The 57,671-nt window shown below is 63.2% G+C and carries 51 protein-coding genes (1 of these 51 only partly in view); 12 read left to right on the top strand and 39 right to left on the bottom strand.

The window, feature by feature from the left end; genetic code table 11:
* Positions 1-337: 337 nt before the first annotated feature.
* The 4 genes from thrC to AN401_RS05955 form a co-directional block, all read right to left on the bottom strand.
* Positions 338-1,612, bottom strand: coding sequence for a threonine synthase (gene thrC, locus AN401_RS05970; protein WP_096778796.1), 1,275 nt, complete (start codon positions 1,610-1,612; stop codon positions 338-340).
* Complete coding sequence (thrB, locus tag AN401_RS05965) at positions 1,609-2,565, bottom strand: homoserine kinase (protein ID WP_094039014.1); 957 nt, start codon at positions 2,563-2,565, stop codon at positions 1,609-1,611. The genes thrC and thrB overlap by 4 nt, the downstream gene beginning before the upstream one ends.
* Complete coding sequence (gene thrA / locus AN401_RS05960; protein WP_096778795.1) at positions 2,566-5,025, bottom strand: bifunctional aspartate kinase/homoserine dehydrogenase I; 2,460 nt, start codon at positions 5,023-5,025, stop codon at positions 2,566-2,568.
* A gap of 218 nt (positions 5,026-5,243) precedes the next feature.
* Entirely contained in the window at positions 5,244-5,942 is a 699-nt protein-coding gene (locus tag AN401_RS05955; RefSeq protein WP_096778794.1) for a tRNA/rRNA methyltransferase, read from the bottom strand.
* A 1,343-nt stretch (positions 5,943-7,285) separates the two neighbouring features.
* On the opposite strand from AN401_RS05955, the gene mntA reads away from it, so the two are divergent.
* The 3 genes from mntA to aceK all read left to right on the top strand — a co-directional run bounded on the left by mntA (position 7,286) and on the right by aceK (position 9,926).
* Positions 7,286-7,681, top strand: coding sequence for a type VII toxin-antitoxin system MntA family adenylyltransferase antitoxin (gene mntA, locus AN401_RS05950; protein ID WP_096778793.1), 396 nt, complete (start codon positions 7,286-7,288; stop codon positions 7,679-7,681).
* Positions 7,678-8,115 (top strand): type VII toxin-antitoxin system HepT family RNase toxin, encoded by a 438-nt coding sequence (gene hepT, locus AN401_RS05945; RefSeq protein WP_094039963.1) that lies wholly within the window; start codon positions 7,678-7,680, stop codon positions 8,113-8,115. The genes mntA and hepT overlap by 4 nt, the downstream gene beginning before the upstream one ends.
* 80 nt (positions 8,116-8,195) lie before the next feature.
* Positions 8,196-9,926, top strand: a complete 1,731-nt coding sequence (gene aceK / locus AN401_RS05940; RefSeq protein WP_096778792.1) for a bifunctional isocitrate dehydrogenase kinase/phosphatase — start codon at positions 8,196-8,198, stop codon at positions 9,924-9,926.
* Between the two features lie 130 nt (positions 9,927-10,056).
* Here the strand turns inward: aceK and AN401_RS05935 are convergent, their stop codons facing one another.
* The 14 genes from AN401_RS05935 to AN401_RS05870 all read right to left on the bottom strand — a co-directional run bounded on the left by AN401_RS05935 (position 10,057) and on the right by AN401_RS05870 (position 22,677).
* Positions 10,057-11,007, bottom strand: a complete 951-nt coding sequence (locus tag AN401_RS05935; RefSeq protein ID WP_096778791.1) for a tetratricopeptide repeat protein — start codon at positions 11,005-11,007, stop codon at positions 10,057-10,059.
* Positions 11,008-11,123: 116 nt separating this feature from the next.
* Positions 11,124-12,065, bottom strand: coding sequence for a type II secretion system F family protein (locus AN401_RS05930; protein WP_096778790.1), 942 nt, complete (start codon positions 12,063-12,065; stop codon positions 11,124-11,126).
* Between the two features lies 1 nt (position 12,066).
* Positions 12,067-13,035, bottom strand: coding sequence for a type II secretion system F family protein (locus tag AN401_RS05925; RefSeq protein ID WP_096778789.1), 969 nt, complete (start codon positions 13,033-13,035; stop codon positions 12,067-12,069).
* A gap of 12 nt (positions 13,036-13,047) precedes the next feature.
* Positions 13,048-14,355 carry a CpaF family protein gene (locus AN401_RS05920; RefSeq protein WP_096778788.1) on the bottom strand — a complete coding sequence of 436 codons (1,308 nt, stop codon included), beginning with the start codon at positions 14,353-14,355 and terminating at the stop codon, positions 13,048-13,050.
* Between the two features lie 21 nt (positions 14,356-14,376).
* Positions 14,377-15,597 (bottom strand): AAA family ATPase, encoded by a 1,221-nt coding sequence (locus tag AN401_RS05915; protein WP_096778787.1) that lies wholly within the window; start codon positions 15,595-15,597, stop codon positions 14,377-14,379.
* Between the two features lie 3 nt (positions 15,598-15,600).
* On the bottom strand, positions 15,601-16,053 hold the full coding sequence (locus AN401_RS05910) for a TadE/TadG family type IV pilus assembly protein (RefSeq protein ID WP_232513396.1): 453 nt from the start codon (positions 16,051-16,053) through the stop codon (positions 15,601-15,603).
* A gap of 38 nt (positions 16,054-16,091) precedes the next feature.
* Positions 16,092-16,541, bottom strand: a complete 450-nt coding sequence (locus AN401_RS05905) for a TadE family protein (protein ID WP_096778785.1) — start codon at positions 16,539-16,541, stop codon at positions 16,092-16,094.
* Entirely contained in the window at positions 16,541-17,857 is a 1,317-nt protein-coding gene (locus AN401_RS05900; RefSeq protein WP_096778784.1) for a pilus assembly protein TadG-related protein, read from the bottom strand. The genes AN401_RS05905 and AN401_RS05900 overlap by 1 nt, the downstream gene beginning before the upstream one ends.
* A 14-nt stretch (positions 17,858-17,871) precedes the next feature.
* Positions 17,872-18,141 carry an addiction module component gene (locus AN401_RS05895; protein ID WP_096778783.1) on the bottom strand — a complete coding sequence of 90 codons (270 nt, stop codon included), beginning with the start codon at positions 18,139-18,141 and terminating at the stop codon, positions 17,872-17,874.
* 10 nt (positions 18,142-18,151) lie between these two features.
* On the bottom strand, positions 18,152-19,555 hold the full coding sequence (locus tag AN401_RS05890; protein ID WP_096778782.1) for a type II and III secretion system protein family protein: 1,404 nt from the start codon (positions 19,553-19,555) through the stop codon (positions 18,152-18,154).
* Positions 19,556-19,590: 35 nt separating this feature from the next.
* A complete protein-coding gene (gene cpaB, locus AN401_RS05885) occupies positions 19,591-20,376 on the bottom strand; it encodes a Flp pilus assembly protein CpaB (protein WP_096778781.1) in 786 nt (261 codons plus the stop codon).
* A 49-nt stretch (positions 20,377-20,425) separates the two neighbouring features.
* On the bottom strand, positions 20,426-21,664 hold the full coding sequence (locus tag AN401_RS05880) for an AAA family ATPase (RefSeq protein WP_096778780.1): 1,239 nt from the start codon (positions 21,662-21,664) through the stop codon (positions 20,426-20,428).
* A gap of 198 nt (positions 21,665-21,862) precedes the next feature.
* On the bottom strand, positions 21,863-22,381 hold the full coding sequence (locus AN401_RS05875) for an A24 family peptidase (RefSeq protein ID WP_096778779.1): 519 nt from the start codon (positions 22,379-22,381) through the stop codon (positions 21,863-21,865).
* An 89-nt stretch (positions 22,382-22,470) separates the two neighbouring features.
* The gene (locus AN401_RS05870) at positions 22,471-22,677 is read right to left on the bottom strand and encodes a pilus assembly protein (RefSeq protein ID WP_096778778.1); all 207 of its coding nucleotides are present in this window, start codon (positions 22,675-22,677) and stop codon (positions 22,471-22,473) included.
* A gap of 734 nt (positions 22,678-23,411) precedes the next feature.
* Between AN401_RS05870 and AN401_RS05865 the strand changes: the two genes are divergently transcribed.
* The gene (locus tag AN401_RS05865) at positions 23,412-24,950 is read left to right on the top strand and encodes an ATP-binding protein (protein ID WP_096778777.1); all 1,539 of its coding nucleotides are present in this window, start codon (positions 23,412-23,414) and stop codon (positions 24,948-24,950) included.
* A gap of 96 nt (positions 24,951-25,046) precedes the next feature.
* On the opposite strand, the gene AN401_RS05860 is transcribed toward AN401_RS05865, so the two are convergent.
* The 4 genes from AN401_RS05860 to AN401_RS05845 all read right to left on the bottom strand — a co-directional run bounded on the left by AN401_RS05860 (position 25,047) and on the right by AN401_RS05845 (position 27,756).
* Positions 25,047-25,364, bottom strand: a complete 318-nt coding sequence (locus AN401_RS05860) for a hypothetical protein (protein ID WP_096778776.1) — start codon at positions 25,362-25,364, stop codon at positions 25,047-25,049.
* A gap of 82 nt (positions 25,365-25,446) precedes the next feature.
* Positions 25,447-25,674, bottom strand: a complete 228-nt coding sequence (locus AN401_RS19940) for a Flp family type IVb pilin (protein WP_096778775.1) — start codon at positions 25,672-25,674, stop codon at positions 25,447-25,449.
* Between the two features lie 237 nt (positions 25,675-25,911).
* Entirely contained in the window at positions 25,912-27,222 is a 1,311-nt protein-coding gene (locus tag AN401_RS05850) for a L,D-transpeptidase family protein (RefSeq protein WP_232513395.1), read from the bottom strand.
* A gap of 189 nt (positions 27,223-27,411) precedes the next feature.
* Positions 27,412-27,756 carry a hypothetical protein gene (locus tag AN401_RS05845; RefSeq protein ID WP_094039943.1) on the bottom strand — a complete coding sequence of 115 codons (345 nt, stop codon included), beginning with the start codon at positions 27,754-27,756 and terminating at the stop codon, positions 27,412-27,414.
* A gap of 120 nt (positions 27,757-27,876) precedes the next feature.
* Here AN401_RS05845 and asnS point away from each other — a divergent pair, with 120 nt between their 5' ends.
* From asnS to AN401_RS05825, 4 genes are all read left to right on the top strand, one after another.
* On the top strand, positions 27,877-29,277 hold the full coding sequence (gene asnS / locus AN401_RS05840; protein ID WP_096778774.1) for an asparagine--tRNA ligase: 1,401 nt from the start codon (positions 27,877-27,879) through the stop codon (positions 29,275-29,277).
* Positions 29,278-29,608: 331 nt separating this feature from the next.
* Complete coding sequence (locus AN401_RS05835; RefSeq protein WP_096778773.1) at positions 29,609-31,285, top strand: sensor histidine kinase; 1,677 nt, start codon at positions 29,609-29,611, stop codon at positions 31,283-31,285.
* On the top strand, positions 31,282-31,995 hold the full coding sequence (gene btsR, locus AN401_RS05830) for a two-component system response regulator BtsR (protein ID WP_096778772.1): 714 nt from the start codon (positions 31,282-31,284) through the stop codon (positions 31,993-31,995). Before AN401_RS05835 ends, btsR begins: the two co-directional genes overlap by 4 nt.
* A gap of 148 nt (positions 31,996-32,143) precedes the next feature.
* Positions 32,144-33,571 (top strand): carbon starvation CstA family protein, encoded by a 1,428-nt coding sequence (locus AN401_RS05825; protein ID WP_096778771.1) that lies wholly within the window; start codon positions 32,144-32,146, stop codon positions 33,569-33,571.
* Positions 33,572-33,769: 198 nt separating this feature from the next.
* Here the strand turns inward: AN401_RS05825 and AN401_RS05820 are convergent, their stop codons facing one another.
* From AN401_RS05820 to AN401_RS05740, 17 genes are all read right to left on the bottom strand, one after another.
* Positions 33,770-35,062, bottom strand: coding sequence for an NCS2 family permease (locus AN401_RS05820; RefSeq protein WP_094039938.1), 1,293 nt, complete (start codon positions 35,060-35,062; stop codon positions 33,770-33,772).
* Positions 35,063-35,328: 266 nt separating this feature from the next.
* A complete protein-coding gene (locus tag AN401_RS05815) occupies positions 35,329-35,880 on the bottom strand; it encodes a HupE/UreJ family protein (protein ID WP_096778770.1) in 552 nt (183 codons plus the stop codon).
* Positions 35,881-35,882: 2 nt separating this feature from the next.
* Positions 35,883-36,536, bottom strand: coding sequence for an urease accessory protein UreG (ureG, locus tag AN401_RS05810; protein ID WP_096778769.1), 654 nt, complete (start codon positions 36,534-36,536; stop codon positions 35,883-35,885).
* A gap of 3 nt (positions 36,537-36,539) precedes the next feature.
* Positions 36,540-37,205: an urease accessory protein UreF gene (locus AN401_RS05805; RefSeq protein WP_096780308.1), complete on the bottom strand. Its 666-nt coding sequence runs from the start codon at positions 37,203-37,205 to the stop codon at positions 36,540-36,542.
* Entirely contained in the window at positions 37,195-37,668 is a 474-nt protein-coding gene (gene ureE / locus AN401_RS05800) for an urease accessory protein UreE (protein ID WP_096778768.1), read from the bottom strand. The genes AN401_RS05805 and ureE overlap by 11 nt, the downstream gene beginning before the upstream one ends.
* Positions 37,669-38,062: 394 nt before the next feature.
* Positions 38,063-39,769 carry an urease subunit alpha gene (gene ureC / locus AN401_RS05795; RefSeq protein ID WP_096778767.1) on the bottom strand — a complete coding sequence of 569 codons (1,707 nt, stop codon included), beginning with the start codon at positions 39,767-39,769 and terminating at the stop codon, positions 38,063-38,065.
* On the bottom strand, positions 39,756-40,085 hold the full coding sequence (locus AN401_RS05790; RefSeq protein WP_096778766.1) for an urease subunit beta: 330 nt from the start codon (positions 40,083-40,085) through the stop codon (positions 39,756-39,758). The genes ureC and AN401_RS05790 overlap by 14 nt, the downstream gene beginning before the upstream one ends.
* Before the next feature lie 9 nt (positions 40,086-40,094).
* Positions 40,095-40,397: an urease subunit gamma gene (ureA, locus tag AN401_RS05785; protein ID WP_096778765.1), complete on the bottom strand. Its 303-nt coding sequence runs from the start codon at positions 40,395-40,397 to the stop codon at positions 40,095-40,097.
* A gap of 282 nt (positions 40,398-40,679) precedes the next feature.
* A complete protein-coding gene (locus AN401_RS05780; protein ID WP_096778764.1) occupies positions 40,680-41,561 on the bottom strand; it encodes an urease accessory protein UreD in 882 nt (293 codons plus the stop codon).
* A 254-nt stretch (positions 41,562-41,815) separates the two neighbouring features.
* Positions 41,816-43,171 (bottom strand): cytosine permease, encoded by a 1,356-nt coding sequence (locus AN401_RS05775; RefSeq protein ID WP_096778763.1) that lies wholly within the window; start codon positions 43,169-43,171, stop codon positions 41,816-41,818.
* A gap of 420 nt (positions 43,172-43,591) precedes the next feature.
* The gene (locus AN401_RS05770) at positions 43,592-45,475 is read right to left on the bottom strand and encodes a propionyl-CoA synthetase (protein ID WP_096778762.1); all 1,884 of its coding nucleotides are present in this window, start codon (positions 45,473-45,475) and stop codon (positions 43,592-43,594) included.
* A gap of 248 nt (positions 45,476-45,723) precedes the next feature.
* Entirely contained in the window at positions 45,724-47,175 is a 1,452-nt protein-coding gene (locus AN401_RS05765; protein WP_096778761.1) for a bifunctional 2-methylcitrate dehydratase/aconitate hydratase, read from the bottom strand.
* Positions 47,176-47,408: 233 nt separating this feature from the next.
* Positions 47,409-48,521 carry a bifunctional 2-methylcitrate synthase/citrate synthase gene (prpC, locus tag AN401_RS05760; protein ID WP_096778760.1) on the bottom strand — a complete coding sequence of 371 codons (1,113 nt, stop codon included), beginning with the start codon at positions 48,519-48,521 and terminating at the stop codon, positions 47,409-47,411.
* Entirely contained in the window at positions 48,514-49,389 is an 876-nt protein-coding gene (gene prpB, locus AN401_RS05755) for a methylisocitrate lyase (RefSeq protein ID WP_096778759.1), read from the bottom strand. The genes prpC and prpB overlap by 8 nt, the downstream gene beginning before the upstream one ends.
* Entirely contained in the window at positions 49,386-50,033 is a 648-nt protein-coding gene (locus tag AN401_RS05750; RefSeq protein ID WP_096778758.1) for a GntR family transcriptional regulator, read from the bottom strand. The genes prpB and AN401_RS05750 overlap by 4 nt, the downstream gene beginning before the upstream one ends.
* 443 nt (positions 50,034-50,476) lie before the next feature.
* Positions 50,477-52,378 carry a putative bifunctional diguanylate cyclase/phosphodiesterase gene (locus tag AN401_RS05745; RefSeq protein ID WP_232513394.1) on the bottom strand — a complete coding sequence of 634 codons (1,902 nt, stop codon included), beginning with the start codon at positions 52,376-52,378 and terminating at the stop codon, positions 50,477-50,479.
* A 2-nt stretch (positions 52,379-52,380) separates the two neighbouring features.
* On the bottom strand, positions 52,381-52,917 hold the full coding sequence (locus tag AN401_RS05740; protein WP_198401814.1) for a molybdopterin-dependent oxidoreductase: 537 nt from the start codon (positions 52,915-52,917) through the stop codon (positions 52,381-52,383).
* A gap of 218 nt (positions 52,918-53,135) precedes the next feature.
* Here AN401_RS05740 and AN401_RS05735 point away from each other — a divergent pair, with 218 nt between their 5' ends.
* The 4 genes from AN401_RS05735 to AN401_RS05720 all read left to right on the top strand — a co-directional run.
* Complete coding sequence (locus AN401_RS05735) at positions 53,136-53,567, top strand: hypothetical protein (protein ID WP_094040640.1); 432 nt, start codon at positions 53,136-53,138, stop codon at positions 53,565-53,567.
* Positions 53,568-53,867: 300 nt separating this feature from the next.
* A complete protein-coding gene (locus AN401_RS05730) occupies positions 53,868-55,406 on the top strand; it encodes an alanine/glycine:cation symporter family protein (protein WP_096778757.1) in 1,539 nt (512 codons plus the stop codon).
* A gap of 65 nt (positions 55,407-55,471) precedes the next feature.
* On the top strand, positions 55,472-56,890 hold the full coding sequence (locus AN401_RS05725) for an amidase (RefSeq protein WP_096778756.1): 1,419 nt from the start codon (positions 55,472-55,474) through the stop codon (positions 56,888-56,890).
* A 288-nt stretch (positions 56,891-57,178) separates the two neighbouring features.
* Positions 57,179-57,671, top strand: the beginning of a protein-coding gene (locus AN401_RS05720) for an ornithine cyclodeaminase (RefSeq protein WP_096778755.1). 557 nt of this gene lie beyond the right edge of the window; the window shows 493 of its 1,050 coding nt (coding positions 1-493); the start codon lies at positions 57,179-57,181; its stop codon lies off the right edge, out of view.

The raw sequence follows: 57,671 nt of genomic DNA, 5'->3' as shown, positions 1-57,671 counted from the left end.
GCAAAAAACAAGCATCATATGAAAATCATTAAATAACAAAGAGATAAATGGATTTATGACCAAATTCCACGGCCACAAACCGCCTTATCCCTAGCCTTATTGAGAGATCTCTTACAAACACTTGCAGCGATGACGGATAGCAGTTGGTCGACTGAAGTCGACCCTACATGACCCGGCGCCGGGTTTGGTCGAATAACCATAAAAAAGGGCGAAGGCAACGATACTGCCTTCGCCCTTTTTCCATGTTGCCGCTGCGCGGCAAGGCAGGCGAGCCGCCTGCGCTCCAGGGATAGGTGCACAACTTGGAGCGCGGGGGGCCGCCTGCGCTGCGGATGGGTTACTTCATCATCTTGGCTTTCAGGACCGCGAAGTCGGCGGGGATCACCTCGGACAGGGACTCCATGGCGCCGTGCTTGGCCAGGGGGCCGGGCAGCGGGATGTCCTGACCCAGGATCTCGTCCACGCTCTCCTTGAACTTGGCCGGATGGGCGGTGCACAGGAAGATGCCCACCTCGTCCTTGCCCCGCTCCTTGTTGAGCAGTTCCCAGGCAATGGCGCCGTGGGGCTCGCACAGATAGCCCTGGGCGAACAAGCGCTTGAGGGCGTCTTTGGTCTGCTCGTCATTGAGGGCGCCGGAGGCGATGTCGGACAGTTTCCAACCCTTGACCCGGCACAGCTCTTCCACCCGCGGCCAGTTGTTGGGCCGGCTCACGTCCATGGCGTTGGACAGGGTGGCCACGGTGGCGTGGGGATCCCAGTTGCCGCTTTCCAGGTAGCGCGGCACCGTGTCGTTGGCGTTGGTGGCGGCCACGAAACGCTTCACCGGCAGGCCCAGCGCCTTGGCGATAAGGCCGGCGGTGAGGTTGCCGAAGTTGCCCGAAGGTACGGCGATGACCGCCTTGTGGCGCTGCTCGGCGGGCAGCTCGGCCACCGCCTCGAAGTAGTAGCACACCTGGGCCACCAGCCGGCTGATGTTGATGGAGTTGGCGGAGTTGAGGCCCACCGCGGCTTTCAGCTCTTCGTCGTCGAACGCCTGCTTGACCAGCGCCTGGCAGGCATCGAAGTCGCCCTGCACCGCGAAGGTGCGGATATTGCCGCCCAGGGTGGTGAACAGCTTCTCCTGCAGCGGGCTGATCTTGCCTTCGGGGTAGAGGATCACCACCTCGATGTTGGGCAGGCCGTAGAAGGCGTGGGCCACGGCGGCGCCGGTGTCGCCGGAGGTGGCGGTGAGGATGGTGATCTTGCCGTCGTCACTCAGGGTGGCCAGGCACTGGGCCATAAAGCGGCCACCGAAGTCCTTGAACGCCAGGGTCGGGCCGTGGAACAGCTCCAGGGCGTAGGTGTGGTCGTCCACCTTCACCAGCGGCGCCGGGAAGGTGAAGGCCCGCTCCACCATGGCGGCCAGGGTGCTTTCGGGAATTTCGTCACCGATCAGGTGCTGCAGAATGGCCACGGAGCGCGGCACCAGCGGCAGCTCCAGCAGGGCGTCCACATTGGGCAGCGGGTTCAGGCTTTCCGGGAAAAACAGCCCCTGGCCCCGGCCCAGCCCCTGCCGGACGGCACCGGCAAAGTTGATGGTCTCACTATTGTCCTTGATGTTGTACAACTTCATAGCTCTGTTCCTGTTACCCGTGCGCCTTGGGCATCGAGTTTGCAAATATGGCAAAAGCCATCCTGGTTCTGAATAAAATGCTCGGCCAGCCAAGTTTTAAGTTTTTCCGCCTGGTGCAGATCCTTCATCACGCAGAACACGGTGGGGCCGCTGCCGGAAATACCGGTGGCCAGCGCTCCCATGGTGGCGGCGTGCTCGCGCACCTCGTTGAAGCCGGGGATCAGCTGGGCGCGGTAGGGCTCGGCAATCACGTCCTTCAGCATGGCGGCGGCCACCTTTTCCTGGCCGGTGTGGCTGGCATGCACAAAGCCCGCCAGCCGGCGGCCATAGGCCAGGCAGTCCTGGCGGCGGTACTGGGCCGGCAAGATGGCCCGCGCCGCCGAGGTGGACACAGCTATGCCCGGGTAACACACCACCCAGTACCAGTCGTCGAACACCGGCAGCGACTGGCTGACCACGCCGGCTTCGTCCAGTACCAGCTGCATGCCGCCGAGGTGACAGGGTGCCACATTGTCATAATGAACTGAACCGGAAATCTGCCCTTCCAGCTCGCCCATCAGCAGGGTCAGCTCGTGCTCGCTCATGGCCTCGTCGTGGAAGGCGTTGAGCGCCACGAAGGCGGCGACGATGCTGGTGGCGCTGGAGCCCAGGCCCGAGCCCACCGGCAGGTTTTTCTCCAGGGTCATCACCAGCGGCTTGAGCCTGAGGCCCTTTTTCGCCAGCGCCTTGCCGTAGGCCACATAGCAGTCGTAGACGATATTCTGGGTGAAATCGTCCGGCAGCTTGTGGGCGAAGGGACCGGTATTGACCAGGTTGAAGTCGCCCTCGGTCTCGCCCACGAACACGCGGTCACCCAGCAGGGTGCCGTCCAGGGGGGCCAGCGCGGCCCCCAGTACATCAAAACCCACGCTCACATTGGCGGTAGAGGCAGGGGCGTACGCAACAACACTCATTCAGATCTCCTGCTTCCAGTTATGGGTGCGCAACAGGTCGGCGAACACGCCGGCGGCGGTGACATCGGCACCGGCGCCGTAACCGCGCAGCACCAGCGGGATCGGCTGGTAATACTGGGTGTAGAACGCCAGGGCGTTTTCACCGTCCTTGACCTTGAACAGGGGATCATCGCCATCTACCGCCTTGATGGCAACCTTGCAGTGGCCGTTTTCGATGGCGCCCACGTAACGCAGCACCTTGCCCTCGGCGGCGGCCTCGGCCACCCTGGCCTCGAACCAGGCGTCGGCCTCCGGCAGCCGCGCCATAAAGCTGTCGATATCGCCGCTGGCATCGAACTCCGGCGGCAGCGCCATTTCCACTTCTATGTCGTCCAGGCTGAGTTCCATGCCCGCCTCCCGGGCCAGGATCAGCAGCTTGCGCGCCACGTCCATGCCGTTGAGGTCGTCGCGGGGATCCGGCTCGGTAAAGCCGTTCTCCCGGGCGATGCGGGTGGCGTCGGCAAAGCTCATGCCCTCGTCCAGCTTGCCGAAGATGTAGGACAGGGAGCCGGACAGGATGCCGCCGAACGCCTTCAACTGGTCGCCGGCGCGGATCAGGTTCTGCAGGTTCTCGATCACCGGCAGGCCGGCGCCCACGTTGGTTTCGTACAGGAACTTGCGGCGGGTGGCCCGGGCGGTACGGCGCAACTCGCGGTAGTAGTCCAGGCTGGCGGTGTTGGCCTTCTTGTTGGGGGTCACCACGTGGAAGCCGGCGGCCAGGAAGTCGGCGTACTGATCGGCGATCTGCTCGTTGGAAGTGCAGTCCACCAGCACCGGGTTGATCAGGTGGCTGTCTTCCACCAGGCGGGCCACCCGCTCCAGGCTGAAGGCCTCATGGGCCTGCTCCAGCCGGTCGCGCCACTCGTTCAGGTTGATGCCGTGGCGGTCCAGCGCCATCTTGCGGGAGTTGGCGATGCCCACCACCCGGATGCCGATGTCCTGGGCTTCCAGCACCGGCTGCTGGCGGCGGATCTGCTCGAGCAGGGCCGCGCCCACGCCGCCGCAACCCACCAGGAACACGTCGATAAACTGGCGGCTGGAGAAAAAGTTCTGGTGACAGGCGCGGATCGCCTCGGTGGTCTTTTCCTTGCGGATCACCGCTGAGATGGAGCGCTCGCTGGAGCCCTGGGCGATGGCCACGATATTGATGGACGCCTCGGCCAGAGAGTTGAAGAAGCGGGCCGACACGCCCTTGGCGGTGCGCATGCGATCCCCCACCAGGGAGATAATGGCCAGATCGTCGATCACGTCCAGCGGCTCGAGCAGGTTGTTCTTGAACTCCAGGGCGAACTCGTCGGCGATGGCCCTCTGGGCCTTGTGCTTGTCGTAGCTGTGGATGCAGAAGCTGACGCTGTATTCGGACGAACTCTGGGTGATCAGCACTATGCTGACCCCGGCGCGGGACACGCAGGAGAACAGGCGGCCGGCCATGCCCACCATGCCCTTCATGCCCGGGCCGGAGATGTTGATCATGGTCATGCCGGCCAGATCGGAGATGCCCTTGACCTGCAGGTCGTCGTCGCTGCACTCGGGGCCGATCAGCGAGCCTTCGCCCTGGGGGTTGCCGGTGTTCTTGATAAGGCAAGGGATATGGAACTGGGCGATGGGGGCGATGGTCTTGGGATGCAGCACCTTGGCGCCGAAGTAGGACAGCTCCATCGCCTCCTTGTAGGACAGCTGCTTGAGCAGCTTGGCGTCGGGCACCAGGCGCGGATCGCAGTTGTAGACGCCATCCACGTCGGTCCAGATCTCGCAGCACTCGGCGTCCACGCAGGCGGCCAGCACGGCGGCGGAGTAGTCGGAGCCATTGCGGCCCAGGATCACGGTTTCCCCTTTTTCGTTGCCGGCGGTAAAGCCCGGCATCAGGTACACGCAGTCGGGGCGCAGGCCCTGGTCGCGAAAGCGCTGGCGGGACACTTCGATATTGACGTGGGCTTCGAGGAAACTGCCCTCGCCCAGCAGCATGGCCTGGGGCGAAATCACTTCCACCTGCTCGCCGCGGGCCTTGAGCAGCTCGGCCATGGTGGCGATGGACAGCGCCTCGCCCCGGCTCAGGATGCGGGCCTGGATGTTGTCCGGGCACTGTTGCAGCAGGCTCACCCCCTGCAGCAGGCGGGTAAGCTGGCCCAGTTCCCGGTCGACCTGACCTTTCAGGCCCTCATCGTCCAGGCGCTCGAAGCGTTGCTTGAGGCCATCGATGATGGCGTGGAAGATCTGCTCGATCTCTGCCAGCACCGGGGCCGGATCCAGGCCACGGCTGGCCTGCTCCACCACCGCCACCAGATGGTTGGTGACCTTGGCCGGCGCCGACAGCACCAGGGCCACCTGGGACTGCCGCTGATTGTTGACCACGATGTCGGCCACGGTCTGGAACCGTTCGGCGTTGGCCAAAGAGGTGCCGCCAAATTTCAAGACACGCATCTATTACTCCCTGTGTAAAACGAAAAAGCCCGCATCTGGTTGGGATACGGGCTTGAGGATTCAGATCTTGTTTGTCGTCAGCGCATCAGCCCGCCCCAGTGCCACCAGTGGTGGTACCGGTAATAATAATGGTGGTGATGGTGCGGCTTGCATGGAACAGCATGACGGACAACCTCGAAAAACGGATGGCATAGCAATAACCCGAGCCTTTCGGCTTGTCAACCTCGTTCCTTGCCGGCCAGGGCGCGCTCCAGGTCTTTATACAGCAGATGCAGCAGATTCAGGTCCCGCTGTTCCAGCATAGGCAATCGGTCTCTTACCCAGTCGGCCAGTTTTTCCTGCTGCGACACTCCGGCAAGCTCAAACAATTGCTCTGTTTTTTGTTGCAGCACCCTTAACTGGGCATTTTCTGCCTGAATGGCGCTTTTTTCCTCGTTTTCCGCCGCCAGCCCCTGGCTGAACTCCCAGGCATACAGCATGATGGCCTGGCCCAGGTTGAGCGAAGGATAAGCCACCTTCAGCGGCAGGTAGCTGATGATGTCGGCATGGGCCAGATCGTCGTTACTCAGCCCCGACTCCTCGCAGCCGAACAAAATGGCCACTTTTGCCAGTTGCTTGTTGTTTACCTGGGCAATGGCTTTCTTGGGGGTGAGATAGTGCAGGTAGCGGCCGCGCCGGCGCGCCGTGGTGGCGATGACCAGGTCCATGTCCGCCAGCCCCTCGGCCAGGGTGGGAAAGTACTCGGCCTGCTCCAGTATCTCCTGGGCGCCGTGGGCCACCCAGTGGGCCTGATCCTGCTGGTGCACCCGGCTGTCGACCAGCCGCATATGCTCGAAGCCCATGGTTTTCATGGCGCGGGCGGCGGCGCCCACATTCTCGGCCCGGGCCGGCGATTTGAGTACGAAATAAAGCTCCATGCCACTCCCCTAAATGTAAGGCCGCGTATTGTCCGCAAAGCGGGGGCTGAGGTAAAGCGTGAGGAGTGAGGAGTGAGGAGTGAGGAGTGAGGAGTGAGGAGTGAGGAAAGGTAACCGGCTTTAGCCGCCGGGTAAACTCCCCGGAGCGCAGGCGGCCCGCCTGCATTGCCGCGCAGCGGCAACCCTCGTGACCTCAAGCCACACCCAAACCACGGCATCACCCCCAGGCGGGCGAGCCGCCCGCGCCACTCCCCCGGAGCGCAGGCGGCCCGCCTGCATTGCCGCGCAGCGGCAACCCTCGTGGCCTCAAGCCACACCCAAACCACGGCATCACCCCCAGACGGGCGAGCCGCCCGCGCCCCAATACCCCCGCGCCACTCCCCCGGAGCGCAGGCGGCCCGCCTGCATTGCCGCGCAGCGGCAACCCTCGTGGCCTCAAGCCACACCCAAACCACGGCATCACCCCCAGACGGGCGAGCCGCCCGCGCCCCAATACCCCGTGCCACTCCCCGGAGCGCAGGCGGCCCGCCTGCATTACCGCCCGGCGGCAACCCTCGTGGCCTCAAGCCACACCAAAACCACGGCATCACACCCAGGCGGGCGAGCCGCCCGCGCCCCAATACCCCCGCGCCACTCCCCGGAGCGCAGGCGGCCCGCCTGCATTGCCGCCCGGCGGCAACCCTCGCGCCCTCAAGCCATGCCTAAACCACGGCATCACCCCCAGGCGGGCGAGCCGCCCGCGCCCCAATACCCCCGCGCCACTCCCCCGGAGCGCAGGCGGCCCGCCTGCATTGCCGCCCGGCGGCAACCCTCGTGGCCTCAAGCCATGCCCAAACCACGGCATCACACCCAGGCGGGCGAGCCGCCCGCGCCCCAATACCCCCGCGCCACTCCCCCGGAGCGCAGGCGGCCCGCCTGCATTGCCGCCCGGCGGCAACCCTCGCGCCCTCAAGCCATGCCCAAACCACGACATCCCCCCCAGGCGGGCGAGCCGCCCGCGCCCCAATACCCCCGCGCCACTCCCCGGAGCGCAGGCGGCCCGCCTGCATTGCCGCCCGGCGGCAACCCTCGCGCCCTCAAGCCATGCCCAAACCACGGCATCACACCCAGGCGGGCGAGCCGCCCGCGCCCCAATACCCCGTGCCACTCCCCAGAGCGCAGGCGGCCCGCCTGCATTGCCGCCCGGCGGCAACCCTCGTGGCCTCAAGCCACACCCAAACCACGGCATCACCCCCAGACGGGCACGCAGCCCGATGCCGAGGATGGCAACCGCCGGCCCCTGCGGTCATAATAGGAAACAATGCCAGGCGCCAATCACCACCCATTACACCAGGAAAACCGTCATGTCCGTGCTCCCCCGCATTATTGAACTGGCCCGGCAACATCCGGAGATAGCCGCACTGTGGCTGTACGGCTCCCGGGCACGGGGAGATCACCACAAGGGCAGCGATTATGACCTGGCCGTGGTCTTCACCAATTGGGAAAAACACCCCCTGACCCGACGCCTGCGCCCCGAGGAACTGGCGCTGGAATGGCAGCAGGAGTGCAGCTTGCCCGATGGCCGCTTGAGCGTGGTGGATCTGTCCATAGCGCCGGTTCCGCTGGGCTGGAGCATCCTGAGCGAGGGCAGGCTGTTGCTGGACAAGTGGCCCGACCGGCGCATGCGGGCCGAGCAACGCATCTATTCCATGTGGGAACTGGACTATGTGCACCCCCAACAAGGTACAGGCAACCCATGACCTTTATTGATAACAATGGCTATATCAGTGCCCAGCAGGAGCACCTAGACCAGTGCGAGCTGGATCTGGCCGAACTGCAACGCCGGTTGAGCCAGGCCCCCTGGAGCCGCTTCGAGCAAAGGGCCGCCGAGCGCACCCTGCAACTGCTTATCGAGTCCTGCATCGGCATCGCCAAACAGTGGTCGAAGCAGGTGACCGGCAAGGCCAGCAATGAAGCACTGACCGCCTTCAACCGACTTACGGACAAAGGCCTTATCCAGGCCCAGGTGCCCTGGCGCAAGGTGGTGGGGCTGAGAAACGCCCTGGTACACGATTACCTGGAAGTGGACCCGGACATCATCCGCGACGTTATCGCCTCGAACTACCACCAGCCGCTGCTCGAATTCGCCCGGCAGGGGCTGATCGCCCTGGGAAGCGTGAGGGGTGAGGAGTGAGGCATCACAATAATTTCCCCACAATGGCACCCGGATCCATTACTATCGCAACATAAGGCATCACAACAGGGAAGCTCATCATGCACGGCAACGCCAGGGAATTGGCCACCATCATCATGGACAGGTTCGACGCCTTCTACCGTCGTTTTCTCGACATCACCCAAGGCGCCAAGGTCAGGTTCGAAACCCGGGACTGGCTGGGCGTGCAGCTGGCCGGGCGCCAGCGTATCCGCCTCTACGACCACCATGTAAACGAAACCCTGCAGGCGGTGAGCAACCACATGGGCGGCTCCCCCCTCGGCCAGGAAGGCCTCAAGGAGCTGAAGCAGGCGTTCAACGATCTGCTTACCCACCACCCCAACCCCGAGATAGCAGAGTCGTTCTACAACTCGGTATACCGGCGCTCCCTGCGCCACAAAAACATCCGCGCCGAAAATCTCTATGTGCACGGCTTTATCCGCCGCGCCCCCGAGCCGGACCTGGCCCCCTACAGCTGGCACTACCGGCTTGACATGCAGGGTCTCGCCGGCTGCCTGCGCCGGGTGCTGGAGCAGACGGGGCTGGCCGTGCCCTTCAGCAACCTGGAGCGGGATCTGGGCCATGTGCGCCGTTACCTCGAAGAACAGGGGCCGGCCGAACTCGCCAGGGGGGAATTCAGCCTCACCTTTATCAACACCCTGTTCTACCGCAACAAGGGCGCCTACCTGGTCGGGCGGCTGGAGCAGGGCCCCCTGCTGCTGCCTTTTATCCTGCCCATACTGCACGACGACGAGGGCGGCCTCAGCCTGGACACCCTGATCCTCTCGAAGGACGACTCTTCCATCCTGTTCGGCTTTGCCCGGGCCTATTTCATGGTGTGGTGCCCGGTGCCGGCACTGCTGGTGCATTTTCTGCGCCCCTTGCTGCCCAACAAGGCGGACTACGAAATCTACACCGCCATCGGCTGCCAGAAGCACGGCAAAACCGAGTTCTACCGCCACTTCCTGCACCATCTGCACCAGTCCAGGGACCAGTTCGTGGCGGCGCCCGGCATCAAGGGCATGGTGATGAGCGTATTCACCCTGCCCTCCTTCGACGTGGTGTTCAAGGTGATCAAGGACAAGTTCACCCCGCCGAAGGAGGTGAACCACGAAACGGTCAAGGCCAAATACCGGCTGGTGAAGCAGCACGACCGGGTCGGCCGCATGGCCGACACCATGGAGTTCACCAATTTCGAGCTGCCGCTGCACCGCATCAGCCCCGAGTTGCTGGCCGAGCTGCAGCAGGTGGCCCCCTCCCTGCTTACCATCAAGGGCGACACCCTGGTGATCCGCCACCTGTATACCGAACGGCGCATGACGCCGCTCAATATCTACCTGGAGCACGCCTCGGACCAGGCGGTGAGCGACGCCGTCGACGAATACGCCAACGCCATCAAACAACTGGCGGCGGCCAATATCTTCCCGGGCGACATGCTGTTCAAAAACTTCGGCGTCACCCGCCACGGCCGGGTGATCTTCTACGACTACGACGAAATCGCCTACATGACCGAGTGCAACTTCCGCGACATTCCCAAGGCCCGCTACCCGGAAGACGAACTCAGCGCCGAGCCCTGGTATTCGGTGGGCCCCAACGACATCTTTCCGGAAGAATTCGCCACCTTCCTGCTCAGCAGCCCCCGCATCCGCGAGGCCTTCAAGCAGCAGCACAACGACCTGTTCAGCGCCGGCTACTGGCGCCAGCTGCAGCAGAACATTCAGGCCGGCCAGTTTGTGGACGTGTTCCCCTACCGGCGCCGGCAGCGGTTTAAATATCTGTACGGTGAAGTGTGAGAAGTGGAGCGCAGGCGGCTCGCCTGCATTTCTGACCTGGAGCGCAGGCGGCTCGCCTGCATTCCCGCGCAGCGGGAAACGTACGTGCAACCCCCATGCGGGCGGGCCGCCCGCGCCCCATTGTTTTATGTTATCTCTTGCCCACCGCCGACATGGTTTTGGCCTGGCGCAGGTTTTCTATGGCCTTGGGATAGTAGCGGGGCGAGGCGTCGATGGCGCGCTGGAACAGGCTGGCCGCCTCGTCGTATGACCCTTCCATCATGGCGATATAGCCCAGGTCGTTGAGGGCTTCGGCCTGGGACATGTTCTTGCGCAGGGCCGCCAATGCCTCGGACTTGCGACCCCAGCGGTAATAGAGCAACCCCAGGTTGTTCCAGGCCCGCTGGTATTCCGGATCCTGGTTTACCGCCCGGGTCAGGGCCCGCTCCGCCTGGGGGTATTCACCGTCGAGATAATAGGAAAAGCCCAGGTTGGTGTGCAGCATGGCCAGGCCGGGCTGCACCTTGAGCGCGCATTGGTAATACTGCCGGGCCCGTTCGCCCTGCTCCAAAATGTCCGCCAGCAGGCCCAGGGCATTGTAGCTGCGCCAGGGCGAGCGGTTGTCGGTAACACAGTTGGCGGCATCGGCGGTGGGCGCCCCGAGCCGGGCCAGATCGGCGGCCACCACCTCCTGCAACAGGGTTTCCGCCTCGTGATGGCGCTTCATGTCCACCAGCAGCAGGGCCAGGGCTTCTTTCAGGTCCTGCCGTTTGCCATCGAGGGCAATGGCCTCGCGGTAGGCCTGCTCGGCCGCGCCGTTGTTCTTGCGCTGCTGCTCCAGCCGGGCGATGTTGAGGTAGAGGTCCGCCTTGTTGAATTCCTTGAAGGACAAGGCCTGGCCATAGGCGTAGACCATGGCATCGACATTGCCGGAGGCTTGCGACTGGGAGATAAGCATGCGGGCTTCCACCGCATTGGTGGGTTTGATCACCCCGGATCCCGGCGTTCTGCCACCGGAAAGCCCGTCTTCTTCCTGCTGGCCGGTGGTGGCCGCACAGCCGCTCAGCAACAGCAGCATCAGGGTAATGGTGAGCTTGTTCATCTTGTTATCCTTAAGCCAGTCCCTGGCTAAAGCCGGTTGATTCCACCTAATGCTAGTAGCAGCAATGGGTCTCGGCCAGTACCTGTCTCCCTGATTAATTGACTCCGACCCCTTTATTACATCCCCTCCATGACTTTAAAGACCTTCAGCAGTGCCGGGCCGACCGCCACGATAAAGAACGACGGCCAGATAAAAAACACCAGCGGAAAGATCATCTTGGTGCCTATCTTGGCCGCCAGCTCTTCCGCCTCCTGCTTGCGCTTGATGCGGTATTCATCCGCAAATACACGCAGGGTTTCGGCGATGCTGGTACCCAGTTGGATAGACTGGTTGATGGCCACGTTAAGGCTGCGAAAATCCTCCAGCCCGGTGCGCAAAATAAACTCCTCGAAGGACTGCTGCATGGTCAGGCCCGCCCTGAGTTTGGCGGAAATCAGGGTCAGTTCATGGGCCAGCTCTTCATGGCTCATGCTTACCTCTTGGGCTACCCGCTGCAGGGCGGCCTTAAAGCCCATCCCCGCCTCGGTACAGACCACCAGTAGATCCAGGGCGTCGGGCATGGCCATTTTCATTTGAGTCATGCGCTGATTGGCAATCCGTTCCAGCACGAATACCGGCAGTACGTAGGCCACATAGCCAATTACTACAAGCAGCAGCAGCACAATGTTGAAGGGCATCTGGGCAAAGAGGCTCATTCCCGCATAGCCCAGCACCAACGCCAGCAGAATCACTATCACCCTGATGCCGTTGAAAATACGGTAGGCCGACTCCTTATGATAGCCCGCATGCACCAGCAGGGTACGGATACGGTGGCCATTAAAGCCACTGCTCTGCTGCCTGGCGATAAAGAGCCTCTGCTCCAGAGATTGTTCTCCGTCTTGCTGATCCTGCTGGATTTCCTTCAACTGCCGGCGATAAGGACTGGCCACACCACTGATCACCAGGGAAACCCCCCAGAATAGGGTGATGGCGGAAAGCCCAACAATACCAATCAATAACCATTGGCGTTGCTGAGGGTCCGCCAGCACCTGGCCCAAAAGCTGATTGAGCGTGTCCATATTACACCTCTATCTTGATAATTTTACTGATCCACCAGGTGCCGATAGCCATGCCCACCCCGCCGAAAATCAACAAGCGGGTACCTTCGGGGGACCCCACCAGCTCGGCCACATAGCTGGGCGTTGTTAAATAAATAAGGGCGAACAGGGCAAAGGGCGTCATCACCAATACCCAGCCGGACATTCGCCCCTCGGCGGAGAGGGTGCGCAGCTGGCGGTTAAACTTGAAGCGCTCGCGGATAATACGGGCCAGCTTGTCGATATTTTCCACCAGGTTGCCGCCGGTTTCCCGCTGTACCTGCACGGCGCTGATCAGCGCCATATTGGAGATGCTGGGCACCCGCTCCAGCAGGCCGGTCATGGCCTTGCGCACATCCTTGCGGTAGTTGATATCGGCAAACACCAGGGCGAACTCCCGGCCCATGGGGTTGGGCATCTGTTCGCTAATCAGCTTGATGGTGTCGGCAAAGGAATAACCCGCCTGCAGGCCCCGCTTCATAATATCCAGCGCCTCGGGCAACTGCTGTTCGTACAGCGCCAGGCGCTGCAGGTAGTTGCGCTTTAGCTTGAAATGGGCGGCAAAGGAGGGTAAAGCCAGCATAAAGAGGGTAAACCAGGGGCTATGCAGCCAGAACCAGCTTAGCAGTGCCAGCACCAGGGTGATGGCCCCCACCATCGACACCAGTTGCCAAGCATAGAGCCTGGAGCCGGCCAGCTCCAGGGAAAAGGCAACCCGCTCGAGTATTGGCAGGGTTTCTATCCGGCGCAAGAGGGGCGAGAGGGCATCCAGCTTTTTGGTGCGGTAGATGGACACCTGGGCCTGCTCACGGTTTTCTTCCGCCAGGGCTTGTACCCGGCGCTTGAGCATGGTCGAGTACTTGAGCCGGGGCTGGGTCACGGGCACAAACAGCGCCATGCTTAAACACACCACCGCCAGTGCCACCAATGCCAGAAAAATCAGGGTATTCATGGCAACCTCCCGCTAGAAAATCCCTTTATGCAAGTCGGCATCGCCGAACAGGCTGCGCGGCAACACCATGCCCCGGCGCGCCAGCCGGTCGTAAAAGTTGGGCATAACACCGGTGGGCTTGTGGCGGCCCAGCACATTGCCCTGGTCGTCGATGCCGGTGCGCTCGAAGGTAAAAATTTCCGACATGGTAATGGTTTCGCCCTCCATGCCGTGCACCTCCTGCATGCTGACCATGCGGCGCCTGCCGTCTTCCTGCCGCTCCAGCTGGATGATGAGATCCAGCGCCGAGGCCACCTGGGCGCGGATGTTTTTAATCGGCATGTCGAAGCCGGTCATGGATACCATGTTCTCTAGCCGCCCCAGGGCATCGCGTGGGGTATTAGCGTGCACCGTAGTGAGCGAGCCCTCGTGGCCGGTGTTCATGGCGGTAAGCATGTCGAAGGCCTCGGCGCCGCGCACCTCCCCCACTACTATGCGGTCTGGCCGCATCCGCAGGGTATTTTTGACCAGTTCCCTTAAGCCCACCTCGCCCCTGCCCTCGATATTGGCCGGACGGCTTTCCAGTTGCACCACATGGGGCTGCTGCAGTTGCAGCTCGGCGGAGTCTTCCACCGTGATGATGCGCTGGTTGGCGGGAATAAAGCTCGAGAGGATATTAAGAAAGGTGGTTTTACCGGTGCCGGTACCGCCCGAGATAAGAATGTTGAGCTTGCCCTTGACCACCGCCTCCATCACCTGGGCAATGGCCGGGGTGATGGTGCCAAAGTCGATAAGCGTATCTATGGCCAGCTTTTCCACGGTAAAGCGGCGGATGGAAAGGGTGGGCCCGTTCAGCGCCAGGGGCGGGATAATGGCATTGACCCGGGAGCCGTCCTTCAGGCGGGCATCCACCATGGGGGAAAGCTCGTCGATGCGCCGGCCCACGCTGGACACGATGCGCTCTATCACCCCCATCAGGTGCTCATCGTCCCTAAAGGTGAGCGGCACCCGCTCTATGCGCCCGCGCCGCTCCACATAGATGCTTTTGGCGCCGTTGACCATAATGTCCGCTATGCCGGCATCCGCCAGCAAAGGCTCCAATGGCCCCAGGCCCAGCACCTCGTCGAGTATCTGGCGCACTATCTTCTGGCGCGAGGCCAGCGACAGGGGCGTGGGCGAGTCCTGCATCAGTTGCAGGCAGAGCCGCTCTATCTGCTCGGAAGCCTGCTCCCTGGACACCGTCTGCAGCATGGGCAGATCCAGCATGTCCATCAGCCGGGTATGCAGGCGCTGTTTGTGGGCATCTTCTTCCTGGTTGAGGATATAGTCTTCTAGGTTCATCCGTGACCCCCTTGGCCTCGGCTATTTTTTGCCGAACAGCCGGTTAAATAGTCCCGGTTTGGGCTGGTTCTGCCCAGGTTGGGTTTGCAGTGCCTCAACAACGGCGTTGAAGGCCGCCACCAGTTTATGATTGCCCTTTTCTTCCGCCACCAGCCGGCCCAGATCGGTACAGGTTTCCGCCATGGCGAAGTCGTTGGGCAGGGTAAGGATTCGGGTGATTTCGGTGGCTTTTTCAATTTCCGCGAGGGAAACGTCCTTTTTCTTGTCGAAGCGGTTGATCAGCAGCAGAATGCGATCCTTGCCTATGCCCAGTTCATGGCGCAACTGGCGCAACAGGTAGATGGTTTCGCGCAGGCCCGCCAGGCTTTGCTGCATTACCACCAGCACCCGGTCGGCCTGCTCCAGCAGGGGCAGGTTCCAGCCCTCCGGCCCGCGGGACATGTCCACCAATACCTGCCCGTACTGGCCACGCACCAGATGCAGCAACTGGGAGCATTGGCGGGCGGACACGTTTTTTTCATCGTGCAACGGCAGGGTGGAAGTAGGCAGCACCTCGAGATGTTCCCGGGCCTTGCATACCATGCCGGCCAGGGCCATGGCATCCAGCTCACCGGCGCGCTGCAAGGCCTCGCTCAGGCCGCCTTGCTTGTTTTTGATATTGAGGTAGTCGGCCAAAGAGCCGTAGCGCATGCTGGCATCCAGCAACAGGATTTTACTCCCCTCCTCCTTCCGGCTGAGGGCATGGCCCAGGTTGGCACAGACAAAACTGGCCCCCGAGCCCGCCTTGCCGTTGACCACAACAGTTACCGGCGCCAACTTGACACTGGCGGACACCTGGGCCGAGATCCGCACCAGGGCGGACCAGAGTTCGACCGGCTCGCTATCAAAGGGCAGAAAATCCATGGCGCCCATGCGCATGGCCCGTCGCACCAGGGCGGTGTTTTTAACGTCACCCATAAAAACAAGGGGGCGTTCTTCCCCCGCCTTGCGCTCCAGCTCGTCGTATACCGGCGCCATCATGGGGTGATCCACCAGCAACAACACCTGGCGCTCGCCCTTGGGCAGAAAATCCTGATCCCCCAACCTTTTTAGCTGCAACTGGTGGCTATGGTGCAGTTTTACCTTAAGCAGGGGCCAGACTCGCTCGTCCGGATCCATTACATTCAGCTGCAAGGGGCAGGACAGGGCCGGTAATGGATGTATCCCTTCCCGCTCCAGCTCGACTATTTTGGCGTCTGACATCGGTTAAGCTCCTCCGATACTGCATGAGATTTCACCGGCCTTGGTCATGCCCAGGCTTTCGGCCCTTAGGGTGCTGGAAAAGTCCGGGGCCAACATGGAGAGATCCACACTGAGCGGCAAGATCATTTCATACTGGTAATTCGTGATCCGGCTACGTACGTAGCGAATGCTGTTGTAATCGGCCCCTAGCGGGGCGGCCAGCAGGGTACCCGTGGTACCCAGGTATTCGAACGATACGTTTTCCGGCACAAAACCGGGTAAAACCCCGCCCAGTTGCGTTGACACCATGCCGGCGATGGTACCGTCCAGCGCCTCGTTTACCGGGCAAACCGTAGCCAGGCGGGCGGCACGGCGGGATGCCTCGTTCAATACCCCCCAGGTGTAAAGCAGCCTTCCTGCCTCCATAACCGCAAACATCACCAGAAATACCACGGCACCGACAATGGCAAATTCCACGGTAGTGGTACCCTGCTGCCACCGTTTACCTGGCCCTTTCATAGCAAGGCCCTCATGGTCATGCTGGTTTGCAACGGAAAATTCAGGGAAATGCTATTACCGAAAAAAGTATTGAAGGTCTCGCCAAAAATGGGTTGCCAGTCGTAGCTGACATGAATCTCCACATAGGTGTCATCCCCGATCATGGTTGGCGTAATGGTAATGTCCTCGGCCTTAAGGCCGGGCAGCACCGTTTTGGTACCCACGGTTTCCTGGCCGTAGAGGATCATGTTCTTGGTTTTGCCCTGCACCAGGGTAACGTCGAAGTTGCCCGCATTGGGGCTGACGCTGGCGGTTCTTGCCCCCGCTCGCACCGCCTTGGTCAGGGTGTTGTATTCATAGAGCATGCGGCCAAACTCGCCGATGGCGAGCAGCAGCAACAGCATAATGGGCAAGACCAGGGTCGCCTCTACCGCCGCCAGCCCCTTTTGCCTGGATAAGCGCAACATCAGGAATCGCCCTCCATACCATCTTTATACAGCACCAGCCGGTAGGGGCCATTATTCAGGTTACTGTTGCCCACTCCATCGGCGGTGCAGTTTTTTACAAATTCGGCCACGATAAACTGATCGTTACCCTTGCCGGTGACTTCCTGGCTCAGGTACATGCAGGCGGTACCCATGGAGGGCACATTGCTTTTGCCCTGGTTTACGCCGCTGCAATTGCCCACCGGCACCTTGACCATGCGCCGCTTGGGAACACAATGGGCCGTATTGGGCGAAGTGGAGTTAGTGCCATTTACGTAGTCGGGATAACTTTGCAACTTGGCCAAAGTGGTCGGGTCGGTCAACTTGGTGCTGCCGGCGGTATTTGCGAAATCCGAATCGGAAAATAATACAGGCGCCAGGCTAGGCACGGCACAGTCGGCATAATAGGCATCATCACCGCCTTCCACCGGGGCACTCAGGGGTTCCGTCATCGGACTCTTGTATTTGCCCAAACGAGTGTTAAGGCCAGCCCCGGTCGGTCCTATCATATTACCGGTTTCGGTCGTGATATTGTCACCCGGAGAGATGCAGGAGGCGTCGGTCAAGGCCCCTGCCAATCCTTCCCGATAGCCGGCCGCCCCTGAGGTACCCAAGTCCACCGCCAGGAAGTTGCCCGGCCCCACCGGGGTGCTATTGCTGGGCACCTTGATCACCACCACGTCCCCCCTGTTATTCTCGTCGGAAGGGTTGAAACCAAAGTTATAGTCGGAGGGAATATTGTCCGGATCCGGCGGGTTGCTGTCGTTGGTGCACATCATCAGCGGAATGATCTGGCAAGGGTCCTGGATAGTCGGGCTGGCTCCCGCCACCGCCGAGGCACCCACCTGCCAGATATCCACCAATAGCTGGGAAAAAAACTGATCCACCGGCACCGAGGGCAATGTCACCCGGATATAGCGGGCCGTTTCATCATTGGTGGGGGTAAACTCGTACTGGTCACCGGCCAGGTTGTACACGCTGTGGGAAAACTCGACCACCACCGCCTCGGCCAGGCCGGCGGGGTCGATATTGACTCGGCCAAAACCATCGCCGGCCAGTATGGCCACCAGGGTATTCTCTACCGCCGCCCGGGCGTCCTCATGGCTACCGCCCTTGTCCAGGGTTTCGGCACCGCTCAGGGCGGCGGAGTCCACCGCGTCCTGCACCCGGGTTTTGTTCAGTACCAGATAACCGCCATCCAGGGCCAGGGCGGTAAAAGCCAGCAGTACAAAAAGCGCCACCGTCACCAGTATCAGCACGGCGCCTTTCTGCTGCTTGCGGTGTGATAGCGCTTTCATGGCGTTAACTCCTGCTAGTTGCCAAAGTTAAGGGTCACTTGCGTTTTGCCCTCGGCCGGGGCCTCGGCCCCCTTGGCGTATTTGCCGTAAAGGGGCACGCCGTAGTTACCGTCCAGGGTCAGGGCCGCTATCTTGCCGTCGTTACGGGCGGGCGCTTCCGGATCCATAATCTGCAGTTCGTTCAGATCCTTGATGCTCTCGCCCATGGCAAAGTTGTAGTGGCGCTCGGTGGCGCAACCGGCCAGAATGCCTGCGGCCAGCAAAGTCAGTAGTATCCTTTTCATATTGCCGCTCCTATAAAGACTGGCCGTAGGTCTGCTCCATGCCGCCCTCGCCCATGGCGGGGTTGGCACCGGTATTGCCGGCAGGCGCCGCCAGGGGCGTAGCATCGCCCACCCGGGTGCGCTCCGACATGCGGCCCAGCAGGTAGAATTCCATGTCGTTGGGCTCGATAAAACCGTCGGTGGGCAGGGTAATCTGCTGCTTGTCGAAGGGCCTGACCAGACGGGGAGTAACCATAATCACCAGCTCCGACTCGCCCTTGACAAAGCTGCGGCTGGTAAAGAGATTGCCCAATACGGGAACATCCCCCAAAAAGGGCAACTGGCTGACCGACTCGCGGGTGCTTTCGTTCAACAGGCCGGCAATGCCGATGGTCTGGCCGTCGCCCAGCTCCACCGTGGTGCCGGCATTACGCTTGTTAAGGGCGGTGATATTGCCGAACACCGGAATACTGGTGGTGTTGGCCACGGTCGGTTCGCTGACGGTCACGTTGAGGTTGAGGTTGATCTTGCCGCTGTTCAGCACCACGGGGGTAAATTTAAGCCCCACCCCGAATTCCTTGAACTCGATGGCTATGCCGTCTTCGGTAGGCACGGGTACCGGAAACTCGCCGCCGGAGAGGAACTCGGCGGACTGGCCGCTGATGGCGGTAATGCGCGGCTCGGCCAGCACCCGGGCAAGTCCTCGGGTTTTGGCCAGGTCCAGCGCCACCTGGAAGATATCGTCCTTGCTGGTCCAGTTGCCCAGCAGGGTGTTGGTGCCGAATTCGGCCAGTTGACCGACGCTGTCGCGCAACAGGGTAAAGCTGCCACCCTTGAGGCTAAGGCCAAAGGCGGACTCCCAGCTGCGGGAGGTATCCCGCGCCACCTCGGCCACGGTCACCTCCAGCATCACCTGCTGGCCACCGCCCACGCTCATCATGTTCATTACCTCGGAGCGGGCCGTGCCCCCTTCGGCGGCCACCACATAGCCCCGGGCCAGTTCATAGGCGGCGTTGAGCTTGTCGAGATCCGACACCTCGCCGCTTACCACCAGTTGCCCCTGGGATGTGTGCACCTGTATGGGCTCGTTGGGCAAAAAGCGGTAGAGCCGCTCCTTAAGACCCTGCAGGTCGTGGCTCACTTCTATGTCGTAAACCTGCATCAGGGCGTCGTTCATGTCCCACACCATCAGGTTGGTATGGCCCAGCGACTTGCCCACCAGGTAGAGCTCTCTGTCTTGCAGCACCAGCACGTCGGCGATGGCCGGGTTGCCCACCGATACCCGGCTGGCGGGCCGGTCGAGCATTAGCGAGCGGGATTTATGAATGGGCAACTGCACCTCGTTGCCCGCCTGTTGCAGGGTGCCGCCGGACCAAACCAGCCCGGGCGACAACAGCAATACCGCCCCCAGAATCGTGCCGAGAAGGGTTTTCATAGCCACCTCCGTGTGAACCTTTTTATTTTGTGGTGTCAGCTTTTAACCGGTACCTGTTGCTGGCTGGTGCCCTTGATAAGATCAATGGTGGCCTGGCGCCGTTCCCTGGGCTGGGGCGCGGCCGGCTCAGGTGCTGCCTCCGGCACCGGGTCGAGCGCCGCCGTTACCTCGAGATCCCTGTCGTCGTTGGGGTTGCGCAATGCCAGCTGAATGCGGCCGTTGGAGCTGGCATTCACCAGCCGCTCGGCCTGCTCGGGGTCTACCTCCAGGGTGACGGCGCGCACCAGCTTGGGTCGGTTTTCATCGGTATGCTGAGTTTGATCCACCGCCAGCACCTTGAGGTTTTGCAGCACGGTGCGGGTCATGTTTCCGTCGGTAAAGAGAATGTCGACCCGGTTGCCGGGCAGCAGAAAGCCGGCCACGCCGATCACGTCGTTCACCCGGACCGTTACCGCCCGCATGCCGGGCTCCAGCAGCACCGAGAGGGTGCTGCCCTGGCCGATGGGGGCCAGCCGCTCCTTGCGCAGCACATCGCCCCGGTAAAGGTTGTTTTTGGCCACCATGTTCTGCACCTGATCCAGGCTGGTCAGGGCGCCGGGGGGCACCAGGCGGGAGTCGATTTCTTTCAGTTGTACGTGCAGGGGTTCTATGGGGGCACCGGGGATCAGATCGATGGCGGCCACCACCACCTGGGCGGACTGGGCATCGGCCTGGGCCAGGGCGGCGCGATTTTGCTGGTTGAGCCAGTTGTTCGCCATCCAGGCGGCACCAAGACCGAATGCCACGGACAGCACAAACAACAGCAGGGTACGTGTTTTCATAACCTTGTCCTTGGTTTCCCTGTTTATTTATTCTCGTCACTGAGTATAGTCAGTGCACGCAATACATGTTCCAGGCTTTGCGCAAAATTTCTTCGCTCAAAGGCTGGCCGGCCTGGCCATTAAAATGCATGATGTCCCGCGCTATGCCGAGAATATCCCTTGGGTAACAGGCAATCAGCGGTTTGGCGCTATTTTCATGCAATTCCTCCACCATAAAGCGGAACAATGGCTCGGTGGCCACCAGCTGGTATTTTTCCAGGTTCATATTCCACACCTGCTTGTATAGCTCTACCGGCATGGCCTGCAGGTGGATCTTGTAGCCCAGGCGGCGCAAAAAGGCCTCGTCGGCAATGGTTTCCGGATCCAGGTTGGTGGAAAACACCAGTATCTGCTCGAAGGGAATATCAAAGTGCAATCCGTTCGGCAAAGAGAGAAAATCCCGCCGCTCTTCCATGGGCACTATCCAGCGATTGAACAGCTCGTCGGCGGCAAATCCCTGCCGACCCAGGTCGTCGATCAAGAATACGCCGTTATTGGCCTTTAATTGTAGGGGTGGGCTATACTGCCGGGATTGCCGGTCGAAATGCACCTCCAGCATATCCAGCTTGAGTTCGCCACCCACCATTACCAGGGGGCGCGTGCAGGGAATATAGCGGCCGTCCCTATCCTTTTCATCATGTTCATCCACCCGCCAGTGATAGAGGGGATCGAATACCGGGATTATGGTGTTCTGCACCGCTATGGCATGGGGCACATAGATATGTTCATCGAAGATGCGATTAAAGCGGTGGCATAAAAAGCTTTTACCGGTGCCCGCATGGCCGTAGATAAGCAGGGGCCGGCGTGAATTAAGCGCCGGCCCCAGGGTGTTGATAAGATCCTGGCTTATCACCATATTGTCCAGCGCAACCAGCAACCGCTCGCGGCGAATGCTGCGCTCGCCCAAAGACTGGGCCAACACCAGCTTGTTGTAGTCGGCCAGGGGGATAGGCGCCGGGCCTATATAGCCGTCGCGGGCGCTGACTTCCTGGGCCTCGTACTGGCCCTTGTTGGTGAGCGCATAGCGGATGGGTTCGTCCATCCGGCCCGAGGCGCGCACCTCCACCAGTTGCAGGGTTTTCAGCTCCTGCAGCAGCGGCTCTATAATGCTGCCGCGCAGGCAGAGCCGATCGCTTAAAATCGGCAGCGATAGGCTGCCTTCTTCCTGCAAATGGCGCAGTATCAGGCGAAACAGCAACTCGCGGGAAAGGCCGGTTTCGGCCAGGGTACGGGGTTTTGGCAGCAACATCCTTGTTCCTCCTTGCAAGAGCCGGAAGCTTGAAGCCGGAGGCTGGAAGCTTGAAGCTGGATGCTGGAAGCTTGAAGCCGGGAGCAGGAAGTTACCGGCAGCAGCGGCAGGGGCATCCCCCACCGTGTCCGTTCCGTAGGGTCGAATTTATTCGACCGCCAGTACCCCATAAAGCATAGCCGGCCGAATAAATTCAACCTAGGACACCAGGGTAAAAATATTAAAGTGGTTTAGCACTACCGCAAAGGCGGCCCCCAGCGCCAGGGCGGGGCCATAGGGCACCTTGAGCCCGGCCACCTCCCCCTCAGCAGGCGCCAAGTAGCGACGGGTGCCCAGGATAATACCATAACGGGTAAAAGTGGTTTTAAAGCCCTTCCATCCCACTTGTTTCCAAGACAGTATCAACACTAACGGCAAACCAATAATAAACCCATAAAGTAGAGATTCCAGAAAAACCTCCCAGCCAACAAAAGATCCTATAGCCATCCCCATTTTTACATCACCACCAGCAATAAACTTAATAACAAAAAGAGGAAACAGCAAAAAAAACGAGCATATAACTCCTGTTAGACTAAACGGCAGACCACTTCCCAAAAGAAAATGATAAGAAAAAGAAAGAAAAACAAAAGACAAAGTCAACCAGTTTGGTATTTTATTTATGCTTAAATCCAACCAAATAACAACAATCAAAAATAAAATAAGTGGCAATTGTTCCATAACACCACCATGAAATTTATGGGGCAGAAACACTGCCCCAAAAACCATTTGCATTCATATATGACATGAGAAATGTAATTACGGTAGTCCTATGGTGTAGGAGCAGTGTCAGTACAGTCAGCACCAGTAGCCACTACATCTCCCAAACAGTCAACCCGAAATGCAACTGCATTACCCAAATACGTAAACGCTGTAACTACCGCTGCTGCAACCAAGGCACCTGCAATGGCGTATTCAACTGTAGTCAATCCATCTTCATCATTCACCAAGCGAAGCAATTCTTTTGCAATGTTCATAAAAATACCCTCATATCCATATTACGTATTTTTATTTCCATATCGCTATGGAAAATCCATTTACCATTTAGTGGTTACTGTATCTCTCCCGGCCGGCGCCGGTATTCGGCTATGCCCCTGGCATACCCAATTTACTCATATAGTCGCGCCGCCTCCTTTCATGCTCGATTATATGTTCCGGACAGGTTCCGGGCCCCAAGCGCAATGCTTACAATAGGTATAGTGCAGGGCCGGCGGTAATCAAAGTTTGCCCGAGTTGATTTTTTTAGGTGTGTTCCTCCGTCATTGGCCTTTTTCCTTTCTATTTTTTCGTAAAGTCCGGGCGATACCGACGCTATGCATATCAAAAAAGAGCCACTTGAGCACCAAATCAAGCGTTCACTCTAATAACCGGCATGTTGCTTTTTAGAAAAAATTCTAACCCTGGCCGCGGGCCCGGTGCCGCAAGGTCTGTGTGATATGGGCAAGCGGGCGAGAGGAGACTGGATATGGCGTCCTTGTGGCCGTTGGACGGAGGCCCCTTGCTCGAATAAATTCGACCCTACGACGACCCCACGGGATGCACCGGGCCCGTCGTAGGGCCCATGTCAATGGACCTTTCCACCACCGGCACAAATGCGTCAGCCCTGGCTTTTCTCCGTTTCGGTGTCCGCTTCTCCGTGCCCAGGGGGAGGAGGTGTTGGTTTGCGGCCGTGCTACACTGTCGGCCTTATCTGTTTGGCGGGAGCAGCAAGATGACCCAGCGCAAGTTGCCCATTGGCATACAAACCCTCGGAGAAATTATCACCGGGGGGTATTACTATGTGGACAAAACGCCCTATATCCACCAGTTGATCGAGCAGGGAAAATACTACTTTCTCTCCCGCCCGCGCCGGTTTGGCAAAAGCCTGCTGCTCGATACCCTGCACCAGTTGTTCGAGGCGAAAGAGCCGCTGTTCCGCGGCCTGTTTATTCACAATAAATGGGACTGGTCCCGTCCCCGGCCGGTGATCCGCCTGGGCTTTGGCAGCGGGGTGATGAACGGACGGGAACTGCTGGATCAGAATATCCACGAGCAACTGAACGAGCAGGCCGTGCGGCTGGGCGTCACCCTGGTCAACCAGACCATCGGCGGCCGCTTTGCCGAGCTTATCCGCCGCACCCACGAGCAGTATGGCGAGCGGGTGGCGGTGCTAATCGACGAATACGACAAGCCGATCCTCGACAATATTACCAATGCGGCCATCGCCACCGAGCTGCGCGAGGGGCTGAAAAACCTGTATTCGGTGCTGAAGGATGCCGACCCGCATTTGTGCTTTTGCCTGCTGACCGGGGTGTCGAAGTTCAGCAAGGTCAGTCTGTTTTCGGGGCTGAATAACCTCAACGACATCACCCTGGATGCACCCTTCAGTGCCATTTGCGGCTATACCGAGCAGGATGTGGATAGGGTGTTCGCGCCCGAACTGGCGGGGCTTGAGCGGGAGCAAATCAAAACCTGGTACAACGGTTACAACTGGGGCGGCGAGGCGGTCTACAATCCCTTCGATGTGCTGCTGCTGTTGCAGAAACGGGAGTTTCGCGCCTATTGGTTTGAGAGTGCGACGCCCACCTTTTTGGTAAAGATGTTGGCGGAGCGGGGTTTTTTCACACCGCAACTGGACCGTCTGGAAAGCCCGCTCAGCCTGCTGGGGCGGTTCGACGTGGACGACATCAGCACCGAGGCGCTGTTGTTCCAGACCGGTTATCTCACCATCCGCCGCAAGGAAGAGCCGGTGCCGAGCTACTGGCTCTATACCCTGGGCTATCCCAACCGGGAGGTGGAGGCCAGCCTTAACCAGGCGCTGCTGCCCAGCCTGGGCGTGGCTGGCACCGAGCCCACCATTCGCGTGCTGCGGTTACTGCAGGCCAATGATTTTACCGGCCTGGAGCAGCATTTTCGCTCCCTGTTCGCGGCGCTGCCCCACGACTGGTATCGCAATAATCCCATCGCCAAATACGAGGGCCACTACGCCAGCGTGTTCTACAGCCATATCGCCGCCCTGGGGCTGCGGGTAACGGTGGAGGATGCCTCCAACACCGGCAAGGTGGATATGGCGGTGGAGTTCAACGGCCATGTCTACCTGTTCGAGTTCAAGGTGGTGGAGCAGGTGCCCGGGGGCAAGGCGCTGCAGCAGCTTAAAGACCGCGACTACGCGGAAAAATACCGCGCCCAGGGCCTGCCCATCCACCTGATTGGGGTGGAGTTCTCCCGCGAACAGCGGCAAATTGTGGCCTTTGAGCGGGAGTTGGCGTAAACCCGGCATCTGGGGTTGGCCGGAGTTCGCGCTGCGCGCGAAATGCAGGCGGGCCGCCTGCGCTCCGCTTCGCCGGCGCCGATGGCTGGTACCTCGTTATTTGTCTTTTCCCTTGGCCAAGCGCTTGCCGGGTTTCTTGTTGTCGCTTACCTCCCCCAGTTCTTCGTCGCCGGGTTGGGGGGCCTCCGTGCCGGGCTGCTCGGCCCCGCCCGATACCGGCGTGCCCGTGTCGGGCACCGGTGCGTCCCCACCAAGCCGGGCCGCCAGCATGCCTATGCTCTCCCCCACCACCAGGCCCAGGTTGCCGTAAGAGGCCACCACCGCCAGGGTGATAAGGGCGCCGGCCACCGCATATTCCAGGGTGGTGAATCCACCCTGGCGGCGGCGCCGTTTTACCGAAATGGTTGCACGCATCGCATTGTTCCTTATGCCATTTACGGCGCCATCCCGGCGCCGGTTTGTGTTGACTTGCCATTACCCCGTTGCGTGTGTGTATCTACTCTTCCTTATCCCCGGTGTTGCCCGGGGGCAGTTCCTCGGGCAATGGGGCGGGCGCGTCTTTCAGCAGCTCCGCCAGGTAAAAGATGGCCCTGCCCACGGCGCCACCGAGCTGGTCGAAGGCCAGGATCACGGCAATGGCCAGCAGGGCGCCGGCCACGGCGTATTCCACTTTGGTCATGCCCTGCTCGTCCGTCAGCAGGAGACTGAACTGCTCAACCAGCATATGGCGTCCTTGTGGCCGGCGGGCGGAAGGCCCCTTGGGCGAATGAGTTCGCCCCTGCAACACTCCAGGCAAGGCCTCCCGCTGCGCGGGAATGCAGGCGGGCCGCCTGCGCTCCATAGCTCCCCAAAGGGCCGCCTGCGCTCCACTTCTCCCTTTGGGGGACGGGTAGCCCGCTGTTGGTCGAATAAATTCGACCCTACAAGGGCCCCTCACCCTTCACGCCTCACCCCTCACGTCCTATACATTCTTTCCATAAATATCCCTGGCAAACACCAGGCGGCCCTGCTCCACCCAGGCGGTAAAGTACACCAGGTACACGGGCACCCGCCCCGGCGGCGGCAAGATGCGGGTTTGCGAGCCCGGCGGCAAAGACCAGCCCAAACCGGCGGCCAGGCGCTCGGGTTCGGCCAGGCGCACGCAGCCGTGGCTCAGGGCCCGGTCGGCCTCACCGAACAGGCGCTTGTCGGGGGTGTCGTGCAGGTATACGTCAAAACGGTTATGCATCTCGAACTTGAGCTTGCCCAGGGCGTTGTTGGGCCCGGGGGCCTGCACCAGCCGCAGCCCCGGTGGCGGCTCCAGCCAGTCGATGGTGCCGGGGTCCTGGCCACTGCCCTCCCCCGGCAGCCACACGCTGAAGCCATTGCGGGAAAGAAAGCCGCTGTCCCGGCGCTGGGCCGGCAGCAGATCTTCCCGGATGATATTGGCGGTGGGCGTCCAGTCGGGGTTGACCTTGAGGCCGTCGATATAGGTGGACAAGGCGGGGGTGGGCCAGTCGGGCCGGCCCACTATTACCCTCATGCTGAGCGCGGGCTGGTGGTTCTGCACCAGGGTCAGCCGGTAGGCGGGAATATTCACCAGCACATAGCGGTCGGGCGCGGTGGGCGGCAGCAGCAGCCAGCGGCGCAGGTTATGGCGCAGCTCGGCCCGCACCTCGGCCGGGGAGCGGGAAAGAATGGCCCGGGTTTCATCGTTCAGCCGGCCGTTGGCCGCCAGGCCATGGGCCTGTTGCAGGTTTTTCAGCACCTCGCTCAAGGTGGCATCCAGGGCATCCGCCCGGCCGCGCGGCGGCGGCAGGGCATGGCCCAGCTCAAGCAGGCGTTGGCGCAGGGCGGGAATGGAAGCATCCCGCTCGCCGGGGCGCACCTCGGGCCCGGGCGGCAAGGGAGTGTGGTGGTTGACCTGCGCCAGGGCCAGGTAGTGCTGCCTTAGCTGCCGGTAACCGGCGTAGTCGGGTTGCTGGCGGCGCAAATAAGCAACGAGGTCGCCGCCTTCCAGGGCTTGCTCGAACCCGGCCAGGCCCCGCTCCGGCGGCAGGCGATACTGGGCGAAGCGTGCCCGCTCATCCAGCACCCGGCGCCATTCCCGGCCAAGCCAGGCATCCCGCTCGGCCGGGCTCATGGCGGCAAAGGCCCGGGGTTCGGGCAGCAGCAGGTCGTGCAGCAGTTGGCCGGCCTCGTTCAGGCCGTTGCCGCCGTGCCAGCGCAGCGGCTCGGCGGCCTGCAGCGGCGCGATGAACAGCAAAAGCACCATGAATAAACGCAACATCATCTCCCCTCCCTGGGAACATGGTTGGGTTAAGTATGGGCGATAAAACGGCAGGCGGCGGTGGTATTACATACGCAGCAGAGACGGGGAAGGTACGGCAAGCATCGCGCAGTCGGAAATCAGTGCGGCTCTTCATCGTTCAGTTGGGAGGATAAACCCAAGCACTGCCCAGGCGACGAGGGATGGCAACGGCTACTCCGGATAAAAATAGAACAGCAGCAGGGTAAAGGTGGCGGCCGCGGCCAGCATAACGAGATACACCTTAAGGTACTGGCTGTGGCGCCGTCCCTTGAGGTGCACCAGGGTGAAGGTGGTCACCGCCAGCCCCAGGGCCCCCCAGATGCCGACATGAAACCAGTAGGTGGGCAGGCTCAGCCAGTGGGTGCGCACCTCCACCTCCAGGTAGCGCAGGTAGCCGAATTCCTGCTCGGGGCGGCCGTAGTGGAACAGGATCAGCAGCAGGACGTAAAGCGCCCAGCCCCCCAGGGTCATGCCGGCCAGCAGCCGGCCCAGCCAGTCGATGCGTCGTTGTACCATGGGCCACCTCCACGCACATCTTTTGCTTGAGTCCTGAGGCTACAAGGGTAACATTAGCCCCCTTATGTATAGTCTATCGGCCGGGCGCCGACTTAGTTTAAAGCTGGAGAGCGATTCAAGATGACCCACGCATCCGTTGCAGATGTGCTGGCGGGCAAATACCCCGTTGGTACCACCCTGACCGTAAAGGGGTGGATTCGTACTCGCCGTGACTCCAAGGCGGGCATTTCGTTTTTGGCGGTACACGACGGCAGCTGCTTCCATCCGGTGCAGGCCGTGGTGCCCAATAACGTGGCGAATTATCAGTCTGAAGTGGTGCGTCTGACTACCGGCTGCTCCGTGGAAGTAACCGGCACCGTGGCCGAATCCCAGGGCCAGGGCCAGGCTTTCGAGCTGCAGGCCACCGAGGTGAAGGTGGTGGGCTGGGTGGACGATCCCGATACCTACCCCATGGCCGCCAAGCGCCACTCCATCGAATACCTGCGCGAATACGCCCACCTGCGCCCGCGCACCAACCTGATCGGCGCCGTGGCCCGGGTGCGCAACTGCCTGTCCCAGGCCATTCACCGCTTCTTCCACGAGCGCGGCTACATCTGGGTGGCCAGTCCCATCATCACCGCCGCCGACACCGAAGGCGCCGGCGAGATGTTCCGGGTGTCCACCCTGGATCTGCACAACCTGCCGCGCACCGACAAGGGCTATGTGGACTTCAGTGAAGACTTCTTCGGCAAGGAGGCCTTCCTTACCGTGTCCGGCCAGCTGAACGGCGAAACCTACGCCTGTGCCCTGAGCAAAATCTACACCTTCGGCCCCACCTTCCGCGCCGAAAACTCCAACACCAGCCGCCACCTGGCCGAATTCTGGATGATAGAGCCGGAGCTGGCCTTCGCCGACCTGAACGACATCGCCGCCCTGGCCGAAGACATGCTGAAGTATGTGTTCCGGGCCGTGCTGGAAGAACGCATGGACGACATGAGCTTCTTCGCCGAGCGGGTCAACAAGGAGGTGGTCACCCGGCTGCAGGACTTTGTGGAAAAAGACTTCGCCCAGGTGGATTACACCGACGCGGTGCGCATCCTGCAGGAAAGCGGCCGCACCTTCGAGTTCCCGGTGGAATGGGGCATCGACCTGTCCTCCGAGCACGAGCGCTACCTGGCGGAAGAGCACTTCAAGGCGCCGGTGGTGGTGAAAAACTACCCGCGGCACATCAAGGCCTTCTACATGAAGCTGAACCCGGACGGCGAGACCGTGGCGGCGATGGACGTGCTGGCTCCCGGCATCGGCGAGATCATCGGCGGCTCCCAGCGGGAAGAAGTGCTGGAGGTGCTGGACCGGCGCATGGAAGAGATGGGCCTGAACAAGGAAGACTACTGGTGGTACCGGGATCTGCGCCGCTACGGCACCGTGCCCCACTCCGGCTTTGGGCTGGGCTTCGAGCGCCTGGTGGCCTACGTGACCGGCATGGCCAACGTGCGCGACGTGATCCCCTTCCCCCGCACCCCGCGCAACGCCGAGTTTTAACCGGCCGGTTGAGGATTCCCCCGGCTGCGCCGCCGGGGGTTGTTGTAGGGTCCATTTCAATGGACCATCCCACCAACGGCGTTGGGGTTTGTTGTAGGGTCCATTTCAATGGACCATCCCACCAACGGCGTTGGGGTTTGTTGTAGGGTCCATTTCAATGGACCTTTCCACCACCGGTGCCGGGGGCTTGGTCGACTGAAGTCGACCCTACGACGCCCCTACCGCTCCAACGCTACCCGCATTTACTTGCCGCCGCTCAGGGCCGACAATGGCCTCTTGAACCATGCCGGCCACCGAGGCCGGACGGAGCCGACCCCGAGGAGCCTTGCGGATGATGTTGATCCTCTCCCTGCTGCAGCAGATGAGCGTCTTTCTGGTGATCGCCTATCTGTTTTCCAAGTCGCCGCTGTTCAGGCCCATGGCCAACTACTCCATGCGCTTGCCGCACAAGCTGCTGATCTATTTTGTGTTTTCCGGCTTCTGCATCATGGGCAGCTACTTCGGCCTGGCGGTGCAGGACGCCATCGCCAACACCCGGGCGGTGGGGGCCGTGCTGGGCGGCCTGCTGGGCGGGCCCGTGATCGGTTTTCTGGTCGGCCTCACCGGCGGCCTGCACCGTTATTCCATGGGCGGCTTTACCGACCTGGCCTGCGCCATCTCCACCACCCTGGAGGGACTGCTGGGCGGCCTGGTGCACTACTGGCTGGTGAGGAAGGGCGATATCGGCGCCCTCTTCTCCCCCCGCATCGCCTTCTTCACCACCCTGGCGGCGGAGGCCCTGCAGATGGGCACCATACTGCTGGTCGCCCGCCCCTTCGAGCAGGCCTGGGCCCTGGTGCAGGTGATCGCCCTGCCCATGCTGCTCGCCAACGCCACCGGCGCCGCGCTCTTTATCAGCATGATCCGCGACCAGAAGACCATGCGTGAAGAATTCTCCAGCGCCTATTCGGCCAGGGCCCTGGCCATCGCCCGCCGCACCGTGGGCATCATGGCCAGGGGCTTCGGCCGGGAGTCGGCCGAGCAGATCTGCCGCATACTGCATCAGGAGATCGGGGTCGCCGCCGTGGCCATTACCGACCGGGAAAAGATCCTGGCCTTCACCGGCCTGGGCCATGAGCACCACCGGCCGGGTACCCCCATCTCCTCGGCCCTGACCCTGGAGGCGATAGCGGATCAGCAGGTGAAGTTCGCCGACGGTTACCAAACGCCCTACGCCTGCTCCCTCGCCGCCGACTGCAAGCTGGGCTCAGTGCTGGTGATCCCCATCAAGGGCTGCAACGGCATCCTCGGCACCATCAAGCTCTACGAGCCCAAGAAACGGCTGTTCCTCAAGATCAACCGCACCCTGGGCGAAGGCATCGCCGAGCTGATGGCCCACCAGATCTTGAGCGGCCAGCTGGAGCGCCAGCAGCAGTTGCTGACCCAGGCCGAGCTGAAGCTGGTCCACGCCCAGGTCAACCCCCACTTCCTGTTCAACGCGCTCAACACCATCGGCGCCATCATCCGGCTGGATCCGGACAAGGCCAGGGCCCTGCTGCTGCACCTGTCCCATTTTTTCCGCAAAAACCTCAAGCGCTCCGGCGAGCGCACCACCCTGAAGGAAGAGCTGGAGCACGTGCAGGCTTACCTGGCAATAGAGCAGGCCCGCTTCAGCGACCGGCTCAGGGTCGGCTTCGATGTGCCCGAGGCCCTGCTGGGGCAGCAACTGCCCACCTTCACCCTGCAGCCCATCATCGAAAACGCCATCAAGCACGGCACTTCCACCCTGCTGGAGCAGGGCGATATCCGGGTGGCGGCGCGGCGGGAGGGCGAACAGATACGGCTGCGGATCACCGATAACGCCGGCAACTACCAGCCCGCCGCCCGGTCGGACGGGCTCGGCCTCGGCCTGGTCGACAAGAGGGTCAAGTCCCTCTATGGCGACCAGTACGGGGTGCAGATAGAATGCGAGCCGGAACAGTGGACCCGGGTCACGGTGTCACTGCCTGTTACGGAGGACAACCCATGATCAGTGCCCTTGTCGTCGACGACGAACCCTATGCCCGCGCCGAGCTGGCCGAGCTGCTGCGCGCCGAAAACGTCACCGTGCTGGCACAGGCCGGCAATGCCCTGGAGGCGCTGGCCCTGCTCAACCGGCTGCGGCCCGATGTGGTCTTCCTCGATATCCAGATGCCCAAGGTCAGCGGGCTGGAGCTGCTGGCCCTGCTCGATCCCGCCCGCATGCCCCGGGTGGTGTTCGTCACCGCCTTCGACGACTATGCGGTGCAGGCCTTCGAGGACAACGCCTTCGACTACCTGCTCAAGCCCGTGGCCCCGGCCCGGCTGCACAAGACCCTGGCCCGTTTGTCGCAGGCGCTGGCGCCCCAGGATCTGGCGGCGGTGACCCCACCCCTGCGGATGGTGCCCTGCTACCAGCACCAGCGCATCCGCCTGGTGCCCATCGACGAGGTGGAGTACGCCTATTCGGATCTCGGCGGCGTCCACCTGGTGACCGCCGAGGCCACCTACCACGCCCAGCTCACCCTCAAGGCGCTGGAGTCGCGCAGCCCCCTGCTGCGCATTCACCGCCAGTACCTGGTCCGTGGCGAGGCGATCCGCGAAATCACCCTGCTGGACAACCACGCCGCCGAGCTCAAGACCCGCCATGGCCACGCCCTGCCGGTCAGCCGCCGCTACCTGAAGTTTCTCAAGGACCATTTCGGCTTCACCGCAACGTGATAGCGCTCACCTTCCGGCCCGGCTCCGGAAGGGGGCCTTGCCGCTCGGCGGGCCATATGACCGCTCACCCAATAAGGCCGGGACTTTGCCGGCCGGATCCTTACACTGCAATCCGTTAACAACCCGTTCACAGACAAGGAGCAGTGTTATGACGTGGCTTTTACTATGCATCGGCCTCTTGATTGCCGGTTACTTCACCTACGGAAAGTTCATCGAGCGCCTGTTCGGGCCCCGGCCCGAGCTGGATACCCCGGCGGTCACCATGGCCGACGGGGTCGACTATGTGCCCATGTCGGACAAAAAGGTCTACCTGGTGCAGTTGCTGAACATCGCCGGCCTGGGTCCCATCTTCGGCCCCATACTGGGTGCCCTCTACGGCCCGGTGGCCATGCTCTGGATAGTGTTCGGCTGCGTCTTCGCCGGCGCCGTGCACGACTACTTTTCCGGCATGCTGTCGGTCAGGGCCAGGGGCGCCTCGGTGCCCACCGTGGTCGGCCAGCAACTGGGCAGCTTCGCCAAGCACTTTATGAATATCTTCGCCGTGCTGCTGCTGTTGCTGGTGGGCGTGGTGTTCGTGCTCGGCCCGGCCAAGCTGCTGGGTGATCTCTCCGGCACCACGGTGGCCGCCTGGGTCGCCGCCATCTTCGCCTATTACATCATCGCCACCCTGGTGCCGATCGACAAAATTATCGGCCGCCTCTACCCCATCTTCGGCGCCCTGCTGGTATTTATGTCGGTGGGCCTGCTGCTGGGCCAATTCGCCAGCGGCAACGGCTTCCACTCGGGCGGGCTGGACTTCGGCAACCTGCACCCGGACGGCCTGCCCCTGTGGCCGCTGCTGTTTATCACCATCGCCTGCGGCGCCGTGTCCGGCTTTCACGCCACCCAGTCCCCGCTGATGGCCCGCTGCATGCAAAACGAGCGCTCCGGCCGCTTTATCTTCACCGGCGCCATGATCGGCGAAGGGGTAATAGCGCTTATCTGGTGCAGCCTCGGCATCTCCTTCTATGAAAGCCCGGAGGCGCTGAACGCGGTGCTGGCCAGCGGCGGCCCGGCCGCCGTGGTACACCAGGTTTCCACCAGCCTGCTGGGCATGGTGGGCGGCGTGCTGGCGATACTGGGCGTGGTGATACTGCCGATCACCTCGGGCGACACCGCCTTTCGCAGCGCCCGTCTGATCATCGCCGACTTCCTCAAGCTGCCCCAGCAGTCCCTGCCCAAGCGGCTGCTGATCGCCCTGCCCATGTTCGTGGTCGGCTACCTGATCACCCAGGCCGAGTTCGGCGTGATCTGGCGCTACTTCGGCTGGGCCAACCAGACCACCGCCATGATCATGCTGTGGGCCGCCGCCGCCTACCTGGCCAAAGAAGGCAAGCTGCACTGGGTATGCACCCTGCCCGCCATCTTTATGACCGCGGTCACCTTCACCTACCTGGCCCATGCGGAAATCGGCTTCGGCCTGGGGATACAGCCGGCCACCCTGATCGGCCTGGGCGTGGCCCTGGCCTTTACCGTCGCCTTCCTGCTGAAATACCGCCCGGCCGGCACCCCGGCCACGGTGGAAGAGCAGCCCTGATACAACCAGCCAAAGCGCAAAAAGCCCCGGATTTCCGGGGCTTTTTTGTTGTCGCCTGGGGCGGCGGGAGCCGTAGGGTCGAATTTATTCGACCGAACCCGGCACCGGTGGCGGGAGGTCCATTGAAATGGACCCTACTGCCTCCTCCCACAGCGCCGGCCCGTAGGGTCGAATTTATTCGACCGAACCCGGCACGGGTTACAGGCCTACCGCAAACTTCACCACGAAGAGCAGGGCCAGCACCCAGACGGTGGGGCTGATCTCGGCGGCCCGGCCGGCCAGCAGCTTGACCCCCACATAGCTGATAAAACCCAGGGCGATGCCGTGGGCGATGGAGAAGGTGAAGGGCATCATGGCCACCACCACCACCGCGGGCACCGCTTCGGTCACGTCGTCCCAGTGCAGGTGGCTGAGCTGGGCCATCATCAGCACCGCCACGTACACCAGGGCACCGGCGGTGGCGTAGGCCGGCACCATGCCAGCCAGGGGCGAGAACAGCAAGGCCAGGATAAACATCAGGCCGGTGACCACGGCGGTGAGGCCGCTGCGCCCGCCCACCGCCACCCCGGCGGCGCTTTCCACGTAGGAAGTGGTGGTGGAGGTACCCAGCATGGAGCCGGTGATGGAGGCGGTACTGTCGGCCAGCAGGGCGCGGCCCAGGCGCGGCAGCCGGCCCTGCTCGTCCAGCAGCTTGGCACGCTGGGCCACGGCGATCAGGGTGCCTGAGGTGTCAAACAGATCTACGAACAGGAAGGCGAAGATCACCGACAGCATGCCCACATTGAAGGCGCCGGCGATATCCAGCTGCATAAAGGTCGGCAGGATGGACGGCGGAGCGGACATGATGCCGTGATACTGCACGTCGCCGAAGGCGATGCCCAGGCCGGTGATCACCAGGATGCCGATCATCACGGCGCCGCGCATGCCGCGCGCCGCCAAGCCGATGATCAGGAAAAAGCCCAGCGTCGCCAGGCCCACCGGCAGGCTGGTGACGTCGCCGAGCGACACCAGGGTGGCCGGGTGGTCGACGATGATGCCGGCGTTTTTAAGGCCGATCAGCGCCAGGAACAAGCCGATGCCGGCGGCGATGCCAATCTTGAGCGGCCCCGGAATGGAGTTGATGATCCACTCCCGCACCTTGAGCAGGCTGAGCAGCACGAAGATACAGCCGGAGAAGAACACCGCCCCCAGGGCGGCCTGCCAGCTGTAGCCTTCGGTGAGCACCACCGTATAGGTGAAGAAGGCGTTGAGCCCCATGCCCGGCGCCAGGGCGATGGGATAGTTGGCCCAGAGCCCCATGATAAAGCAGCCGATGGCGGCGGCCAGGCAGGTGGCCACGAAAACGGCGCCGCGATCCATGCCCGCATCGGCCAGGATGGCCGGGTTGACGAAGATGATATAGGCCATGGTGAGGAAGGTGGTGATCCCGGCCACCACCTCACGGCGCACATCGGTATTCAGTTCCTTTAAATGAAAGTATTTATCCAGCATGGGGGATTGCTCTGAACAGGTTGTTGGAATAGGAAATTATCGACTCAAAAGGGGCCTTTGGCAATGACAGGACCGGCCAGTTGACCGGCGGGACAGGGCCGTGGGGCGCGGGCGGCCCGCCCGCATGATGGTACGCCTGTGGTTAAGGCATGGCTTGCCAAGGCCGCAGGTTCCCGCTGCGCGGGAAGGCAGGCGAGCCGCCTGCGCTCCAGGGGTGGCCGTCGCCTTCCGGACCCGGGCATGGCACGGGTCATTGGGGCGTTAGCTTATATCGCCGCGAGCAGGCCGGCGCCGGCCATGGCGCCGCCGGCGATGCGCACCGCGGTGGCGTGGATTTTGCCGGCGGCCAGCCAGCCTGCGGCGTGCAGCAGGGCGGTGGCGGCCACGAAGCCGGCGAAATAGCCCAGCGCCGAGCCGTGGGCCGGCAGCTCCAGGCCATGGGCGTTGCCGTGGAACAGGCCGAACAGGGCGCACAGCCCCAGGGCCAGGCCGGTAAAACCGGTGACGCCGGCGGCCAACATGCCGCCCAGCACCACCAACGAGGCGAGAATGCCCGTTTCCACCCCGGCCATGCCGACCCCGCCGATGCCGAGCAGGGCGCCCGCCACCATGGCCGCCACAAAGGCCAGCGGCAATTGCCAGGCTTTCTGTTCCCGGCCCAGCACCGCCAGCATGCCCACCGCCACCATGGCCAGCAGGTGATCCCAACCCAGCAGCGGGTGGGTAAAGCCGGACACCAGGCCGTGATCGCCATGGCCCGGGTGGGCGAAGGCGGCGGCGGGGGCCAGGGTCATCAGGACTATCAGTGCTCTGTTCATGGTTATGCTCCTTCCTTTGTGGTTGTTATGGCAAAGTCGGCGGGCAGCGGGCGCAGCATGCCCTGCTGCTGGATAAAGCGGATGATGTCGCCCAGGCCGTCGCCGCGCATCAGGTTGGTGAAGACGAAGGGGCGCTCGCCGCGCATGCGTTTGGCGTCCCTGTCCATCACCTCCAGGGAGGCGTTGACCATGGGTGCCAGATCGGTCTTGTTGATGATCAGCAAGTCGGACTTGGTGATACCGGGGCCGCCCTTGCGGGGGATCTTGTCGCCGGCGCAGACGTCGATCACGTAGAGGGTGAGATCCGACAGCTCGGGGCTGAAGGTGGCGGAGAGGTTGTCGCCGCCGCTTTCCACCAGCACCAGTTCGAGGCCGGGGTGGCGCTCCTGCAGGGTGTCGATGGCCGCCAGGTTCATGGAGGCGTCTTCGCGGATGGCGGTGTGCGGGCAGCCACCGGTTTCCACCCCCATGATGCGATCCTCGGCCAGCGCTTCGTTGCGCAGCAGGAATTCGGCATCCTCCTTGGTATAGATGTCGTTGGTGACCACCGCCAGATCATAGTGATCCCGCAGGGCCAGGCACAGCTGGCGCAGCAGCGCCGTCTTGCCCGAGCCGACCGGCCCGCCCACACCTACGCGCAAACATTGTGTACTCATGGTTCAACTCCGGAATAAACGGGAATATTGGGTTTCGTGCAGGGCGCTGGCCTGCACCTGGCCGGGCAGGCTCAGCCCCAGTTGGTCGTCGTGCAGTTCACCGGCCAGGGCCAGCGCCCCGGCCAATGCCGGCTTGAGTGCCAGCAGCAGCCGCTGGGCCGACGTCTGGCCAAGGGGCAGCGTCTTGCTGGCCACGGTGAGCTGGTTTTCGAGCCAGCTCCAGGCAAAGCCCAGGGCCGCGCCCTCGGCGCTCAGCCCCCAGCTGCGGGCGGCCAGGGCCCAGGCGCTCATCAATGCCGGCGGTGCGGGCAGCATCGACACCTCGGTGCCCTGCCCCTTCAGCAGCCGCACCAGGGCCCGGGCCTGCTGTTCGTCCTCGAACAGCAGTTCGCGGGTTTCGCGGCCGGCGCGCACAAAATCGTTCCAGTGCGCCATCGCGTCGTTATCTCCCTGCTCCAGGGCCCGGTACAGGCGCAGCAGCACCGGCAGGTCCAGGTGCGCCAGCCCCTGCAGGGCGCCGGCCAGCCACTGCTCCAGGCCGTCTTCGTCGCCGACCCAGCCCAGATCGATGGCCGATTCCAGGCCGGCGGAATAGGCGAAACCGCCGATGGGCAACGCCGGGCTGGCCAGGTGCAGCAGCCCGAGCAGTTCCCTCACCTCAGTGGTCATGGTGGTGCCCGTGATCATCATGATGGTGATGGCCCCCCAGGCCCTGGTAGGCGCCGGATTCGGGGTTGAAGGGCGCCTCGCCGTGCTCCAGCCGCAGGCCCAGGTGCTCGGCCAGGTGCTCCAGCACGTGATCCGGCGGAAAACGCAGCCAGAGCGGGCCGATTTCCAGGGTGACGTGGCGGTTGCCCAGGTGATAGCAGGCCCGGGCGAAACCCGGCCAGTCCGCCGCGTGGGCGGTGACCATGGGCTCGGGGCTCGCCGCCACCTCGAACAGCCGGCCGCACTCGCTCTTGAGCCTGTCGCCCTGGGCCAGCACCTGGCCGCGCTCGAGGAAGAGGCCCACCTCGGTGCCGGCGTCGCTGACGGCGCGAAAGCGCCCCTTCCGGCGCAGCTCGAAGGGCAGGGTCAGGGTATCCTGTGCCGGTTCATCCGTCTGGCCCAGGTTTTGGGTGATTTTCAGCATACGTTTCCTCTGTATAAGCGGCTGTTTCCGTAGGGCCGGTTTCAATGGACCTTTCCAACACCGGCGCCGGGTTCGGTCGAATAAATTCAACCCTACAAGCCGAGCCCACAAGTCGAGCCTTGACGCCGATACCGCAGGTGGCGGCTTTGCCGTAGGGTCCATTTCAATGGACCTTTCCAACACCGGCGCCGGGTTCGGTCGAATAAATTCGACCCTACGAGTCGGGCCCACAAGTCGAGCCTTGACGCCGATACCGCAGGTGGCGGCTTTGCCGTAGGGTCCATTTCAATGGACCTTTCCAACACCGGCGCCGGGTTCGGTCGAATAAATTCGACCCTACGAGTCGAGCCCACAAGTCGGCCCTACAGTGCAGGAGGGCGCCCTTGTCGCCTGGTTAAAACAACGCATACAACTGGGCCAGGGGCAGCACAGTGGCCGGCTCGCAGTGCAGCAGTTCGCCGTCAGCGCGCACCTCGTAGGTCTGGGCGTCCACGGTCAGCTCAGGGGTGGCGCCGTTGTGGACGAGATCGGCCTTGGTGATGGTGCGGGTGTTGCGGCAGGCCGCAAGCTGTCGCGTGAGGCCGAGATCCTTGGCCAGATCCCGCGCCAGCGCCGCCTGGCTGACAAAGGTCAGGCTGCTCGCCGCCGCCGCCCGCCCCTGGGCGCCGAACATGGGCCTGTAGTGCACCGGCTGGGGCGTGGGGATGGAGGCGTTGGCATCCCCCATGGGGGCGTAGGCGATGCTGCCGCCCTTGATGATCAGCGCCGGCTTGATGCCGAAAAAGGCCGGGCTCCACAACACCAGGTCGGCCAGCTTGCCCACCTCCACCGAGCCCACCTCGTGGCTGATGCCGTGGGTGATGGCCGGGTTGATGGTGTACTTGGCGATGTAGCGCTTGGCGCGGAAGTTGTCGGCGCCAAGCGCCCGGTCTTCCGGCAGCGGGCCGCGCTGCACCTTCATCTTGTGGGCGGTCTGCCAGGTTCGGCACACCACCTCCCCCACCCGGCCCATGGCCTGGCTGTCGGAGGAGATCATCGAAATCACCCCCAGATCCTGGAGGATGTCTTCCGCCGCTATGGTCTCCTTGCGGATGCGCGAGTCGGCGAAGGCCACGTCTTCCGGGATGTTGGGATCCAGGTGGTGGCACACCATCAGCATGTCCAGGTGCTCGTCCACGGTGTTGACCGTATAGGGCCGGGTCGGGTTGGTGGACGAGGGCAGCACGTTGGGCAGGCTGCAGGCGGTGAGGATGTCCGGCGCGTGGCCGCCGCCGGCGCCCTCGGTGTGGTAGGTGTGGATGGTACGGCCCTTGAAGGCGGCCAGGGTGTCCTCCACGAAGCCCGACTCGTTGAGGGTGTCGGTGTGGATGGCGATCTGCACGTCGTATTCCTCCGCCACCGACAGGCAGCAGTCGATGGCCGCCGGGGTGGTGCCCCAGTCTTCATGCAGCTTGAGCCCCATGGCGCCGGCTTCCAGCTGCTCGCGCAGGGCCTCGGGCCGGCTGGCGTTGCCCTTGCCGAGAAAGCCGAAGTTCATCGGCATCTGGTCGGTGGCCTGCAGCATGCGGGCGATATGCCAGGCGCCGGGGGTGCAGGTGGTGGCCTTGCTGCCGGTGGCGGGGCCAGTGCCGCCGCCGAGCATGGTGGTGATACCGGAGCAGATCGCCTCCTCCACCTGCTGGGGGCAGATATAGTGGATATGGGCGTCCACCCCGCCGGCGGTGAGGATCAGCCCCTCGCCGGCGATTACCTCGGTGCCCGGCGCCACGTTGATGCTGACCCCGTCCTGGATATCCGGGTTGCCGGCCTTGCCGATGGCGTGGATGCGGCCGTCCTTGATGGCCAGGTCGGCCTTGACGATGCCCCAGTGATCCAGGATCAGGGCGTTGGTGATCACCGTGTCCACGCTGTCGGCGCGCACCGCCTGGCTCTGGCCCATACCGTCGCGGATCACCTTGCCGCCGCCGAACTTCACTTCCTCACCATACAGGGTGTAGTCCTGCTCCACCTCTATCCACAGCTCGGTGTCGGCCAGCCGCACCCGGTCGCCCAGGGTGGGGCCGAACATGTCCGCATAGGCCTGCCGGCTAATTTTGCTCATCCTGCCCTCCTTCCAGTCGTCCCATTACCTCGCCCCGGAAACCGTAGACTTCCCGCTTGCCGCCCAGGGCCACCAGGGTCACGGTGCGGCTCTGGCCCGGCTCGAAGCGTACCGCGGTGCCGGCGGCGATATCGAGGCGAAAGCCGAGCGCCTGGGATCTGTCCAGGACGAGCGCCGGGTTGACCTCGGCAAAGTGGTAGTGGGAGCCCACCTGGATGGGCCTGTCACCGGTGTTGGCCACACTCAGGGTGCGCCGTTCACGGCCTTCATTGAGGACGATGTCGTCTTCGGCCAGCTGGTATTCGCCCGGTATCATGACGCCTCCTTACTGAATGGGTTGGTGCAGGGTCACCAGCTTGGTGCCGTCGGGAAAGGTGGCCTCCACCTGTACTTCCTGCACCAGCTCTGCCACGCCTTCCATCACCTGGTCGCGGGTCAGCCAGGTGCGGCCCTCGCCCATCAGCTCGGCCACGGTGCGGCCGTCGCGGGCGCCTTCCATCACCGCCGCCGACAGGTAGGCCACCGCCTCCGGGTAGTTGAGTTTAAGCCCGCGCGCCAGCCGGCGCTCGGCCAGCAGGGCGGCGGTAAACAACAGCAGCTTGTCCTTTTCTCTTGGACTGAGTTCCATTTTTGGGTCTCTCCTACACATCGGTTTGAGATCTGTACCACTCGGCCAAAGCGCACGGCGCCACCGACACGCCGTAAACCCTTCCCTGGGGGCTCCGCCGCGCCGATGTCGCGGAAACCGTCGTTATCGCCGCGCTGCGACTTGCCACTGGCAACTCGGTCGCGGCGCTAACGCCGGTGCTAGGCGCTTCGCGCCCCCTGGCGCGGAGGGTCGGTGGAACCGCACCCTTTGTCCTCTTCAAAACGCCATCACCGCCTGTTGTCCCTTCGAAGGAACACAGGCTTAAGTGAGCCAGATCCGGGGAATAACGGCGGGCCGGCCGAGCACGGCGGGGCGGATAAGCCCCCAGGCCTGCCACATGCCGTCGCGGCAAATGTTCATATCAGTGCCCAAATAGCGCACCAGCAGCACGCCCAGGCGTTCGGTCAGGGTGAAATCGGGGCCCGGCAAGGCCTCGCGCAACTCGCCGATAAGGGCGTCATCCAGCCCGGGCCCCGCCGCCATCAGGGTGCCGAACACGCAGCCGCCGTTCAGCCCCACCCGGCCCCGGTGCAGCCAGTCGCCGCCCTCGAGGCTGAGGCGTTCGTTGAACAGCAGGCGGCCGCCCCGGTGCAGTTGCAGGCGCTGGGTCAGGTGGCCCTGTTCGAACCAGTGCTCGCCGGCCGGGCGGCCCAGGCAGACCAGGTCCCAGCCGATAAAACGGGCGCCTTCGGCCAGCTCGACTTTGGTGTCGAGCACGCCGTTGGCGCCCCGGTAAACGATGGTCTCCTGGGGCAGCCATTCCAGTTCGGCGCCCTCGCCGGCGCGCAGCCACACCTGCTGGCCCTGGGCCACGCCGGCGCTGTCACGGCCGTAGATCTTGCCCGCCGAAGGGGTGGTCAGCAGCACCTGGCTGCCGGGCTCGGCGGCCACCTCGATGGCCAGCCGGTCGCCGGACACCAGGCCGCCGGGGGGATGCAGCAGGTAAAGATGGCAGGTGCCCCCTTCCGGATAGAAGGGGCGCTGGATGCGCAGGGGGCCGGCAAAGTCCAGTCCCTTGAGCCGGGTCTTGCCCCCGGCCGGAGACGGGTCGGCTTCCAGCCGCAGGCGCAGGTGCGCCGGCCAGCTACGCGCCTGACCGTAACCGGGGCCGGCTTGCGGGGCTTGTGCTTGAAGCTGGGTCATATGGACACATCGGGGTCGAAGATTCTGTACACAAGCATTAACAGAATTCGTGCCAATTATTTAAATTACAATTAAATCAAAAAGTTAAACTTATTCATCAAGAATAGACGGGGCCGCCATCCCGCTTGACCGAGTCTCTATCACCAAAGTGGTGCACACTGCCGTGCAGAGGATCCATATTGGTGCAACTCGAGTCCTTACCAACAAAAAAAGGCCCCGCGAGGGGGCCAAGGCACGATTAACGCTTTAAAAACTCAGGACTCGGTTTGCAGCACCACCTCGCCGGCAGGTTTGGCGATGGGCTTCATCAGCAGGGTGTAGCCCACCACACTGATCACCAGGCCGACGAAGAAGGCCAGGTTGATAAACACCAGGCTGCACAGGAAAGACACCCCGTACACCAGGAAGGCGCGCAGGTTGTAGTTGTTCTGGTAGACGAAGGGGCCCTTGGGATCGTAGAAATCGTTAACGTTCAGCCGGCCACGGCGCAGCAGGTAGAAGTCGGCCAGCATGATGCCCGCCACCGGACCGAGCAGGCCGGAAGTGATGACGCTGAACCACAGCAGGTTGTCGGCGAATACCCAGGGCATCATCAGCAGGCCGATAACGCCGGAGATGGCCACGCCCTGGGCGAAGTTCAGCCGGGGGAAGACGTTCATCAGGATATAGGCCGAGGGCATCAGGTTGGCGGCGGTATTGGTGGACCACTGGGCGAAGGCGATGGTCAGCATGCTCAGGATCAGCACGATGGGCGAGCTCATGGAGTTGAGCACGATTTCGATGGGATCCCAGGTGCCGGTGAGGATGCCGCCGATCATGCCCACCATCAGGATGCCGGAGCCGATCACGATAAGGCCGGTGAGCTGGGCGATAAAGGGCTTGCGGTTGCGGATAAAGAAGTTCTTGCTGGAGTGATCGCGCGAGCGCTCCAGCTTGCGGGTGAGATCCGGGCTGTTCAGGCCCATGGTGATCCAGATGCCGGCGATGGCCATCACCGCGAACCAGAAGGAGCCGTTGTCCAGCGAGGGCGCGGCCAGCACGTCGCCGATGGTGGCGTTGTTGGTCTGCAGCAGCCAGAAGGTGACCAGGCCAATAAGGATGGTCAGCGCCGGAATGGCGACCCAGTCGAACTTGGCCATGGCCTTCATGCCGTAGACGGCGTTCACCACCTGCAATACTCCGAAGATCAGGATGAGGATGGTGGTGTTGGTATAGCCGACCCACATCTCCAGCACCTTGCCGATGGCCACCGCCGCCACCCAGGTCTGGAAGCCGAACCAGAAGCAGGCGGGAATGGCACGAAAGGCGGCGGGGATCTTGGCGCCCTTGTAGCCGAAGCAGGAGCGGATATAGACGGTGAAGGGGATGCCGTAGCGGATGCCGATGTCGCCGGCCAGGATCAGTATGCTGGTGACGATGGCGTAGGCCGCCAGTATGGCGCCGATGATGGTCCAGGGCGACAGGCCCGGATAGAGCTGGGCGCCCATGGTGAAGGCCCCCATGTTGATGGTCATGCCCGCCCAGAGCATGGTGAAGTCCCAGATGTTGATGTCCCTGTCCTTGTCGGTGGACGGCATCAGCTCGGGGTTGTTCATTTCATGTACCGCCATTGGCCTCTCCCTGTGTTACTGCCGTGCCGGCGATGTTGCCGGTCATGGTTAAATGTGAACAATGAAATTAAATTTAAGTAAACAAGTTAACCAATAAATCGTTAACAATAAACCAAGCTTTTTGTTATCGATATATATTTGTGAACCTTGTCACGCTATGGAGGGACGGGACGGCGAACGGATCTGGCTGGGGAGGAAGAGATGAACGTTGAAATACACTAATGAAAAGACGGGGATGGAGCGCAGGCGGCTCGCCTGCATTGCCGCGCAGCGGCAACTCTCGTGCCCTCAAGCCACCCCAAAACCACGGTATAACCCCCCTGCGGGCGGGCCGCCCGCGCCCCAGGGGTGCGGGCGGCCCTCATACCATGGCGACAGCTCGCACGGGAAAACCAGAAAAGTAACAGACTAATCAGTGCTTTATCCACGTTCCTGCAATACCCGGGCGATATCCTCCAGGCTGGCGGGATCCTCTATGGTGGAAGGCAGGGCCCAGGGTTCGCCGTCGGCCATCTGGCGTATGATCCGGCGCAGTATCTTGCCGGAGCGGGTCTTGGGCAGGCGGCCGACCACCAGGGCGGTCTTGAAGCAGGCCAGCGGACCGATGCGCTCACGCACCAGGGCGATCAGCTCCTCGACGATTTGCCCGGGCGGAGTATTCACCCCGTCCTTGAGCACCACCAGCCCCAGGGGCTGCTGGCCCTTGAGCTCGTCCTGCACCCCCACCACGGCGCATTCCGCCACCGCCGGGTGGCCGGCCAGCACCTCTTCCATCTCGCCGGTGGAGAGCCGGTGGCCGGCCACGTTGATAACGTCGTCCACCCGCCCCATCACGAACAGGTAGCCGTCTTCGTCCAGGTAACCGCCGTCGCCGGACACATAGTAGCCGGGAAAGGTGCTGAGATAGCCCGCGCGGTAGCGGTCGTGGTTGCGCCAGATGGTGGTCAGGCAGCCGGGCGGCAGGGGCTCGCGCAGGGCGATAAAGCCCTGGGTGTTGGCCGGCACCGGCTGGCCCGCCTCGTCCAGCACCTCGACATTGAAGCCCGGCACCGGCAGGGTGGCGGAGCCCGGTTTGATGGCATGGGGCTCCAGGCCGATGGGGTTGGCGGCGATGGGCCAGCCGGTTTCGGTCTGCCACCAGTTGTCGGTCACCGGCCGGCCGGTATGCGTCATCACCCACTCCAGGGTGGGCGGATCCAGCCGCTCGCCGGCCATGTAGATATGGCGCAGCCTTGCCATGGGGTAACGCCGCACACCCTCGCCAGCGGGATCTTCCTTCTTGATGGCGCGAAAGGCGGTGGGCGCCGAGAACAGCACGCTCACCCCGTATTCGTCGCACAGCCGCCAGAAGGCGCCCGGATCCGGGGTTTTCACCGGCTTGCCCTCGTAGAGAATGCTGGTGCACCCCCTGATCAAGGGGCCATAGACGATATAGGAATGGCCCACCACCCAGCCCACGTCCGAGGCGGTAAACATCACCTCGCCGGGCTTGAGGTCAAACACCGCCGCCATGCTGAAGTGAAGCGCCACGGCGTAGCCGCCGGTGTCGCGCACCACTCCCTTGGGCTTGCCGGTGGTGCCCGAGGTGTAGAGGATATAAAGCGGATCCGTGGCGGGCACGGGCACGCAAGGGTGCGGCTCGGCCCGGGCGAGCAGGGCCTGCCAGTCCAAATCCCGCTCTTCGGCAAGCACCGCCTCGCATTGGGGCCGTTGCAGCACCACCACCTGCTCCGGCTTCCAGCGGCTGTCCATCACCGCCTTGTCGACCAGGGGCTTGTAGGGAATGACCTTGTTCACCTCGATGCCGCAGGAGGCGGTGAGCAGCACCCTGGGCTCGGCGTCCTCGATGCGCACCGCCAGCTCGTGGGCGGCGAAGCCGCCGAACACCACCGAGTGCACCGCCCCCAGCCGGGCGCAGGCCAGCATGGCCATGGCGGCCTCGGGGATCATCGGCATGTAGATGACCACCCGATCGCCCTTGCCCACCCCCAGCCCGGCCAGCATGCCGGCGACCTTGGCCACCTCGTTGCGCAATGAAAGATAGCTGTAACGGGCCTTCTGGCCGGTGACCGGCGAGTCGTAGATGAGGGCGGTGTCGCCGCCGCGCCCGGCCTCGATATGATGATCGAGCGCCATATGGCAGAGATTGAGTTCGCCGTCGACGAACCAGCGGTCGATGCCGTTGCCGTCCTTGGCCAGTATGGTCTGGGGAAAGCGGAACCAGTCGAGCTTTTCCGCCTGCTCGCGCCAGAACCGTTCCGGTTGCTGTCGCGCCGCGTCGTGGTAGTGCCGGTAGGTAGACATCGATGTCCTCCTGTAAGCAAGGTGGCGCCGGCCCCTCCCCTGGACCGGCGGTGGATGGTTGTTTCGTATTCGGGGCCGAGTCTTGCCGCTTTCATGCGGGCGGGCCGCGCCCCAAGGGCCCATTGCAATGGGCCCGACGGCTGGGTAGGGTCGACTTCAGTCGACCAAAGCCGGCGCCGTGGGTGGCAGGTCCACTGAAGAGGCCCCTACAACACACCCGGCGGATCCCGTAGGTCAACCACTCCTTCCTAGTTGATCACAAACAGCGCCATAAACTCCTGTACCGGGGTGGCCTCCAACCGTTGCTGATCCAGGCAGAGATCCACTATCTGCCGGCAGCGGCCCTGGGGGAAACGGGTCTGCAGGTTGCGCAGGAACTTGCGCTCCAGCACCGGTATGCCCTCGGCCCGGCGGCGGCGGTGGCCGATGGGGTATTCCACCTCCACCTTGTCGGTGCTGGTGCCGTCCTTGAAGAACACCTGGATGGCGTTGGCGATGGCGCGCTTGTCGGCCTCCAGGTACTCGGCGCTGTAGCGGAGGTCTTCCACTATCTCCATCTTGTCGCGCAGGGCGTCGATCCGGCTATCGCCCCGGTGGAAGTCGTCCTCGTAGTGCTCGGCCACCAGGTCGCCGTACAGCAGGGGCACGGCAATCATGTACTGCAGGCAGTGATCCCGGTCCGCCGGGTTGGCCAGATCCCCCACCTTGGAGATGATGCGGATGGCGGACTCGTGGGTGGTCACCACGATGCGGTCGATGTCACCGATGCGGTCCTTCACCTGGTCGTGCAGGCGCACCGCGCACTCCACCGCGGTCTGGGCGTGGAACTCGGCGGGAAAGCTGATCTTGAACAGCACGTTTTCCATCACGTAGCTGGCGAAGGGCTGCTTGACCTTGAAGCTTTCACCCTTGAACAGCACGTCGTAATAGCCCCATTTGGGTGCGGTCAGCACCGAGGGCAGACCCATCTCCCCCTTCATGGTGATCATGGCCAGGCGTACCGCCCGGGCGGTGGCGTCCCCCGCCGCCCAGGACTTGCGCGAGCCGGCGTTGGGGGCATGGCGGTAGGTGCGCAGCGAGCAGCCATCCACCCAGGCCTGGGACAGGGCGTCGATGATCTGCTCCCGGCTGCCGCCGAGCATTTTGGTGACCACGGCGGTGGAGGCCACCCGCACCAGCAGCACGTGATCCAGCCCCACCCGGTTGAAGCTGTTTTCCAGCGCCAGCACACCCTGGATCTCGTGGGCCTTGATCATGGCGGTGAGCACGTCCCTCATGGTGAGCGGCGCCTTGCCCTGGGATACCGCCACCCGGCTCAGGTAGTCGGCGGTGGCCAGGATGCCGCCCAGGTTGTCGGAGGGATGGCCCCACTCGGCGGCGAGCCAGGTGTCGTTGAAGTCGAGCCAGCGGATGATGCAGCCGATGTTGAAGGCGGCGGTCACCGGATCCAGCTCGTGGGAGGTGCCGGGCACCCGGGCGCCGTGTTGCACCGTAGTGCCGGGTACGATTGGCCCCAGGTGCTTGGTGCACTCGGGAAAACGCAGTGCCAGCAGGCCACAACCCAGGGTGTCGATCAGGCAGTTGCGGGCGGTGTCGTAGGCCTCGGCGGAGTCGATCTCGGTGTTGGCCACATAGTCGGCGATGGTGACCAGCAGCTGATCGGGATCGGGTCTTTGGTTCAGGTCGAAATTGGCGCTCATCTTGGTGTTCCTTGGTTGGTCTGAATGATTGTTCCGTCAATGGGTGGTCGACTGAAGTCGACCCTACGGCCAGCTTTGGCCCATGAATCCATCGGTCGACTGAAGTCGACCCTACGGCCGGCTGGGGCGCGGGCGGCCCGCCCGCCTGGCCTTGCACCGGAGCCTGGGTGTGCTTTTCAGGGCCCTGGATCCCCGCCTTCGCGGGGATGACACTCCACGTCCAGCTTCCAGCTTCAGCGCTGCGCTATCGGCACCCACTGTTGGTGGCCCGGGCCCACGTAGTCGGCGCTGGGGCGGATAATGCGGTTATGGGCGCGCTGCTCCATGATGTGGGCGGTCCAGCCGGTGACCCTGCTCAGCACGAAGATGGGGGTGAACAGCTTGGTGGGAATGCCCATAAAGTGGTAAGCGCTGGCGTGGTAGAAGTCGGCGTTGGCGAACAGCTTTTTCTCCCGCCACATCACCTCCTCCACCCGCTCGGATACCGGATAAAGCACCCGGTCGCCCACCGCCTGGCCCAGTTGCTTGGCCCAGGGCTTGATGATGGCGTTGCGCGGGTCCTTTTCCTTGTACACGGCGTGGCCGAAGCCCATCACCTTGTCCTTGCGCGCCAGCATGGCCAGCAGCTCGCGTTCGGCCTCGTCCGGGCCGGTCCACTGCTCGATCATCGCCATGGCCGCCTCGTTGGCGCCGCCGTGCAGGGGGCCGCGCAGGGTGCCGATGGCGGCGGTCACCGCCGAGTGCAGGTCGGTGAGGGTGGAGGCGCACACCCGGGCGGCGAAGGTGGAGGCGTTGAACTCGTGCTCGGCATACAAAATCAGCGAGCAGTGCATCACCTTCACGTCCAGCTCCGGCGGGGTATTGCCGCGCAGCATGTGCAGGAAGTGGCCGCCGATGCTGTCGTCGTCCAGGGCGGTGTCGATGCGCACACCGTCGTGGGCGTAGCGGTACCAGTAGCAGATCATCGAGGGCAAGAGCGCCAGCAACCGCTCCGCCGCCTCCTGCTGCTCGCTGAACTTGTGTTCGGTTTCCAGGTTGCCGAGCAGGGAGCAGCCGGTGCGCAGCACGTCCATGGGGTGGGCCGAGGCGGGGATCTGCTCGAGCACGGTGCGCAGCGCCGCCGGCAGGCCCCGGTTGGCGCGCAGCCGGGCCTTGAAGGCGGAAAGCTCGCCGGTGTTGGGCAGGTAGCCCTTGAGCAGCAGGAAGGCCACTTCCTCGAACTGGGCCTTGGCGGCCAGATCCTCGATATCAAAGCCCCGGTAGGTCAGGCCGGAGCCGGTCTTGCCCACGGTACAGAGGGCAGTCTGGCCGGCGCTCTGGCCGCGCAGTCCTTCGGTGTTAGTCATGGTTTCCTCCTTGTGCGAACAGTGCATCCAGTTTGGCTTCATAGTCGTGGTAGCCCAGGGTCCGGTACAGCTCTTCCCGGGGCTGCATCAGTGCCACCGCCTCGCGCTGGTGACCGTCCTGCAGGATGTGGCGGTAAACGGTCTCGGCGGCCCGGCTCATGGCGCGGAAGGCCGACAGCGGATAAAGCACCATGGCCACCCCGGCGCCGGCCAGCTCCTGCTGGCTGAACAGGGGGGTCTTGCCGAACTCGGTGATGTTGGCCAGCACCGGCACGCCCACGGCGTCGCAGAAGGCGCGGTACTGCTCCAGGCTCTCCATCGCCTCGGGGAAGAGCAGGTCGGCGCCCGCCTCCACGCAGGCCAGGGCCCGCTCCACGGCGCTGTCCATGCCCTCCACCGCCAGGGCGTCGGTGCGGGCCATGATGGCGAAGCGGCTGTCGGTGCGGGCGTCCACCGCCGCCTTGACGCGGTCCACCATCTCCGCCCGGGACACGATGGCCTTGTTGGGCCGGTGGCCGCAGCGCTTCTGCGCCACCTGATCCTCGATATGGATGGCGGCCACCCCGGCCCGCTCCATCTCCTTCACGGTACGGGCGATGTTGAAGGCGCCGCCGAAGCCGGTGTCCACGTCCACCAGCAGCGGCAGGGGGCTGGCGGCGGTGATGCGGCGGGCGTCCTCCAGCACGTCGTTGAGGCTGGTGATGCCCAGATCCGGCAGGCCGAAGGAGGCATTGGCCACGCCGGCCCCCGACAGGTACAGGGCCCGGTGCCCGGCCTGCTCCGCCTGCATGGCGCTGTAGGCGTTGACGGCGCCGACGATGGCCAGGGGCCGGGATGACGCCATGGCGTCGAACAAACTCTGCTTCATTGCATTTCCTCCTGGAATTGGGCCAGCAAATGGTTGCGGCTGCGGGCCACGTGGCGACGCATCAACAGCTCGGCCAGCTCGCCGTCGCCCTGGAGCACGGCGTCCAGGATCTGGCGATGCTCCCGCAGGGCGAGCCGGGGGTCGGAGTGACGGTAAGAAAGACGATGGCGGTACATGCGCAGCAGCTGGTACAGCTCATCGCACAACAGGCCGACCAGCATCTGGTTGTGGCTGGCCTTGAACAGCAGGTAGTGGAAGTCCTCCTCCCCCTGCTGGCGCAGGTAGACTTCCTGGCTGTCGACAAATTTCTGGTGCTCGTCCAGCAGCCGGGTGAGGGACTCGGCCTCTTCCCGGCTGATGGCGGCGGCGGCCAGGCGGCAGGCCATGCCCTCGAGCGCCTCGCGCACCGCGAACAGCTCGATCAGCCCCTCGGCGGTGAGTTGCACCACCCGGGCGCCCTGGCGCGGCAGCCGCTCCACCAGGCCGAGCCCTTCCAGCCGCAACAGGGCCTCGCGCACCGAACCCCGCCCCACCGCGTAACGGCGGGCCAGCTCGGGCTCGGACAGCTTGGTGCCGGGGGTCAGTTCGCCGCTGATCACGGCTTCCACCAGGCGGGGAGTCAGATCTTCACTGAGTACGGACATGATGTTGTCGACATTTCAGTTTTACATAACTAAAAAATAGCAGGTTATTAGCAAGATGAAACATAAATTGTCGACAAAAATAACAAAAGGGGAAGTTGCGCACATTTCGACCAAGGTCGTATTGTGGTGAGGAGTGAGGAGTGAGGAGTGAGGGGTGAGGGGTGAGCCGTAGGGTCGACTTTAGTCGACCGAACCACAGCACCGGTGGGGAAAAGGTCCACTGAAGTGGACCCTACAACTGACCGCGGCGCCGTTGGTGAAAAGGTCCACTGAAGTGGACCCTACAACTGACTGCGGCGCCGGAGGTGGATTGGTCCACTGAAGTGGACCCTACAACTGACCGCGACGCCGGTGGTGGAAAGGTCCACTGAAATGGAGCCTTGGGGCGGGCGGCCCGCCCGCATGAGGACAGTACCGAGGAGGGCGAAGGCCGGCGGGCCCCCTTAGGCGGGCTGGGAGTGGGACTGGCCGTCCCGCGGCAGCCAGTCGGTCACCGCGTCGGCCTGCATGGGCCGGGCCAGCAGATAGCCCTGCCCCAGCTGGCAGCCCAGTTGCTGCAACAGTCGTTGCTGCTCGGGCTGCTCTATGCCTTCGGCGGTCACCGCCATGTCCAGGCTGTGGGCCAGGGTGACGATGGTCTTGACCAGGTTGAAGGCGCGCTGGTCTGTCGACAGATCGGCCACGAAGGACTTGTCGATCTTGAGTTTGTTCACCGGCAGCTGGCGCAGGTGGCTGAAGGAGGAATAGCCGGTGCCGAAGTCGTCGAGGGCGATCTCCACCCCGAGCCGGCGCAGCTCGCGCAGGGTGTCGAGGGAGCCGGCCGTGTCCCACAGGCTGGTATCCTCGGTGATCTCCAGCACCAGGCTCTCCGCCTTTACCCCGGTCTCGCGCAGGCTGTCCGCCACCGTGGCCGCCAGTTGGCCCCGGACAAAGATATTGGGGCTGACATTGACGTTCACCTTGAGCCAGCCGAAGCCCGCCGACTGCCACTGGCGCAACTGGCGGCAGGCCCGGTGCAGCACCCAGTCGTTGAGCCGGAAGGCCAGGCCATGGTGCTCGGCCACGGCGATCAGCTCCAGCGGGCTGACCTGGCCGAACTCCGGCGACTGCCAGCGCAACAGCACCTCGAGGGATTCGATACGGCCGCTTTCCAGGTGAAAGATCGGCTGGTAGTGCAGGCTCAGTTCGTCCTTCTCCAGGGCGGCCTGCAGCGCCACCGCCAGCTTCTGGCGACGCAAGCGCCGCTCGTCCATGTCCGGCTCGAACAGCCGCACCGCAGCCTTGCTGTTGTTCTTGGCGTAGTACATGGCGGTGTCCGCGTGGCTCATCAGCTCCGGCAGGGTGGCGCCGTGAACCGGGTACAGGCTGGTGCCGATGCAGGCCATGGGCGACAGGCAGCCGTCGTTGAGCCGCACTTCCCGCGACAGTGACTGCCACAGCGCCAACGCCATCTGCTCCGCCCCGGTGGCGTCGGCCTGGCGGCGCTGGATCACCACGAACTCGTCGCCGCCGAGCCGGGCCACCACCCCCTGGTCGCCAATGGCCTGGCGCAGGCGGGAGGCGATCACCCGCAGCAGCCGATCCCCCACCTCGTGGCCCAGGCTGTCGTTGATGGCCTTGAAGCCGTTCAGATCCACCATGTGCAGCGCCAGCGGCCGTTGCTCCTTGTGGGCGGCCGCCAGTGCCTCCCCCATCAGCTGGTAAAAATACATGCGGTTGGGCAGGCCGGTCAGCATGTCGTGGTAGGCCAGCTCGCGGTTGCGCCGGTTTTCCCGCACCAGCAGCCACAGCATCAGGCCGCCGCTGATGAGCAGGCCGGCCAGATACAGCAGGGAGCGGGTACGGATATCCTGGATGATGTTGAGCTGTTGCCAGACGTTGGCGCCGGAGAAACTGTCGACATTGACCTCCCGCGCCAGTTCCCGGTAGGGCGCCAGCTCCTGCTGCAGGGCGAGGATGCCGGCCCGATCACCGGCGGTCAGAGCGTACACCCGCGTCTCCCACAGCTCCAGCTGCTCCCGGAACGCCTGCAACACCGGGAGCACCCCGGGTTGCTCCCGCAGCGGCTGGCTCTCTTCTCCCGTCAGCAGCACCTCGATCCGGCTCCACAACAGCTCGAAGCGCAGTTGCAGGTTGGCCTCGTCGTTGGTGCCGGCCACCAGTTCGCTCAGGGCATGGTCGAACTTCAGCGCTTCGGTCTCAAGCTCGGAGCTGGCCCAGCCGATGCCCTTGATGGTGCCCGATACATACTGCACCACGTCCAGATCCCGGGTGTAGCTGTAGATGGAGCTGAGGCCGAACAACAGGGCGATGGCGGTCAGCAGCAGCAGCTTGAGTTTGTTCACGATCAGCGGATATCCAGGGTTCTGAGCTGCCAGACCATCATTTCATGGTGCTGCTTGAGATTGAGCTCGGGATGGTCGGACAGGGGCAGAAGTATCCATATCGGTCCCTTGTCCCGCACCCTCATCGGCTCCCCGTCCCTGTGGGTCGCCAGCAGCAGCGGATAGTCCGAAGCCACCCCGGGGGGCAGATCCGCATGATACTGATTCAGGGCCGTGGCCCTGACCCGCTCGCCCTCGGCCCCCACCCGGTCCAGCAGATCCCGCAGCAGGACCCCGCGGTAGCGGTGTACCTGGGTGGTCCAGGGGGTGAGGGTATTGAACTCGTGCTGGGGCAGTTGCCCGAGCATGGCCAGGTCGAAGTCGGCCCGCCCCTCGGCATTGGTCACCCCTATCCTGCCGGTCACGCTGAGCACCACGGTGCCTTCGGGCGATGGCAGGGTGTCGGCCGCCCGGGCTCCGCCAACCAGCACCACCAACAGGCAGAAACAGGCGAGGGAGCGAACGAAGATCCCCCGAAGAAACGACATATCCGGCAACATGGTGCTACTCCAGCTAGCAAGGGACTCATTAGAGCTTAGATAATGATTCCCGGTTTAACAGCCCGCATGGGCGGGAGTGCAGGTTAAAGCAGTCGTAAATCGAAGTCGAGCTTATCCGGAGGCGGCCACGGGCCCGGTTTCGCCGGCCCGCCTCTTAGCGACGAACGGTGACGGGCCCGGACTATACTTCAAGGGTGTTTTTCCCCGAGGTGAGCGCCATGAAACCAACCCTGTTGCTGGCCCTGCTCTGGCCGGCGCTGCCGGCCCTGGCCATCCCTCTCGCCCCCGGCGTGCTCTCGCCCGGGCTCTATGGCAGCTACGGCCCGGGCGGCGACTGCCAGGCCCGCCCCCTGGTCAGCCTGGATGACGGCGGCCTCTACATAGTGGTGGGCAATAAACGCGGCAAGGTGGAGCCGGTGGACGTCTGCCTGAGCTGCGCCGGCGGCGCCCGCTACGAGGGCATAGAGATCTGGCTGTCGCCCCAGGTGGCCGACACCTACGCCCTGCATTTCCGCTTCAATGCCGGCGAGCAAGCCGGCCGGCTGGAAGTGGAGGATCCGGGCAACGTCAGCCTGGGCGCCAACCTGCGGGCGGTGGCCGCCGCCAGCCCCTACCGGCGCTGCGGCCCGCCGGTACAGCCGGCGGGCTGAGCCTCTCCGGTAACAGTCGCCTCCCCCCTTATCTCGTTGTCCCTTTGGAGCAGCCATGTTAGAGAGGTTGGGCCGTGGAGTTGTTACCAACAGCATGGTCCATGCAAATTTATTTCATCCTCCTCCCTCTCTACGCAACCCGTTCCCACAATCCGTGCCGAACTCCCTCCTTAACGCGAAATTTCAGCAGGGGCGCTTTGTTATTATTTTTTCACCAGAACGTCACGTTTTTCTAATGGGACGAGGGTAGGGAGCACGCCGCGGCCATTGCTGAACAGCGGCATTTTTAGGGAGAATGAGATGAAAGCTGTAATCTTGAGGGCCTTGCCACTACTGCTGCTGCCCGCCATGGCCCAGGCCGCCACGGAGGAACTGGGCACCGCCGTGACCGGCCTGGTCTACCAGTTGATGGGGGTCGTGTTTTACAGCATCCCCTTGGGCGAGTCGTCCATTCCGGTCATCGTACTGTGGCTGATTGGCGGCGCCCTGTTCTGCACCATCCGCTTCAAATTTCTTCAGTTCCGTTCGCTCAGGCTGGCCTGGCGGCTGGTGCGCGGCGACTTCAATGATCCCAGGGCGCCGGGTGAGGTCACCCACTTCCAGGCACTGACCTCGGCGTTGTCGGTCACGGTGGGGCTTGGCAACATCTCCGGCGTGGCCATCGCCATCGCCATCGGCGGCCCGGGCGCCGTGTTCTGGATGATAGTGGCAGGCTTTCTGGGCATGGCCACCAAGTTCGCCGAATGCACCCTGGGGGTGAAATACCGCACCGTTCATGCGGATGGCACCGTGTCCGGCGGACCCATGCACTATATCCGCCAGGGCTTCGCCGACAAGGGCTTGCCCAGACTCGGCCTGTTCCTCGCCGGCTTTATCGCCCTGGCCATCATGCTGGCTTCGTTCGTGTCCACCAACATGTACCAGGTCAACCAGGTCTACGCCCAGGTGGTCAGCGTCACCGGCGGCGAACAGGGCTTTATCGGCAGCAACGGCTGGCTGTTCGGCCTGGCCATCGCGCTGATGGTCGGCATTATCGTTGCCGGCGGCATGCAGAGCATCGCCCGCACCACCGAAAAGCTGGTGCCGGTGATGGCCATCATCTATGTATCCGCGTCCCTGGTGGTGCTGGCGGTGAACTACGATCGCGTTCCCGCCGCCTTCGGCACCATCATCGAGGCCGCCTTCAGCCTCGACAGCGTCTCCGGTGGCATCTGGGGTGCCATCACCCAGGGCTTTATCCGCGCCATGATCTCCAGCGAGGCCGGCATGGGCACCGCCGCCATCGCCCACGCCACCGCCAAGACCCGCTACCCGGCGGCGGAGGGCTATGTGGCGCTGCTGGAGCCCTTTATCGACACCGTCATCATCTGCACCATGACCGCCCTGGTCATAGTGGTGACCGGCACCTACACCCAGGAAGGCCTGAACGGGGTGGCACTGACCTCCAGCGCCTATGCGACGGTGCTGCCCTGGTTCCCGGTGGTGCTGGCGGTGTGCCTGTTCCTGTTCGCCTTCTCCACCATTCTGGTGGCCTGCTACTACGGCCTCAAGGCCAGCGGCATGCTGTTCGGCAATGGCCGGCTGGTGAAGGGCCTCTATCTCGGCACCTTCCTGATGCTGACGGTGGCCGGCGCCATGGTACAGCTGGATCTCATCGTCAACCTGATGGACACCCTGGTGGTGCTGATCTGCATCCCCAACATCATCGGCCTGGTCATGCTGTCGTCCGTCATCCGCGACGAGCGACGCCGCTTCCTGGCGCAAGTGGCGCGGGAAGACGCCCGCCCCCTGGCCGGGCGGGCGGAGCTGAAGGCCGCCGCCGACTCCGTCAGAAAATAACCGATATCACGCACGAGTCCCATACCGGGCCTCGGTCTACCAAATTGCACAAGAAGGAGCCCCACATGGCTATCTGGAAATGGAGCGCCGCCGACACCGCCCAACGCATCAAGGCCGGCGAAGTGAGCTGCGAGGAAGTGGTGCAAAGCCACCTGGCCCGGCTCGACGAGGTCAACCCGCTGCTCAACGCCGTGGTGGTGCCCCTGCACGAGCAGAGTCTGGCCCGGGCGCGGGAGCTGGATCGCCGGCGCAAGCAACTGGACGAACTGCCGCCCCTGTTCGGGGTGCCGGTGACCACCAAGATCAACATGGATCTGGCCGGACAGGCCAATTCCGACGGCGTGCCGGCCTACCAGGACAACATCGCCGGCGAGGACGCCCCGGTGCTCGCCAACCTCAGGCAGGACGGCGCCATCGTCCTCGGCCTGACCAACACTCCCGAGTTCAGCATCCGCTGGTTCACCTCCAACCCGCTGCACGGGGTCTCGCTCAACCCATGGGATCCCGATATCACCCCCGGCGGCTCCTCCGGCGCGGCAGCGGCGGCGGTGGCGGCAGGCATCGGCTGTATCGCCCACGGCAACGACATGGGCGGCTCCCTGCGCCACCCGGCCTACTGCTGCGGCGTGGCCACCATAAGGCCTTCATTTGGCCGCATTGCCAACGGCAACCCCAGCGCCGCCGGCGGCCGGCCGCCCATTTCCCAGCTGTTGTCGGTACAGGGCCCGCTGGCCCGCTCGGTGGCGGACGTGCGCCTGGGGCTGGCGTCCATGGCTCGCTACAGCGCCTTCGACGCCGACTGGTCGCCGGCCAGGGACAGCGGCCGGGGCAAGGGCGGCGCCCTTCGCATCGCCTACCAGGCCGATCCCTTCGGCGAGGGCGTCTGTGCCCCCGTGCTGGCCGCCATGGCCGAAGCCAGGGCGGCACTGCAGGCCGCCGGCCACCGGGTGGAGGAAGTCACCCTGCCCGATGCCCTGCTGGCCTCCGAGATCTGGGGCCGCATTACCCTGGCGGAGGTGGAGGCGCTGCAGCGGGACGAGCTGGAACGCCACGGCTCCGCCGGTGTGGTGCGTACCGTCAACGCCTACAAGGATTTCTTCGGCGAGCCGACCCTGGCCGGCACCCTGCGCGATCTGATGGAGCGCAACCGCATCCGCCGCGCCTGGAGCCAGTTGCTGGAGCGCTACGACCTGGTGCTGATGCCGGTGTCGGCAGAGCCGGCGTTCCCCAATGACCTGGATTTGCGCCAGCCGGGCGAGATCCCCCGTTTGCTGCGCGCCCAGCGCTTCCTGCTGATGATCAATGCCCTCGGCCTGCCCGCCGCCGCCGTGCCCACCGGCCTGCACCAGGGCGTGCCGGTGGGGGTGCAGCTGGTGGGCGCGCCCCTGGACGACGAGCTTTGCCTGCAGGGAGCGCAGGCGATTGAAGACCACTGCGGCACCCTGAGCGATGCCCTGTGGCAACAGGGCTTTATCGCCCGCTGAAACAAACAGAGAGTCTGTTTACGGCTTGGGCGAGGTGGGTTTGTCTTAGGCGAAAACAGGTAACAGGGCCACCTCCACCGACACGCCGCAAGTACATCCCTGTAGGCTCGCACCTGCCATCCCTGGCAGGTGACGGTCGGTGGAGGCAATCCCTGTTACCTGTTCCTGGCAGCAGGATCGCCTGATGGTGATCCCCGCCGGCGGGGTAGTGCACTTTGTCCGACGATCGCTAAACGTAACGGCTCTGAAATTCCGAGTTCCTTAATGACCAGATGTAGGTAAGAAATCATGACCCGCTTTATAGATGTTGCCAGCCTGAGTGACTATATCGGCCAGACCGGGGTGGAAACCCTGATCGAAAAGATGGTGGAGTACCTGGAGCAGGACTACCGCCGCTGGAACGACTTCGAAAAATCCGCCCGGCTGGCCAGCCACAGCGACATCGGCGTGATCGAGCTGATGCCGGTGTCCGACCAGCACCAGTACGCGTTCAAGTACGTCAACGGCCACCCGGACAATCTCGACTACAACCTGCCCACCGTCATGGCCTTCGGGGTGCTGGCCGACGTGGCCACCGGCTACCCGGTGCTGCTCTCGGAGCTGACCCTGACCACCGCCATCCGCACCGCCGCCACCTCGGTGATGGCCGCCAAATACATGGCTCGGCCCGATTCCCGGGTGATGGCGCTGATCGGCAACGGCTCCCAGAGCGAGTTCCAGGCCCTGGCCTTCCACAAGGTGCTGGGCATAGAGGAAGTGCGCTGCTTCGACGTGGATCCCA

The organism is Zobellella denitrificans, from assembly GCF_002407485.1.
Taxonomy (GTDB): domain Bacteria; phylum Pseudomonadota; class Gammaproteobacteria; order Enterobacterales; family Aeromonadaceae; genus Oceanimonas; species Oceanimonas denitrificans.
The sequence above is the reverse complement of the archived record's forward strand: the minus strand, read 5'-3'. Positions and strand labels throughout refer to the sequence as shown.

Bases quoted from the DNA above. Each gene is read 5' to 3' on its own strand.
- AN401_RS05805 (WP_096780308.1), bottom strand. From the start codon at position 37,205: ATGACCACTGAGGTGAGGGAACTGCTCGGGCTGCTGCACCTGGCCAGC.
- AN401_RS05890 (WP_096778782.1), bottom strand. From the start codon at position 19,555: ATGAAAACCCTTCTCGGCACGATTCTGGGGGCGGTATTGCTGTTGTCG.
- AN401_RS05880 (WP_096778780.1), bottom strand. From the start codon at position 21,664: ATGTTGCTGCCAAAACCCCGTACCCTGGCCGAAACCGGCCTTTCCCGC.
- AN401_RS05825 (WP_096778771.1), top strand. From the start codon at position 32,144: ATGACGTGGCTTTTACTATGCATCGGCCTCTTGATTGCCGGTTACTTC.
- AN401_RS05845 (WP_094039943.1), bottom strand. From the start codon at position 27,756: ATGGTACAACGACGCATCGACTGGCTGGGCCGGCTGCTGGCCGGCATG.
- AN401_RS05900 (WP_096778784.1), bottom strand. From the start codon at position 17,857: ATGAAAGCGCTATCACACCGCAAGCAGCAGAAAGGCGCCGTGCTGATA.
- asnS (WP_096778774.1), top strand. From the start codon at position 27,877: ATGACCCACGCATCCGTTGCAGATGTGCTGGCGGGCAAATACCCCGTT.
- cpaB (WP_096778781.1), bottom strand. From the start codon at position 20,376: ATGAAAACACGTACCCTGCTGTTGTTTGTGCTGTCCGTGGCATTCGGT.
- AN401_RS05870 (WP_096778778.1), bottom strand. From the start codon at position 22,677: ATGAACATTGCAAAAGAATTGCTTCGCTTGGTGAATGATGAAGATGGA.
- AN401_RS05780 (WP_096778764.1), bottom strand. From the start codon at position 41,561: ATGACCCAGCTTCAAGCACAAGCCCCGCAAGCCGGCCCCGGTTACGGT.
- AN401_RS05730 (WP_096778757.1), top strand. From the start codon at position 53,868: ATGAAAGCTGTAATCTTGAGGGCCTTGCCACTACTGCTGCTGCCCGCC.
- AN401_RS05770 (WP_096778762.1), bottom strand. From the start codon at position 45,475: ATGTCTACCTACCGGCACTACCACGACGCGGCGCGACAGCAACCGGAA.
- ureE (WP_096778768.1), bottom strand. From the start codon at position 37,668: ATGCTGAAAATCACCCAAAACCTGGGCCAGACGGATGAACCGGCACAG.
- AN401_RS05895 (WP_096778783.1), bottom strand. From the start codon at position 18,141: ATGAAAAGGATACTACTGACTTTGCTGGCCGCAGGCATTCTGGCCGGT.
- AN401_RS05860 (WP_096778776.1), bottom strand. From the start codon at position 25,364: ATGCGTGCAACCATTTCGGTAAAACGGCGCCGCCGCCAGGGTGGATTC.
- AN401_RS05955 (WP_096778794.1), bottom strand. From the start codon at position 5,942: ATGGAGCTTTATTTCGTACTCAAATCGCCGGCCCGGGCCGAGAATGTG.
- AN401_RS05750 (WP_096778758.1), bottom strand. From the start codon at position 50,033: ATGTCCGTACTCAGTGAAGATCTGACTCCCCGCCTGGTGGAAGCCGTG.
- AN401_RS19940 (WP_096778775.1), bottom strand. From the start codon at position 25,674: ATGCTGGTTGAGCAGTTCAGTCTCCTGCTGACGGACGAGCAGGGCATG.
- ureG (WP_096778769.1), bottom strand. From the start codon at position 36,536: ATGAGTACACAATGTTTGCGCGTAGGTGTGGGCGGGCCGGTCGGCTCG.
- AN401_RS05865 (WP_096778777.1), top strand. From the start codon at position 23,412: ATGACCCAGCGCAAGTTGCCCATTGGCATACAAACCCTCGGAGAAATT.
- AN401_RS05835 (WP_096778773.1), top strand. From the start codon at position 29,609: ATGATGTTGATCCTCTCCCTGCTGCAGCAGATGAGCGTCTTTCTGGTG.
- AN401_RS05740 (WP_198401814.1), bottom strand. From the start codon at position 52,917: ATGTTGCCGGATATGTCGTTTCTTCGGGGGATCTTCGTTCGCTCCCTC.
- aceK (WP_096778792.1), top strand. From the start codon at position 8,196: ATGCACGGCAACGCCAGGGAATTGGCCACCATCATCATGGACAGGTTC.
- AN401_RS05915 (WP_096778787.1), bottom strand. From the start codon at position 15,597: ATGTCAGACGCCAAAATAGTCGAGCTGGAGCGGGAAGGGATACATCCA.
- thrB (WP_094039014.1), bottom strand. From the start codon at position 2,565: ATGAGTGTTGTTGCGTACGCCCCTGCCTCTACCGCCAATGTGAGCGTG.
- AN401_RS05820 (WP_094039938.1), bottom strand. From the start codon at position 35,062: ATGCTGGATAAATACTTTCATTTAAAGGAACTGAATACCGATGTGCGC.
- AN401_RS05875 (WP_096778779.1), bottom strand. From the start codon at position 22,381: ATGGAACAATTGCCACTTATTTTATTTTTGATTGTTGTTATTTGGTTG.
- AN401_RS05735 (WP_094040640.1), top strand. From the start codon at position 53,136: ATGAAACCAACCCTGTTGCTGGCCCTGCTCTGGCCGGCGCTGCCGGCC.
- AN401_RS05930 (WP_096778790.1), bottom strand. From the start codon at position 12,065: ATGGACACGCTCAATCAGCTTTTGGGCCAGGTGCTGGCGGACCCTCAG.
- ureA (WP_096778765.1), bottom strand. From the start codon at position 40,397: ATGGAACTCAGTCCAAGAGAAAAGGACAAGCTGCTGTTGTTTACCGCC.
- AN401_RS05725 (WP_096778756.1), top strand. From the start codon at position 55,472: ATGGCTATCTGGAAATGGAGCGCCGCCGACACCGCCCAACGCATCAAG.
- AN401_RS05935 (WP_096778791.1), bottom strand. From the start codon at position 11,007: ATGAACAAGCTCACCATTACCCTGATGCTGCTGTTGCTGAGCGGCTGT.
- AN401_RS05790 (WP_096778766.1), bottom strand. From the start codon at position 40,085: ATGATACCGGGCGAATACCAGCTGGCCGAAGACGACATCGTCCTCAAT.
- prpC (WP_096778760.1), bottom strand. From the start codon at position 48,521: ATGACTAACACCGAAGGACTGCGCGGCCAGAGCGCCGGCCAGACTGCC.
- prpB (WP_096778759.1), bottom strand. From the start codon at position 49,389: ATGAAGCAGAGTTTGTTCGACGCCATGGCGTCATCCCGGCCCCTGGCC.
- AN401_RS05815 (WP_096778770.1), bottom strand. From the start codon at position 35,880: ATGAACAGAGCACTGATAGTCCTGATGACCCTGGCCCCCGCCGCCGCC.
- AN401_RS05765 (WP_096778761.1), bottom strand. From the start codon at position 47,175: ATGAGCGCCAATTTCGACCTGAACCAAAGACCCGATCCCGATCAGCTG.
- AN401_RS05925 (WP_096778789.1), bottom strand. From the start codon at position 13,035: ATGAATACCCTGATTTTTCTGGCATTGGTGGCACTGGCGGTGGTGTGT.
- mntA (WP_096778793.1), top strand. From the start codon at position 7,286: ATGTCCGTGCTCCCCCGCATTATTGAACTGGCCCGGCAACATCCGGAG.
- AN401_RS05905 (WP_096778785.1), bottom strand. From the start codon at position 16,541: ATGTTGCGCTTATCCAGGCAAAAGGGGCTGGCGGCGGTAGAGGCGACC.
- AN401_RS05920 (WP_096778788.1), bottom strand. From the start codon at position 14,355: ATGAACCTAGAAGACTATATCCTCAACCAGGAAGAAGATGCCCACAAA.
- btsR (WP_096778772.1), top strand. From the start codon at position 31,282: ATGATCAGTGCCCTTGTCGTCGACGACGAACCCTATGCCCGCGCCGAG.
- thrA (WP_096778795.1), bottom strand. From the start codon at position 5,025: ATGCGTGTCTTGAAATTTGGCGGCACCTCTTTGGCCAACGCCGAACGG.
- ureC (WP_096778767.1), bottom strand. From the start codon at position 39,769: ATGAGCAAAATTAGCCGGCAGGCCTATGCGGACATGTTCGGCCCCACC.
- AN401_RS05775 (WP_096778763.1), bottom strand. From the start codon at position 43,171: ATGGCGGTACATGAAATGAACAACCCCGAGCTGATGCCGTCCACCGAC.
- AN401_RS05850 (WP_232513395.1), bottom strand. From the start codon at position 27,222: ATGATGTTGCGTTTATTCATGGTGCTTTTGCTGTTCATCGCGCCGCTG.
- hepT (WP_094039963.1), top strand. From the start codon at position 7,678: ATGACCTTTATTGATAACAATGGCTATATCAGTGCCCAGCAGGAGCAC.
- thrC (WP_096778796.1), bottom strand. From the start codon at position 1,612: ATGAAGTTGTACAACATCAAGGACAATAGTGAGACCATCAACTTTGCC.